This is a genomic window from Streptomyces sp. NPDC050548, assembly GCF_044457385.1.
Classification (GTDB): Bacteria; Actinomycetota; Actinomycetes; order Streptomycetales; family Streptomycetaceae; genus Streptomyces.
Window position 1 is genome coordinate 114898 of sequence record NZ_JBITGV010000016.1, and the last position, 57671, is coordinate 172568.

At 71.1% G+C, this 57671-nt stretch carries 48 protein-coding genes and 3 pseudogenes (2 of these 51 only partly in view); 20 read left to right on the plus strand and 31 right to left on the minus strand.

Going from position 1 to position 57671, the window contains the following annotated elements:
- The 3 genes in view from ACIBJH_RS35755 to ACIBJH_RS35765 are tightly spaced (at most 46 nt apart) and all read right to left on the minus strand, a layout consistent with a single transcriptional unit that may run on beyond the window.
- On the minus strand, positions 1 to 1028 hold the 5' portion of the coding sequence (locus tag ACIBJH_RS35755) for an ATP-binding protein (protein ID WP_399121111.1). The gene continues 1756 nt to the left of window position 1, outside the view; 1028 of the gene's 2784 nt are visible here — the first part of the coding sequence; the start codon lies at positions 1026 to 1028; the stop codon falls past the left edge of the window.
- A 46-nt stretch (positions 1029 to 1074) separates the two neighbouring features.
- Entirely contained in the window at positions 1075 to 1857 is a 783-nt protein-coding gene (locus ACIBJH_RS35760; RefSeq protein ID WP_399121112.1) for an SDR family oxidoreductase, read from the minus strand.
- Between the two features lie 40 nt (positions 1858 to 1897).
- Positions 1898 to 3100 carry an acyl-CoA dehydrogenase family protein gene (locus ACIBJH_RS35765; protein ID WP_399121113.1) on the minus strand — a complete coding sequence of 401 codons (1203 nt, stop codon included), beginning with the start codon at positions 3098 to 3100 and terminating at the stop codon, positions 1898 to 1900.
- Positions 3101 to 3308: 208 nt separating this feature from the next.
- Here ACIBJH_RS35765 and ACIBJH_RS35770 point away from each other — a divergent pair.
- Positions 3309 to 4552 (plus strand): annotated as a pseudogene (locus ACIBJH_RS35770) (FAD-dependent monooxygenase).
- A gap of 176 nt (positions 4553 to 4728) precedes the next feature.
- On the opposite strand, the gene ACIBJH_RS35775 reads toward ACIBJH_RS35770, so the two are convergent.
- Positions 4729 to 6135 carry a DHA2 family efflux MFS transporter permease subunit gene (locus tag ACIBJH_RS35775; RefSeq protein WP_399121231.1) on the minus strand — a complete coding sequence of 469 codons (1407 nt, stop codon included), beginning with the start codon at positions 6133 to 6135 and terminating at the stop codon, positions 4729 to 4731.
- Positions 6136 to 6333: 198 nt separating this feature from the next.
- Between ACIBJH_RS35775 and ACIBJH_RS35780 the strand changes: the two genes are divergently transcribed.
- Positions 6334 to 6765, plus strand: a complete 432-nt coding sequence (locus ACIBJH_RS35780; RefSeq protein WP_399121114.1) for a MarR family winged helix-turn-helix transcriptional regulator — start codon at positions 6334 to 6336, stop codon at positions 6763 to 6765.
- Between the two features lie 16 nt (positions 6766 to 6781).
- Here ACIBJH_RS35780 and ACIBJH_RS35785 read toward each other — a convergent pair whose 3' ends face one another.
- The 7 genes from ACIBJH_RS35785 to ACIBJH_RS35815 form a co-directional block, all read right to left on the minus strand.
- Entirely contained in the window at positions 6782 to 7168 is a 387-nt protein-coding gene (locus ACIBJH_RS35785; protein WP_399121115.1) for a fic family toxin-antitoxin system, toxin component, read from the minus strand.
- Positions 7165 to 7443 (minus strand): DUF1778 domain-containing protein, encoded by a 279-nt coding sequence (locus tag ACIBJH_RS35790; protein ID WP_399121232.1) that lies wholly within the window; start codon positions 7441 to 7443, stop codon positions 7165 to 7167. The genes ACIBJH_RS35785 and ACIBJH_RS35790 overlap by 4 nt, the downstream gene beginning before the upstream one ends.
- Before the next feature lie 66 nt (positions 7444 to 7509).
- Positions 7510 to 7896: an NUDIX domain-containing protein gene (locus ACIBJH_RS35795; RefSeq protein ID WP_399121116.1), complete on the minus strand. Its 387-nt coding sequence runs from the start codon at positions 7894 to 7896 to the stop codon at positions 7510 to 7512.
- Positions 7897 to 7977: 81 nt separating this feature from the next.
- Positions 7978 to 8526: a YciI family protein gene (locus ACIBJH_RS35800; RefSeq protein WP_399121117.1), complete on the minus strand. Its 549-nt coding sequence runs from the start codon at positions 8524 to 8526 to the stop codon at positions 7978 to 7980.
- Positions 8527 to 8529: 3 nt separating this feature from the next.
- Positions 8530 to 9486, minus strand: a complete 957-nt coding sequence (locus ACIBJH_RS35805) for an alpha/beta fold hydrolase (protein WP_399121118.1) — start codon at positions 9484 to 9486, stop codon at positions 8530 to 8532.
- 73 nt (positions 9487 to 9559) lie between these two features.
- Positions 9560 to 10204, minus strand: coding sequence for a molybdopterin-dependent oxidoreductase (locus tag ACIBJH_RS35810; RefSeq protein ID WP_399121119.1), 645 nt, complete (start codon positions 10202 to 10204; stop codon positions 9560 to 9562).
- Positions 10205 to 10342: 138 nt separating this feature from the next.
- Entirely contained in the window at positions 10343 to 10762 is a 420-nt protein-coding gene (locus tag ACIBJH_RS35815) for a molybdopterin-binding protein (RefSeq protein ID WP_399121120.1), read from the minus strand.
- 323 nt (positions 10763 to 11085) lie between these two features.
- Here ACIBJH_RS35815 and ACIBJH_RS35820 point away from each other — a divergent pair, with 323 nt between their 5' ends.
- From ACIBJH_RS35820 to ACIBJH_RS35830, 3 genes are all read left to right on the plus strand, one after another.
- The gene (locus tag ACIBJH_RS35820; RefSeq protein ID WP_399121121.1) at positions 11086 to 12363 is read left to right on the plus strand and encodes a methyltransferase domain-containing protein; all 1278 of its coding nucleotides are present in this window, start codon (positions 11086 to 11088) and stop codon (positions 12361 to 12363) included.
- Positions 12364 to 12449: 86 nt separating this feature from the next.
- Positions 12450 to 13139 (plus strand): M24 family metallopeptidase, encoded by a 690-nt coding sequence (locus tag ACIBJH_RS35825; RefSeq protein WP_399121122.1) that lies wholly within the window; start codon positions 12450 to 12452, stop codon positions 13137 to 13139.
- Positions 13140 to 13152: 13 nt separating this feature from the next.
- The gene (locus ACIBJH_RS35830; RefSeq protein WP_399121123.1) at positions 13153 to 13998 is read left to right on the plus strand and encodes an MOSC domain-containing protein; all 846 of its coding nucleotides are present in this window, start codon (positions 13153 to 13155) and stop codon (positions 13996 to 13998) included.
- Between the two features lie 14 nt (positions 13999 to 14012).
- Here the strand turns inward: ACIBJH_RS35830 and ACIBJH_RS35835 are convergent.
- From ACIBJH_RS35835 to ACIBJH_RS35855, 5 genes and pseudogenes are all read right to left on the minus strand, one after another.
- A pseudogene (locus ACIBJH_RS35835) lies at positions 14013 to 14626 on the minus strand (dihydrofolate reductase family protein).
- Positions 14627 to 14805: 179 nt separating this feature from the next.
- Positions 14806 to 15534, minus strand: coding sequence for an ABC transporter ATP-binding protein (locus ACIBJH_RS35840; RefSeq protein WP_399121124.1), 729 nt, complete (start codon positions 15532 to 15534; stop codon positions 14806 to 14808).
- The gene (locus ACIBJH_RS35845; RefSeq protein WP_399121125.1) at positions 15531 to 18311 is read right to left on the minus strand and encodes an ATP-binding cassette domain-containing protein; all 2781 of its coding nucleotides are present in this window, start codon (positions 18309 to 18311) and stop codon (positions 15531 to 15533) included. The genes ACIBJH_RS35840 and ACIBJH_RS35845 overlap by 4 nt, the downstream gene beginning before the upstream one ends.
- Before the next feature lie 45 nt (positions 18312 to 18356).
- Complete coding sequence (locus ACIBJH_RS35850; protein ID WP_399121126.1) at positions 18357 to 19634, minus strand: ABC transporter substrate-binding protein; 1278 nt, start codon at positions 19632 to 19634, stop codon at positions 18357 to 18359.
- 350 nt (positions 19635 to 19984) lie between these two features.
- Complete coding sequence (locus ACIBJH_RS35855; RefSeq protein ID WP_399121127.1) at positions 19985 to 20452, minus strand: hypothetical protein; 468 nt, start codon at positions 20450 to 20452, stop codon at positions 19985 to 19987.
- 136 nt (positions 20453 to 20588) lie between these two features.
- Between ACIBJH_RS35855 and ACIBJH_RS35860 the strand changes: the two genes are divergently transcribed.
- The gene (locus ACIBJH_RS35860) at positions 20589 to 21059 is read left to right on the plus strand and encodes a cupin domain-containing protein (RefSeq protein WP_262060166.1); all 471 of its coding nucleotides are present in this window, start codon (positions 20589 to 20591) and stop codon (positions 21057 to 21059) included.
- A 63-nt stretch (positions 21060 to 21122) separates the two neighbouring features.
- Here the strand turns inward: ACIBJH_RS35860 and ACIBJH_RS35865 are convergent, their stop codons facing one another.
- Both ACIBJH_RS35865 and ACIBJH_RS35870 read right to left on the minus strand, forming a co-directional pair.
- The gene (locus ACIBJH_RS35865) at positions 21123 to 22550 is read right to left on the minus strand and encodes an SRPBCC family protein (RefSeq protein ID WP_399121128.1); all 1428 of its coding nucleotides are present in this window, start codon (positions 22548 to 22550) and stop codon (positions 21123 to 21125) included.
- Positions 22551 to 22587: 37 nt separating this feature from the next.
- The gene (locus ACIBJH_RS35870; RefSeq protein ID WP_399121129.1) at positions 22588 to 22869 is read right to left on the minus strand and encodes a ferredoxin; all 282 of its coding nucleotides are present in this window, start codon (positions 22867 to 22869) and stop codon (positions 22588 to 22590) included.
- A 207-nt stretch (positions 22870 to 23076) separates the two neighbouring features.
- Between ACIBJH_RS35870 and ACIBJH_RS35875 the strand changes: the two genes are divergently transcribed.
- A complete protein-coding gene (locus ACIBJH_RS35875) occupies positions 23077 to 24060 on the plus strand; it encodes an NAD(P)/FAD-dependent oxidoreductase (protein ID WP_399121130.1) in 984 nt (327 codons plus the stop codon).
- Positions 24061 to 24123: 63 nt separating this feature from the next.
- Here ACIBJH_RS35875 and ACIBJH_RS35880 read toward each other — a convergent pair whose 3' ends face one another.
- Positions 24124 to 25710: an FAD-dependent oxidoreductase gene (locus tag ACIBJH_RS35880; protein ID WP_399121131.1), complete on the minus strand. Its 1587-nt coding sequence runs from the start codon at positions 25708 to 25710 to the stop codon at positions 24124 to 24126.
- Between the two features lie 32 nt (positions 25711 to 25742).
- Positions 25743 to 26261 (minus strand): VOC family protein, encoded by a 519-nt coding sequence (locus ACIBJH_RS35885; RefSeq protein ID WP_399121132.1) that lies wholly within the window; start codon positions 26259 to 26261, stop codon positions 25743 to 25745.
- Positions 26262 to 26431: 170 nt separating this feature from the next.
- Between ACIBJH_RS35885 and ACIBJH_RS35890 the strand changes: the two genes are divergently transcribed.
- On the plus strand, positions 26432 to 26890 hold the full coding sequence (locus tag ACIBJH_RS35890) for a hypothetical protein (RefSeq protein ID WP_399121133.1): 459 nt from the start codon (positions 26432 to 26434) through the stop codon (positions 26888 to 26890).
- A gap of 5 nt (positions 26891 to 26895) precedes the next feature.
- On the opposite strand, the gene ACIBJH_RS35895 is transcribed toward ACIBJH_RS35890, so the two are convergent.
- Positions 26896 to 27366, minus strand: coding sequence for a LysR substrate-binding domain-containing protein (locus tag ACIBJH_RS35895; protein WP_399121134.1), 471 nt, complete (start codon positions 27364 to 27366; stop codon positions 26896 to 26898).
- Positions 27367 to 27857: 491 nt separating this feature from the next.
- Positions 27858 to 28769 (minus strand): DsbA family protein, encoded by a 912-nt coding sequence (locus tag ACIBJH_RS35900; protein ID WP_399121135.1) that lies wholly within the window; start codon positions 28767 to 28769, stop codon positions 27858 to 27860.
- A 69-nt stretch (positions 28770 to 28838) separates the two neighbouring features.
- Here ACIBJH_RS35900 and ACIBJH_RS35905 point away from each other — a divergent pair, with 69 nt between their 5' ends.
- From ACIBJH_RS35905 to ACIBJH_RS35915, 3 genes are all read left to right on the plus strand, one after another.
- On the plus strand, positions 28839 to 29291 hold the full coding sequence (locus tag ACIBJH_RS35905) for a MerR family transcriptional regulator (RefSeq protein WP_399121136.1): 453 nt from the start codon (positions 28839 to 28841) through the stop codon (positions 29289 to 29291).
- Positions 29291 to 29485, plus strand: coding sequence for a hypothetical protein (locus ACIBJH_RS35910; protein ID WP_399121137.1), 195 nt, complete (start codon positions 29291 to 29293; stop codon positions 29483 to 29485). The genes ACIBJH_RS35905 and ACIBJH_RS35910 overlap by 1 nt, the downstream gene beginning before the upstream one ends.
- 63 nt (positions 29486 to 29548) lie before the next feature.
- A complete protein-coding gene (locus ACIBJH_RS35915) occupies positions 29549 to 30220 on the plus strand; it encodes a class I SAM-dependent methyltransferase (RefSeq protein ID WP_399121138.1) in 672 nt (223 codons plus the stop codon).
- Positions 30221 to 30232: 12 nt separating this feature from the next.
- Here the strand turns inward: ACIBJH_RS35915 and ACIBJH_RS35920 are convergent, their stop codons facing one another.
- On the minus strand, positions 30233 to 31198 hold the full coding sequence (locus tag ACIBJH_RS35920; RefSeq protein ID WP_399121139.1) for an NAD(P)H-dependent flavin oxidoreductase: 966 nt from the start codon (positions 31196 to 31198) through the stop codon (positions 30233 to 30235).
- A gap of 38 nt (positions 31199 to 31236) precedes the next feature.
- Between ACIBJH_RS35920 and ACIBJH_RS35925 the strand changes: the two are divergent.
- The 4 genes and pseudogenes from ACIBJH_RS35925 to ACIBJH_RS35940 all read left to right on the plus strand — a co-directional run.
- Positions 31237 to 31644: pseudogene (locus tag ACIBJH_RS35925) on the plus strand (ankyrin repeat domain-containing protein); the annotation flags it as partial.
- A gap of 199 nt (positions 31645 to 31843) precedes the next feature.
- The gene (locus tag ACIBJH_RS35930; RefSeq protein ID WP_399121140.1) at positions 31844 to 34033 is read left to right on the plus strand and encodes an FUSC family protein; all 2190 of its coding nucleotides are present in this window, start codon (positions 31844 to 31846) and stop codon (positions 34031 to 34033) included.
- 148 nt (positions 34034 to 34181) lie between these two features.
- The gene (locus ACIBJH_RS35935; protein WP_399121233.1) at positions 34182 to 35549 is read left to right on the plus strand and encodes an MFS transporter; all 1368 of its coding nucleotides are present in this window, start codon (positions 34182 to 34184) and stop codon (positions 35547 to 35549) included.
- 51 nt (positions 35550 to 35600) lie between these two features.
- A complete protein-coding gene (locus tag ACIBJH_RS35940) occupies positions 35601 to 36584 on the plus strand; it encodes an NAD(P)-dependent alcohol dehydrogenase (RefSeq protein WP_399121141.1) in 984 nt (327 codons plus the stop codon).
- Here the strand turns inward: ACIBJH_RS35940 and ACIBJH_RS35945 are convergent.
- Positions 36559 to 37368, minus strand: a complete 810-nt coding sequence (locus ACIBJH_RS35945) for an inositol monophosphatase family protein (RefSeq protein ID WP_399121142.1) — start codon at positions 37366 to 37368, stop codon at positions 36559 to 36561. The genes ACIBJH_RS35940 and ACIBJH_RS35945 overlap by 26 nt on opposite strands.
- 143 nt (positions 37369 to 37511) lie before the next feature.
- Here ACIBJH_RS35945 and ACIBJH_RS35950 point away from each other — a divergent pair, with 143 nt between their 5' ends.
- Positions 37512 to 38351 (plus strand): lysozyme, encoded by an 840-nt coding sequence (locus ACIBJH_RS35950; RefSeq protein ID WP_399121143.1) that lies wholly within the window; start codon positions 37512 to 37514, stop codon positions 38349 to 38351.
- A gap of 67 nt (positions 38352 to 38418) precedes the next feature.
- Here ACIBJH_RS35950 and ACIBJH_RS35955 read toward each other — a convergent pair whose 3' ends face one another.
- From ACIBJH_RS35955 to ACIBJH_RS35970, 4 genes are all read right to left on the minus strand, one after another.
- Positions 38419 to 40026, minus strand: a complete 1608-nt coding sequence (locus ACIBJH_RS35955) for a cation acetate symporter (RefSeq protein ID WP_399121144.1) — start codon at positions 40024 to 40026, stop codon at positions 38419 to 38421.
- The gene (locus ACIBJH_RS35960) at positions 40023 to 40457 is read right to left on the minus strand and encodes a DUF485 domain-containing protein (protein ID WP_399121145.1); all 435 of its coding nucleotides are present in this window, start codon (positions 40455 to 40457) and stop codon (positions 40023 to 40025) included. Before ACIBJH_RS35960 ends, ACIBJH_RS35955 begins: the two co-directional genes overlap by 4 nt.
- A 227-nt stretch (positions 40458 to 40684) precedes the next feature.
- On the minus strand, positions 40685 to 41113 hold the full coding sequence (locus ACIBJH_RS35965) for a hypothetical protein (RefSeq protein ID WP_399121146.1): 429 nt from the start codon (positions 41111 to 41113) through the stop codon (positions 40685 to 40687).
- A gap of 22 nt (positions 41114 to 41135) precedes the next feature.
- Positions 41136 to 41924: a class I SAM-dependent methyltransferase gene (locus ACIBJH_RS35970; protein WP_399121147.1), complete on the minus strand. Its 789-nt coding sequence runs from the start codon at positions 41922 to 41924 to the stop codon at positions 41136 to 41138.
- On the opposite strand from ACIBJH_RS35970, the gene ACIBJH_RS35975 reads away from it, so the two are divergent.
- From ACIBJH_RS35975 to ACIBJH_RS35990, 4 genes are all read left to right on the plus strand, one after another.
- On the plus strand, positions 41923 to 42207 hold the full coding sequence (locus ACIBJH_RS35975) for a hypothetical protein (protein WP_399121148.1): 285 nt from the start codon (positions 41923 to 41925) through the stop codon (positions 42205 to 42207). The genes ACIBJH_RS35970 and ACIBJH_RS35975 overlap by 2 nt on opposite strands.
- 704 nt (positions 42208 to 42911) lie before the next feature.
- Entirely contained in the window at positions 42912 to 46229 is a 3318-nt protein-coding gene (locus ACIBJH_RS35980; protein WP_399121149.1) for a lectin, read from the plus strand.
- 282 nt (positions 46230 to 46511) lie between these two features.
- Positions 46512 to 50597, plus strand: coding sequence for a beta-galactosidase (locus tag ACIBJH_RS35985; protein WP_399121150.1), 4086 nt, complete (start codon positions 46512 to 46514; stop codon positions 50595 to 50597).
- Positions 50598 to 50758: 161 nt separating this feature from the next.
- Positions 50759 to 51550 (plus strand): hypothetical protein, encoded by a 792-nt coding sequence (locus tag ACIBJH_RS35990; protein WP_399121151.1) that lies wholly within the window; start codon positions 50759 to 50761, stop codon positions 51548 to 51550.
- Between the two features lie 123 nt (positions 51551 to 51673).
- Here the strand turns inward: ACIBJH_RS35990 and ACIBJH_RS35995 are convergent, their stop codons facing one another.
- The 3 genes in view from ACIBJH_RS35995 to ACIBJH_RS36005 are tightly spaced (each overlapping or abutting the next) and all read right to left on the minus strand, a layout consistent with a single transcriptional unit that may run on beyond the window.
- Complete coding sequence (locus ACIBJH_RS35995) at positions 51674 to 53548, minus strand: hypothetical protein (protein ID WP_399121152.1); 1875 nt, start codon at positions 53546 to 53548, stop codon at positions 51674 to 51676.
- On the minus strand, positions 53545 to 57069 hold the full coding sequence (locus ACIBJH_RS36000; RefSeq protein WP_399121153.1) for a DUF5682 family protein: 3525 nt from the start codon (positions 57067 to 57069) through the stop codon (positions 53545 to 53547). Before ACIBJH_RS36000 ends, ACIBJH_RS35995 begins: the two co-directional genes overlap by 4 nt.
- On the minus strand, positions 57066 to 57671 hold the 3' portion of the coding sequence (locus ACIBJH_RS36005; RefSeq protein ID WP_399121154.1) for an AAA family ATPase. It continues 555 nt past the right edge of the window; the window shows 606 of its 1161 coding nt (coding positions 556–1161); the start codon falls outside the window, past its right edge — the gene reads right to left on this strand; its stop codon occupies positions 57066 to 57068. The genes ACIBJH_RS36000 and ACIBJH_RS36005 overlap by 4 nt, the downstream gene beginning before the upstream one ends.

Below are 57671 nucleotides of genomic sequence, written 5' to 3' on the forward strand. Positions count from 1 at the left end.
CGCTGCTCGCTGGTGGAGAGTTCCACGACGGCGGAGCGGGTCAGGGGATGGCGGAACGCCAGCCGTCCGGTGACCGCGTCCACGTAGACGAGTCCCGCGCGCTCCGCCTCCGCCAGGTCCTCGATGCCGGCCCGCCCGGCGGCGGCCGAGCTGGGGGCGCGCAGATCACCGGTTCCGTCCAGGACGGCATGGAGAAGGAGCAGGCGGGTCGCGGCAGGCAGCGTCTCGACCCGGGACGCGAACACGGCCTGGAGCCGTCGGCTCAGCGGCAGCAGGTCGGGTACGTCGGCTCCCGAGCGCTGGGCGCCGCTGAGCGCGACGGGCAGTTCGAGCAGGGCCAACGGGTTGCCCTGCGCCTCCGCCAGCAGACGGTCCCGCACGCGCGGTGCCAGCGAGGGGGAACGGGCCTGGATCAACGCGGCCGCCGCCGTCGTGTCGAGCGGCTGTACGTGGTGGTGGGGCACCCCGCCGCGTTCGAAGAACGTGCCTTCGCCCGACCGGTAGGCGCCGAGGAAGCCGACCTGGCTGCCGCCCAGCCTGCGGGCGACGAAGCCCAGCACCACGGCGCTGGCCCGGTCCAGCCACGGCAGATCGTCGACGATCACCAGCAACGGGCGCTCCACGGCGGCCTGGACGAGCAGCGTCAGCGCCGCGTTCGACACCAGCAGCTGATCGGACGGCGCGCCCTGATCCAGACCCAGCGCCACGTTCAGGGCGGCGCGGTACTGCTCGGGCAGCCGGTCGAGCCCGGTCAGCAGCGGCTGAAGGACCTGGTGGAGACCCGCGAAACTGATCGTGCTCTCGAACTCCACACCGGCGGCACGCACCACCCGCGCACCCGTGCCGCGTGCCTGTCCGGCCGCCGCGTCGAGCAGCACCGTCTTGCCGACCCCGGCGTCCCCGGACAGCAGCAGCGCCCCGCCCGAGACCACGGCCTCGTCGACGAACCCCCGGACCAGTCCGAGATCGTGACCGCGTCCGACCAGTGGCTCGGCCGTGCCCGCAGGCGAAGACTCGTCCCCGTCCATGCCCTTCTCCCTTTCGATCTCGGAACTCTGTGCCAGGCTGCCACCGTCAGCGCATGAACGAGCCACCGTTGACGTCGAGTGTGGCACCGGTGATGTACCCGGCGTCGTCCCCCGCCAGATGACCCACCAGCGCGGCCACCTCCTCGGGCCGCCCGAACCGGCCCACGGGGATCCGGTCGGCCGCCCGCCGCAGCGCCTCGGCGGGCAGCTCGTCCATGACCGGTGTCCGTACGGCGGCGGGAGCGACGGCGTTGACGGTGACGCCGTGGGGCGCGAGCTCCTGGGCGAAGATCTTGGTCAGCACCAGCACACCCGCCTTCGCCGCGGCGTAGTGCGGCCCGGCGACCAGCCCGCCCTGCTGCCCGGCCAGCGACGCGAGGTTGATCACCCGGCCCCAGCCGCGCTCGCGCATCGGCGGTGCGCACAGCCGGGTGAGGACGAGGACGCTGCGCAGGTTCGTGGCCATGAGGGTGTCCCACTCGTCGAGTCCGACGTCCCACACCGAACCGGGTGCGGTCCGCGCCGCGTTGTTGACCAGCACGTCGGGGCTGTGCCACGCCGAGGACACCGCGCGCGTCGCGTCCTCCGTCTCCCGGGGGTCGCCGACGTCGGCACCCACCGCCATGGCCGTGTCCCCGTCGGGGGCCAGTTCCTTGGCCAGGGCCCGCGCGCCGGTGTCGTCCCGGTCCAGCAGCGCCACCCGCAGGCCGCGTCGGTGCAGTTCGGCGGCGATGGCGGCGCCGATGCCACGGGCGGCACCGGTGACCAGGGCCACCCGGCGTTCCGCTGTCGGTCGGGTCGGGTCTGTCGAGGGTCGGGGTGCGGCCACCGGTCCGGTCTCCTTGGTCTGCTGGATGTCGGTACGGGATTCAGACGACGTCGGTGTGGGGGAGGGAGCGGCCGAGCAGGACGCGGCCGTACAGCTCGCGGCTGGTCTCGACGCTCAGTGCCGCGTGCCGGGAGGCCGTCCCGATGTCGCGCCAGGCGCGCTGCAGCGGTGAGTCGTCGGAGAAGCTGCTCGCGCCGGCCGTGTCGAGCAGGATGCTGATCGCCTCGCGGGCACAGCGCATCGCGTGGCTGCCGTCCATCCGCAGCCGTGCCCGGGTCTCCAGGTCGGGGCGCCGTCCGGCGCGCGCGGCTTCGTCGATCTCGTCGGCGGCGCGCCGCAGGTGCAGCGTGGCCGTGTCGATCAGGGTGGCGGCCTGGGCGACGTTCAACTGGTGCGGGGCGGCTTCCGCCGTCAGGGCGTGCAGGGGTGACACGGACCGTTTTCCTCCCGCGAGGTCCCGGACCACGCGTTCGAGCGCGCCGCGGGCGATGCCGACGCCGGTGCCGACCAGCGGCAGGTTGATGGACATGGGGAAGATGACCCGGGCCTCGCCCGGATGCCGCCGGATGCCGATGCCCTCGGCGATCTCGGCGAAGGACACGAACTGTTCGTCCGGGACGAAGAGTCGACTCGCCACGGCCGTCCGGCTCCCGGTGCCGCGCATCCCGGCCATGTGCCAGGTGTCCGCCACGGTGAGTGCGGACGCGGGGACGAGGGCGAGCCCGCGTTCCGGCCCGCCGCGGTCCTCGCGGACGATGCCCAGCAGCACCCAGGCCGCGTGGTCGATGCCGGAGATCCACGGCCACCGGCCGTCGAGTTCCAGGCCGCCGGGCACCGCCGTGACCGAGCCGGAGGGATTGGCGGCGCCGCAGAGCACGGTGTCGGGGTCGGACTTCCAGATCGCGGTGCGGACCTCTTCGGGCAGTTGTGAGGCGAACAGCGCGGCGCCGTACACGATGCCGACGAGCCAGGAGCTGGACGCGCAGCCGGCGGCCAGCTCGGCGCACACGTCGACGGCGGTGCGCACACCGGCGCCATGGCCGCCGTAGCGGGGCGGTGTTCCCATGGTGAAGAGCCCGGCCTCACGGAGTGCCTCCGCGCTCGGTCCGGCCAGGGTGCGCTGTCGCTCGGTCCGTTCGGCGTGGGCCGCGACGACAGGCGCCAAGTTCCTTGCCACCCGGACGAGTTGTGCCTCGGCGGTGCTGCCCTGCAGTAAGAGGTCCCGGCTGTTCGGGTCTGTCATCGGGGGTTCCTCTCTGGGGTCCGATCCACCACGGACGGTGCTGTTCCTGGCGGGATCACGCCGTCGCGCAACGCCGTCAGCTTACCTGGAGATGATCCCTCCGGATATGGTGGCGGTGGGGGGGCGAGCCGACCCCCGGCCCGGCCTCGTTGCCCGAACCGGCAAGGTTCCAGGGTGAGTTGGCGGCGCGGAACGCAAGGGAGAACATGTGAAGATCGTCGTGGTGGGCGGCGGAGTCGCCGGCCTTGTCGCTGCGCTGAGTCTGCGTGCCGCGGGAATGACACCGGTGGTGTGCGAGTCCGCGCGCGAACTGCGGGCGCTCGGCGTCGGCATCAACCTGCTTCCCCACGCGGTGCGTGAACTCACCGAACTCGGCCTCGGCGACGAGCTGGCCGCCATCGCGCTGCCGCCGGAGCGGCTGGTCTACTGCGATCGCCGGGGGCGCCGGATCTGGGAGGAACCGCTGGGTCTGGCGGCCGGCTACAAGTGGCCCCAATACTCCGTCCACCGGGGCAGGTTGCAGATGATGCTCCTGGACGCGGTCCGTACCCGCGTCGGGCCGGACGCGATCCGTACGGGCATGGTCTTCGAACGCTTCGAGCCCCAGGAACGGGGCGTGGCGGCCCACTTCACGGACCGGAACACCGGGGGATCGGTGGTGATCGACGCCGATGTCCTCGTCGGCGCCGCGGCATCGACTCCCGGCTGCGGGCCCGACTGCACCCCGGCGAGGGCGCCCCGAGCGGGAACGGGGTGCGCATGTGGCGGGGGATGAGCCGGTATCCGCACATACTCGGCGGGCGGTCGATCGTGGTGGCCGGAGGATGCCCCGGGGACAAGTTCGTCGCCTACCCCGTCGAGGACCCGGCCGTCGCGGGCGGGCCCACACTGATGAACTGGGTGCTGGAACTCCGGGGCCCGCGGCCCGGCGGAGGAACGGACGCCTCCTACGGCCCGGTCGCCGTGGACGAGGCGCTGGCCGGGGTGGCCGAGTGGAGTCTGCCGTGGATCGACCTGCCCCAACTGATCCGCGAGTCCACCGGCATCCACGAGTATCCGATGGTGGACCGCGACCCGCTGCCGCGCTGGAGCTTCGACCGGGTGACGCTGGTCGGAGACGCCGCCCATCCCATGTATCCCATGGGCATGAACGGCGGCTCCCAGTCCATCGTCGACGCCCGCGTCCTGGCCTGGGCCCTCGCCCACCACGACGACCCGGTAAGGGCGTTGGCGCGGTACGAGGAGCTGCGCCGCGAGCCCCTGAACCAACTGGTCCTGGCCAACCGCGAGTTGGGCCCGGAGAAGATCATCGCCCTGGCCGAGGAGACCGGCGGCCCGGTGCCCGCGGAGCAAGCGACGGCCGTCTCCCAGGGCTACAAACAACTCGCCGGGTGTACAACCGCCGTACTCAACTCCCGGGATTCCTGGTCGGTTTCACCGGTCAGCCCCTGAGTGCGCGGGACGGCTAGGACCTGTCCGGCGGATCCTGTAGCGGACGCGGGGTCTGGTACGCCCACCTGCGCTGATGTCAACGTCTCCTCCGCCTTGCAGTCGGACGCACCAGACCCCGCTCACCGGCGCTGAGCAGGCACTGTCGGTTTCCTGCGGCCTGCTCCGCCGGTCAGGTCCTAGTGGGCCTCCTCGTGCCGGCGCCGACGTGGAGCCGTACCGCCCGCCGCGGTGGTCCCACGGGCGGCGGCGCGGGCCGGGCCGTCGGGGAGGGTGAAGGCGAAGAGGGAGGTCGCCGCGGCGAGGGCGGCCAGGGCGAGATAGGCGTGCTGGTAGGCGGTGACGGGCGGATCCGTCGCGGCTGCCGTGGGCGTGCTCAGCACCAGGGCCGTGGTCACCGCCGCCGGGGCGAAGGCGCCCCCGGTCTGCCGTACGACCGTGTTGAGCGTCGACGCCTGGGCCAGGTCCTTGCGGGAGACGGTCGCCAGCGAGGCCACCGTGGTCGGCATGAAGACGCCGCCCATGCCGATACCGAGCAGGAACATGTAGGTACGGAACGTCCACAGGCCGGTGTCCTGGTCGCAGGTGGCGAAGAGCAGCAGGACCCCGCTCACCATGGCCAGGCCGCAGCCGATGATGATCCGGGGGCCGACCCTGGAGTACAGGACTCCGACGATCTGGACGGTCAGCAGCACCCCGAAGGCCTCGGGGAAGGTGCTGGTGCCGGACTCCAGTGCCGAACGGCCCTGGCCCTGCTGGAGAAAGAGCGGGCCGAGGTACATGGCGCCCAGGATCGGCACCAGGCCCACCAGGTTGATCAGGTTGGTGTCCCGGAAGAGCCGGTCCGCGAAGAGCCGGAGCCTCAACAGGGGTTCGGCGACGTGTAGTTCGAAGAGCACGGCGACGGTCAGCAGTACCGCCCCGAGCACGAGGGCGGTGACGACGGCGGGGGAGGACCAGCCGCGGTTGGGGCCCTCGCTGACCCCGAACATCACGGCACCCAGAGCGGCCGCGCTCAGCAGCAGCCCGGTGAGGTCGAAACGGCCGGGCCGGTGACCGCGGTGCTCGGCCAGGAAGACCGCGCCGAACACCACGGCGGGCACGCCCAGCGGCAGGTTGACGTAGAACACCCAGCGCCAGGACAGATGGTCCACCAGCAGGCCGCCGAGGATCGGTGCGACCGCCGGGGCCATCTGCTGCGGGACGATCATGTAGCGCGAGATCCGCACCTGCTCCCACGAGTTGAAGGTGCTGTAGAGCAGCGAGGACGCGGCGGGGAAGAGGAGTCCCGCGGACAGACCCTGCACCGCGCGGAAGGCGACGAGTTGGGCGAGGTCGGCCGCCGCGCCGCACAGCAGCGACGAGCCGAGGAAGGCGCCGAGAGCGGTGAGCAGCACGCGTTTGGCGCCGAACCGCTCCACCAGCCAGGCGGAGGCGGGGATGGCCATGGCCAGACAGACCGGGTAGACCACGACCACACCGTCCAGGGCGGCCGTGGTCAGGTGGAACGTGCGGGCGATGGAGGGGAGCGCGACGGTCGTGATCGCTCCGTCGACGATCGCGATGAACGTCACGCAGACACACATGACGGGCACGACCAGACGCTGGCCAGGGCGCGGACGGAGGCGTATTCGGGAGGCGAGGGGGACGGGGGAAGCGGAGGAGACGGGACGGCGTCGGAACAGCAGCACATGCTGAGCATACTCACTATGTGTGTGCTCATAGGTCGCGGTCGAGGAACGTAGAATCGATCCCCACCGCGAAAACGGGGAACGGGGAACGTCATGGCAGTGCACGGCAGCAGCGACATCCTGGTCGACGAGCTGTACGAGACGACCCATCGGCTACGGCAGTTCGTGGAGACCCGGCTGCGCGCCAACGGCGCCTCGGTCGCCCGGCTGCGTGCCCTGCGGATGCTCGCCCATGCCGAAGAGCCGCTGCGCATGCGGGACTTGAGCGAGATGACCGGCGTCGCGGCACGGACCACGACCAGCATCGTCGACAGCCTGGAGCGCGACGGCCTGGTGGAGCGCCTACGTCATCCGCACGACCGGCGCGCGTTCCTGCTGCGCCTCACCGACAAGGGCCGGGAGTGCCATCGCGAGGCCGAGGAGGTCGACGGCCTCGCGCTCGCGGAGGCGACGGCCGAACTGGACGCGGAGGACCGCGCACAACTGCGCACCCTGCTCGCGCGCATCCGCAAGGCGACGTCCTGAGGCCGGGCCGGGAGGCTCAGGCGGTGGTCCACTCGCGCAGTTGGCGCGCGATCCGAGGCAGGCCCAGTTGTCCGGAGGCCGCGTCGCGCACGAGCGCCACGGCCGCCTTGGGCGGGTAGTCGAGGCGGCGCTCGTTGAGGATCAGATAGGCCTCGGTGGCATGCCAGGCGAAGGCCTCGTTGGAGTGCTCCAGACACGGCAGCTTCGCCAGGGTCTGGAGCAGCGCCGCCGCCTTGAGGTGGAGGGAGCCGTAGATGTCGCGCTCCATCGCACGGGCGTCGACGCGCGCGGCGGCGGCGTAGAGCGGGCCGTAGTCGTCGACCTGGGGATCGCGGTCGAGCAGTTCGGCGGCGTGCAGCAGGAACGTGACGTCCAGCGTGTGCGGTGGTTCGGGCTGGGTCACGCGGCGTGCCCCTGCTCCCGGCTTTCGAGTTCACGCAGCGCGTCCGCCTCGGCCGCCCGCTGCTCCGCACTGGCGTCCGCGGTGCCCGGCTCGGCCGCGAACGCCGCGCCACTGCGCGCCATGGACTCCTTGAAGCCCGCGAGGAACCGCTCCTCGACCGCCGTCGCCCGCGCGTAGGCGGCCGAGAGGATGTACTCCTGCAGGCTGACGCCGGCCTGCTTGGCCGCCGCCTCGATGGCCGCGCGCTGCCGGGGGTCTCGGAAGCGGAGGTTCATGGCTTTCGGCGTGTTCGGCATGACGTTCACGGTACCAGTGGTACCACGCGGGCGGACCGGTATTCCCTACACGGGTGTATGGCCCTCCAGGTAGGCGCGCACCGGCGCGGACAGCCCACCGTCGATGTCGACTGCTTCGGCGAAGGGCGCCCAGCGGAGCTGCCCGGCGGTGAGCTGGGCCTCACCGGACGGATCCTGGCTCAACAGGTGACACACCACGGCAGACCCCGGCTCCAGGAGGCTCGACCCGTCCACGAGATAGCCCGTGAGTTCATAGACCACGCGAGCGGCGGTGGCCTGTGCCGTCTCGGCCTCCTCGGGGACACCGGACGGCAGACCCCAACCGCCCTGCACATTCACCAGCAGCAGCTGTCCGTCGTTCACGACGACCGCGTCCACCAGTTCCTCGGAGGTCTGCTCCAGCGCCATCTCCGCACCGTTCCCTTCGTACAAGGAGCAACCGTCGGTCCGGCCGCGTCCGACCCCGTTTCCTACCCGGGACGCGTCGCTTCACGCGGTACGCCCGCACCCGGCTCAGGACGGCCGCCCGCCGAACTGCCAGTTGTGGACCTCGATGTCCGCGTACCGGTCCTCCGTCAGCACGGCACGCGCCGCTTTGGCGTCCACTGCCCGGAGCAGCGCCGCCGTGCCGAGCCAGCGGGTGCCGTCGTCGGACAACAGCGGTCCGTACGCGATCAGTTCGTCCCGGGCAGGCGGGACCGCGAGGTCCGCCGCCGGGCCGGTGCCGAGGCCGATCACCAGGTAGCGGTCGCCGCCGGTCCGGCCACCGGGGAAGTCCCACATGGTGCGTCCCAGCGCGTTCCGCCAGCGGCGGAGCAGCACGTCCCGGTAGACACCGGCCTGGTAGTTCGGCTCGTCGAAGGCGAACACGCGGGCGGCGGCCGGAGAGGGCAGGTCGAGGATGTGCACGCTGCCCGTGAGGACGTCGTCGTCGGAAAAGGTCGGGCCCCGGGCGATCATCTCCTGCGCGTACCGGTCCATGTAGGACCAGTGCTCCTGCAGCAACTCATGGCGCAGGGCAAGGGAGTTGGGCCGGTCGCGGTGGTAGCAGAGAAACTCCATGGCTCAGGCCGTGAGGAAGTCGATGAGTGCCGCGTTCACTTCGTCCGGGCGTTCCTGCTGGGTCCAGTGGCCGCAGTCGGCGAGTTCGACGGGCTTGCGATGCAGGTTGGGCATGAAGGCGGGCAGTTGCTCGATGAGGTCGCGGGCGCCGGGGAAGGCGGGGACGAGGTCGCGGTCGCCGTAGATGTACAGGGAGGGCCGGGTGACCACGGCGTTGTCCCACGGCGCGGTGAGTTCCCAGTTGCGGTCGAGGTTGCGATACCAGTTCAGGGCACCGGTGAAGCCCCCGGAGAAACTCTCGGCGAGCGCGTCCAGATCGTCCTCGGTGAGCCACTCCGGCAGCACCTCGGGGTCCTTCATGTCCGCGAGCCAGCCACGCTCGGGGTCGACCATCGGCTGGGCGATCTCACCGGAGGGGGATGCCGAAGCGGATGCGTAGTAGAAGAACTTGCGGAGCGTGGCACGGGTGTCCCTGTCGAACTCGGCGTCGGCGACACCGGGACGCTCGAAGTAGTTCCAGTAGAACCGCCCCCCGAACAGTTCCCGCATCATGGCCAACGGACGGTGCGGCCCCCGGAAGGGCGGCGGCACGCTCAGACCGGCCACCCCGAGCACCATGTCCGGCCGCAGTAGCGCGGTGTGCCAGGCGACTGGCGCGCCCCAGTCGTGTCCGACGACATACGCCTTCTCCTCGCCCAACTCCTTGATCAGACCGACGACATCGCCGACCAGGTGGAGGATGGTGTACGCGTCGACGTCGTCGGGATGGTCACTGCTCCCGTATCCACGCTGGTCGGGGGCTACCACGCGGAAGCCCGCGTCGACCAGGGGGCCGAACTGGCGGTGCCAGGAGTGCCAGGACTCGGGGAAGCCGTGCAGGAGAACCACCAGGGGGCCTTCGCCCTGCTCGGCGATGTGCAGCCGAATGCCGTTCACGTCAACCATGCGATGCGCAACCATGGGAGCGAGCGTACGTGCAGTGATCGTCGGGCGGCAGGGCGGGTTTTGGACCGCAGGGGGAGATCGCAGACCTTCAGTTGTTCGGGCCCGACCCGTCCTCGTCCTGCTCCTGGTAGGAGTACCGCTGCTCTTTCCACGGGTCCGCGATGTTGTGGTAGCCGCGTTCCTCCCAGAAACCGCGGCGGTCCTCGGTGAGGTACTCGACGGCGCGCAGCCACTTGGGGCTCTTGTAGCCGTACAGGTGCGGCACGACCAGGCGCAGCGGGAAGCCGTGTTCGGCGGTGAGGGGCTCGCCGTTGTGGTGGGTGGCCAGCAGGGTCTGCGCTGCCGTGAAGTCGGCCAGGCGGAGGTTGGCGGAATAGCCGTACTCCGCCCAGGCCATGACGTGCGTGACCTCCGGCGCCGGCGGGACCAGGTCCAGAAGCGCGCCGGCGGGGATGCCGTACCACTCGTGGTCGGTGGAGGTCGGGCCCGACGCGCAGTGCAGGTCGGCGACGACCGTGACATGCGGCAGGGGCGCCAGCTCGTCGAAGGTCCAGCTGTGCTCGGCGCCGTCGGCGGTCGCGCCGTGGACCCGCAGGTTCCAGCGGTCGGGGCGGAAGCGGGGGACGGGCCCGTAGTGCGAGACCGGCCAGCCGTGCACATGGCGCTGGCCGGGCGGGATACGGCGGTCCGCGTCGGCGGCGGCCTCGGCCGTGCCCTGCCGGTCGCTTGCCACGCGGGACGTCCCTTCCACACCGGTGACCTGGTTACGGCTACCTCTCCCGAGCAGCGTAGGCGCTCCCGGCCGACGCGACCGAGGCCGGGTCCGGGTGTGGGGCCGGGCGTTGATCCCCGGCCCCACACCCCGTACGGGTCAGACGGTCGCCAGGGACACCTCGGTCGACTTGATCAGCGCGACGACCGGTGAACCTTCCGCCAGACCGAGGTCGCCGACCGCGTCCTTGGTGATCGCCGCGGTCAGCTCGCCCCCGTCGACCGTGATCTTGACGACGGCCATCGCCCCGCCGGTGGCGACGTCGCTGACCGTGCCGGGCAACTGGTTGCGGATGGACAGCCCCTCCACCCGGCCGGTGGCCAGCGCGACCTCGGTGGACTTCATCATGGCGCGTACGGCCGTACCCTCGGCGAGCCCCAAATCCTTCACGGCCTCCAGCGTGATCGCCGCGGTGAGGTCCTGGCCGCCGTCGAGGCGCACTTTCACGGTCGCCATCACCGCGCCGGGCGTGACGGCCGTGACGGTGCCGGGAATCTGGTTGCGGATGCTCAAGGTCATGACGGAACGCCTCACAGAGAAAAGTTCTGGATTGCCGGATCTATCACCGGCCGTGCGTCCACAAGCTAGCCGCTCCGGCCGCACCCGTCAGGGACCCCGTCGCATCCGCCACCTGGGAGTTTCCCTCGTTCTGGCAAATCGGAGGGACCCGCGAACGGGGAGGGTGATGGCCGGATTCCCGTCGTTGTGGCGAGGCTGTTCGCCCACGCCCGGGCAATGAGAGGAATGTCCTGGCAATTGCGAGGTGGGACGGTCTCTTCGTCTCGTATCCGCGTTTGGTTCCGGCCATCGTCCGGGTACGGTCGTGCGGGAGGTGGTCGCCCGTGATCCAGATCGTGGAGCACGCACCGCATGAAGGCCCCTACGCCATCGGCGCCGCGCTGGAAGCGGCCGGGCTGCCGACCCGGGTCTGCCGGACCTGGGCGGGCGACCCGGTGCCGGACACAGCCGACGACCTGGTGGGCCTGGTGGTGATGGGCGGGCCGATGACCGCCTACGACGACTTTCCGAGCCGTAGTGCTGAACTGGCGCTGCTGCGCGCCGCGTTGGACGCCGACATCCCCGTACTGGGCGTGTGCCTCGGCGCGCAGCTGCTGGCCGTCGCGGCGGGCGGCGCCGGACGGCCGGGCGACGGCGCGCAGATCGGCTGGGCCGACGTACGGATGACGCGGGCCGCACACACCGACACCCTCTTCGCGGGCGTTCCCGAGCGGCTGCGGGTGCTGCACTGGCACGGCGACACGATGGACCTGCCGGCCGGGGCGACCCTGCTGGCCTCCTGCGACCGGTACCCCGTGCAGGCGTTCCGGATCGGCGGTTCGGCGTGGGGAACGCAGTTCCACCTGGAGGTGGACGAGACGGCCGTCGGCGCCTTCGCCGACGCCTTCCCGGAGGAAGCGGCCACCGCTCCCGGTCTGGTCGAGTCGGCGCCCGCCGAACTGGCCGTACTGGCCCGCCATCGCGACGGTGTGTTCAAGCGCTTCGCCGCCTTCGTCGCGGCGCGAGCCGAGCAGACGGCGACGCGCGACTTCTTCACCCGGCGGGCGGCCACCTGGGAGGAACGGTTCGCGGACGACGGTCCCCGGTACGCGGCGGCCGTCGAACGGATGGAACTGCGCCCCGGCGCGCGGGTCCTGGACCTCGGCTGCGGCACCGGCCGGGCGCTGCCCGCACTGCGCGCACACGTCGGCGACGCGGGCCTCGTCCTCGGCATCGACCTCACGCCCGCGATGCTCGCCGCCGCCCTGCGCGAAGGTCGCGACAAGGACGGGCAGTTGCTGCTGGCCGACGCCTGCCGGCTGCCGTTGCCGACCGCAGTGCTCGACGCCGTCTTCAGCGCGGGACTGATCAACCACGTACCCGACTCCCCGACCGCCCTGCGCGAATGGGCCCGCGTCACCGCGCCCGACGGCACCCTCCTGCTCTACCACCCCTCCGGCCGCGCCGAACGCGCCGCGCGCCACGGCCGCCCCCTCGACCCGGACGACCCGCTCGCGGAGCACCAACTGCGCCCCGCCCTGCGCACGGCGGGCTGGGACCTGTCCCGCTACGAGGACGCCCCGCACCACTTCCTGGCCCGCGCGACCCGCGTCGCCGGATGAACGCGTCGTCCCGCGCCTCGGGGTGCGGTGAGCCCGGCATACGGAATGCCGTTGCCGACAGTGATCGGGCTGGCTAGGTTCGGCCCATGGCTGACGACGAACCCACGCGGGCCGCACGACTGCTCGATGCCCAGGCCAAGGCCGCACTGCTCTTCGCGGAGATCGAGGAGCGGGGGCTGGTGGCGCCCGGCGAGGGGGAGCGCGCGGTCAGCGACCGGATCCGCGATCTCGCGAACGAGATGTTCGGCACCACCCGGCACTGGCACAAGCGGATCGTGCGCTCGGGACCGAACACGCTCAAGCCGTACAAGGAGAACCCGCCGGACCGGGTGATCGGCACGGACGACATCGTGTTCGCCGACTTCGGGCCGATCTTCGAGGAGTACGAGGCCGACTTCGGCCGCACCTTCGTCCTCGGCGACGACCCGGTCAAGCACCGGCTGCGCGACGACCTGCCCAAGGTCTTCGCGGCCGGCCGGAGCTTCTTCGAGAGCACCCCGGACATCACCGGCGAGCGCCTGTACGCCGAGGTCGTCCGCCTCGCCGAGAAGGCGGGCTGGGAGCTGGGCGGCTGGCACGCCGGACACCTGGTCGGCGAGTTCCCGCACGAGACGATCGAGGGCGCGCACGTCGAGTCGTACGTCACTCCGGAGAACGTCACCCCCATGCGCCGCACCGACAAGGCCGGCCGCGACTGCCACTGGATCCTGGAGATCCATCTCATCGACGAGGAAAGGCAGTTCGGCGGCTTCTACGAGGAACTCCTCACTCTCTAAAGGGGATTGCTCCATGGGGACTGTCGCGGCGCTGTACCGCTATCCGGTGAAGTCGATGGTGGGCGAGCCCGTGATCGCCGTGGCGGTCACGGAACGAGGGCTCTCCGGGGACCGGGTCTACGCCGTCCTCGACGGGACGGGCGCGGTGGGCAGCGCCAAACACCCGCGCAAATGGGGCGAGTTGCTGCGCTGCCGCAGCCACATCGACGACTCCGGCGTGGTGCGGGTCGTACTGCCGGACGGCACCCCCTTCCCGGTCGAAGACCCGGACCTGGACGGGGAGTTGTCCAAACTCCTGGGCCGCCAGGTCTTCCTGTCCGCCGTCGTACCGGAGGACGGCAGGCTGGAGCGCGCGGTGCCCGAGTACGAGGGCGGAGTCCCGGACTCCGTGCGGGAGTCGGCGACCGTCGACGTCACCGGGGAGAGCATCACGACGGGCGGTGTCGCCCCGGGGGCGTTCTTCGACTTCGGCCGGGTCCATCTCGTCACCACCGCGGCCCTGGACCGGATGCGCACCGTCCACCCGGCGGGGGACTTCGACGCCCGCCGCTTCCGGCCGAACCTGGTCGTGGACACCTCCGGGGGACCCGGCTTCCCGGAGGACGCCTGGGTGGGGTCGTGCCTGCGGGTGGGAGAGGCCCTGTTCCGGGTCCTGGTGCCGACACCCCGCTGCGTGGTCCCCACCCTCGGCCACGACGAACTGCCGCCGGACCCCGGCATCATGCGCGCGGTCGCCCGGGAACACCGCGTACCGGTCTTCGACCTGGGCCGGCTCTCGTGCCTCGGCGTGTACCTGGACGTCCTGGAGGCGGGCACGGTCCGGGTGGGTGACCCGATCACGGTGCAGAACGCCGGCTGATCGTCCCGGACCGGTCAGCGCGTGAAGCGGTACTTCAGGTGGGTTGCGAGAGGAGTCTCGACCACCCTGACCTGCTCGACGCGCCGCCGTACCGGGCCCGTTCCCTCGAAGAGCCGCAGTCCGTCGCCGAGCAGCGCGGGCACCACATGCAGCTGGAGTTCGTCGACGAGCCCCGCTCCGAGGTACTGCCTGACCGTGCTCGCGCCACCGGCGATGTCGACGCTCCTTCACCTGCGGCGGCCTTCGCCCGGTCGAGGGCGGCGTGGATGCCGTCCGTGACGAAGGCGAAGGTGGTGCCGCCCTCCTTGACGAGGGTGGGCCGGGGGCGGTGCGTGAGCACGAACACCGGTGTACGGAACGGCGGGTTGTCGCCCCAGAACTCCTCGCCGGTTTCGTACATCGTCCGGCCCATGACCACCGCCCCGGTGGCGTCGAACCACTCGCGCATCAGCGCCGAGTCGCGGTTCTCCTCCCCACCGGTCATGCCCTGGCGCTCCCGCCGGCTCGCCAGGTTGTGGATCCACTCGAAGAGCGGCTCGGCGCCGTCGCCTCCGGGGTTGTCGAGGGTGACGCCGGTACCGGCGATGTATCCGTCGAGGGACATGGCGAAATCCGCGGTCACGGTCACGATGGGGCGCTCCTGAGTCGTGGAGGTGGTGCTTCCACTTTCACGTCGATCGGGAACCGGCGCATTCGACACGCTGCCCCCGCTGACGCGACCTCCGCCCGGACAGGTTCCGCCGTACTCGCCGACCATCGTCCCCGAAGGCTCACCCTCGACCCGTAGGCGAGTACGGCCCGGTCCGCTCAGGCCACCGGATCCGGTGCCCGCTCGCCGAGATAGGCGCGCTCCAGCAGACCGGGGTCGGCCGCGAGCCGGTCGGCGGAGTCGCTGAGGACCGTTTCGCCGTGCACCAGGACCACTGCCCGGTCCGCCACGTCGAGGGCCAGCCGGACGTGCTGCTCGACCAGTACGACGGCCGCGCCGGTGTCCTCGGCGATGCGCCGTACGACCGGCAGCAGTTCCTCGACGATGACCGGTGCCAGCCCCATGCTCAGTTCGTCGACGAGCAGGACCCGCGGATCCTGGACCATGGCCCGGCCCAGGGCCAGCATCTGCTGCTCCCCGCCGGAGAGTTGGCCGGCCGCGACCTTCAGTCGTTTCCCCAGTGCCGGAAAGAAGTCGAGCACCTGGTCCACGGTGCTGCCTTGCCGCCGCGCGAGCGTCAGATTGTCCCGCACGGTCAACTGCGTGAACAGGGAGCGGTCGTCGGGCACGAGAACCAGCCCCCGCCGGGCTGCCTCGCGCGCCCGGCCCCCACGGATCTCCCGGCCGTCGAGGGCCACCGTCCCGCCGAGGCGCGGCAGGAGACCGGCGAGCGTCGTCAACAGGGTTGTCTTTCCTGCCCCGTTGGGTCCGAGAAGGGCCAAGACCTCACCGGGCAGCAGCTTCAGGTCGAAGCCGCGCACCACCGGTCGCCCCTTCGTGTAACCCGCGTCCACACCCTCGCACTTCAGCAACTCCGGCCCGGTCACTGGACGACCTCCCCGCGCACCTGGTCCGTATCGTCCTGCGTCGCGCCGAGATAGGCGGTGGCGACGCGTGGATCCGCCTTGATCTCGGCGGGAGTTCCGTCCGCGATCACCTTTCCGATGTCCAGTACGACGATCCGGTCGCACACGTCGAGCACCAGCCCCATGTCGTGGTCGATCAGCAGCACGGTCACGCCGTCGGCCCGCACGGCCCGCAGCCGGTCGCCGAGCCAGCGGCTCTCGGAGCTGTCGAGACCGGCCGCGGGCTCGTCCAGGAGCAGCATCCGGGGGCGGCCCGCAAGGGCACGCGCGATGGACACCAACTGCCTTCTGCCCTGCGAGAGTTCACGGGCCGGCTGGTCCCGGAACCGGCTCAGGTGCAGTGTCTCGAACAGCCGGTTCCGCAGCTCCGGCCCCTGCACGGAACCGACATGGTCGCCGCCGTGCCGGGCCGCGGCCTCCCCGACCAGTACGTTCTCCTCCACGCTGAGATCCTCGTAGAGCTCGATGCCCTGGAAGGTGCGCCCGAGGCCCGCCCGGCCGCGCTGATGCGGCTTCAGGGACGAGATCTCCCGGCCGTCGAACTCCACTGTTCCGGTACTGCGGTGGTATCCGCTGATCGCGTCGAGCAGAGTGGTCTTCCCGGCACCGTTCGGCCCGATCACGCCGACGATCTCGCCCGAGCGCACCGCGAAGGAGACGGAGTCGACGGCCACCACACCGCCGTAGCGAACGCCGATGTCGCGGACCGAGAGGACAACCTCGCCCGGATCGGGGACCGGTGGGCGGGAGGCAGGTGCCGCCTCGGTGAGGCCATCGGTATCCGTGTCGTCGACGGCGGCCGGACGGCGTGCGCGCCGGAGCCGTGCCGCGAGTTCGTGTGCCGGGCCGACGACGCCCTCGGGGTTGGTGATCACGGTGAGGACGAGACCGATGCCCATGATCACGTCGTACCACTCGCCGAGGGACAGGGCCCGGTCCAGCAGGACGGGCAGCAGCCCGCCGGCCCCCATCACCCCCGCCACGAGACCGCCGGACAGGGCCGTGACACCCGCCAGGTACGCGGTGGCGAACAGGCCCAGGCCGCCGATCGCGGTGAACATCTCGGCGTCCGCGACGGTCTGTTGGTAGCCCAGGAGGGCGCCGCCGAGCCCGGCGACGAACGCGCCGATCGCGAAGGCGACGATCTTCGTGCGGGCGACGTCGATACCCGCCGCCGCGGCCGAGCGTTCATTGGCGCGCACAGCGAGCATCGCGGCGCCGAGCCGGCTGCGCCGCAGCCACGCCACGCCGAGGCCGACCAGCAACAGCACCACCAGGCACAGCAGCGCGAAGGGGAGGCGCGGATAGTCCTCGCCGGAGCCGATGCCCAGGTCGAGGCCGAAGAGGTGTGGAGAGGGGATCTTGGAGCCGCCGAGGCCGCCGTTGAGTTCGGGGTTGCGGAACCAGAAGGCCTCCAGCGCCACCGCCAGCGCGACCGTGACCACCGCTGCGGGCAGGCCGCGGATCCGCAGTGCGGGGAGCCCGATCACGACCCCGATCACCATCGCCGCGAGGGCGGCCAGCAGCGGGGAGAGCGGAAAGGGTATACCCCATCCCGCGCTCAGCTTGCTCAGACTGAACGCGCCGACTCCGGCCAGGGTCAGCTGCGCCAGCGAGATCTGCCCGGCGAACCCGGTGACGACCACCAGCGACAGCGAGATCACCGCCAGGGTCAGCGAGGTGATCACCGCCGCGCGAATACTGCCGTGGGTGGCCAGGAGCACGACGCCACCCAGGGCCGTACTCACGACGGCCGGGACCAGTACGCGGTCCGGGCGCGGTGCCCGGCCGAGCGCCTGCTGGATCAGCGAGCCACGGGTGGGCAGCGGACGGCCGCGCACCACCAGGTAGGCCAAAATGACGGCCAGCGGCACCAGTTGGGCCAGACCGGTCTGGGGCAGCCACGACCACTTCCCCTGCAGGAACTGCAGCTCCGACTGGAGCATTCCGATGACAAGTCCGGCTCCCACGGCCGGGATCAGCGCGGTGAAGTTGCCGACCAGCGCCGCCGCGAGGGCCGGCACGATGAACAGCGTGTATGACACCGGGACCAGCGGCACGATCGGTGCGATCAGGATGCCGGACAGCCCGGCGATGGCCGAACTCAGCGCCCAGTTCGCCATCGCGATGCGCTCCGGCGACAACCCGCTGACCAGCGCGCCCTTCTCCGACTCCGCCACCGCCCGGGCCGCCAGACCGAACCGCGTCAGCCGGAACACCAGCGCCAGCACGACGGTCAGTACGACGATGACGGCCGCGAACCACAGCCGGTCGCCCGGGATGAGTGAACCGCCCCAGGACACCGGGTCGTTGGGGAGGATGGCCTTGACCGATACGGCGCCCGTCCCGACGCCCGCGGCCAGCACGGCCTGGATCACCAGCATCACCCCGATCGAGGCGACGGCTTTCGCCACCGGCGGCGCGGTCCGCAACGGCCGGAAGACCAGCCCGTACAGCAGCACCCCCAACAGGGCAGCCAGGACAAGGGAGATGACCACCGCCGGGAACAGACCGAGCGGTCCGCCGAGTCCGACCTTCTTCGGCAGCCCCGGCAGCGGCACCAGCAACTCGCCCTGGCGCAGAAACGCGTAGGTGTACGCGCTGTACAACGCGATCGCCCCGGTGGCGAAGTTGACCACCCCGGAACCGCGGTAGGTGAGCACCAGTGCCAGCGCGAGCGCGCCGAACACCGCCCCACTTCCCAGCCCCAGCAAGAGAAACACGACGTACTGGCTCATCGGCGAGACCGTCCCTCCCGGTTGCTCCGACCACCGTTGCTTCGACTAGCGCGCGAACAACGAACTGGGGTCGACGACCCGCAACTGGCCCAACTTGCCGTCTGACGACACCGTGCCGGTGACCTCCTTCGCCGAGCAGGCCGCGGGCAGTCCCGGTACCGCCTTGGAGTCGCAGCTGAAGGTGATGCCGTGGCCCGCGGGCAGTACGACGTCCTTCGCCGTGCGCAGCGCCGCCGTGATCGTCTTCGCCGAGACCGTGCCGGTCAGTCCGTGCAGGGCGCGCACCAGACCGAGGACGCCCTGGTAGCCGATCGCCGCGTACCCCTGGGTCGCGGTGTCGGGGCTGTACTCCTTCATGACCTGCTGGAAGAGCTGCGCCTCCGGGTCGTCGCTGGCTGCGTCGAAACTGCTGAAGACCTGGACGCCGTCCATGCCCGCGCCCACCGCCTGCACGACCTCGGGGGACACGCACGACTGGACGGTCATCCGGGCGATGCCGGCGCCGAGTGTGCCCATGGCCTGGAGCACGGAGGTGCACACGGTCGGATCCGCGACGACGGCGACGGCGTCGGGCTTGTTCCGCAGCGCGGCGCTCACCTGCGGAGACGCGTCCGGAGTGCCCGCGGCCACCGTCACGACCTGGAGGCCGATGCCCGCCCTGGCGAAGACCGGCTTGCCGATGGCCTCGATGCCGCTGACGGCGGCCGGTGCGTCGATCACGAACGCGGCCACCTTCTTGTACCCCTTCTCCTTCGCGTACGCGGCCATCGACGTCATGGTCGTCGGGAAACCGCCCGTCCAGGAGAAGGCGTTGGCGGTGGTGCCCTCGGAGTTGCTCGCGGCGATGGCGGTCGCCCAGGGAATGCCGGCCCTCGTCACGATCGGCACCATGGAGTCGCCCAGACCGCTGCTGGTCAGGACTACCGCGTCGACCTTCTGCTCGACCATCTGGTTCGCGCAGTCCCGGGCTGTCGCCGGTTCCTCCTTCGTCTTGCAGACGGTGAGTTCGACGGGCCTGCCCGCGATCCCGCCGAGGTTGGCGTTGGCGTACTTCATGGCCGCCTGGGCGGCTTCCCTGGTCTCGGGCTGGCTGATCGCGGAGCCGCCCTCGTTGGTGATGAGGCCGATCCTGACCGGTGTGCCGGTGGCCTTCTTCCCGGGGAAGGCGCCGGCCAGTGCGGCCGGGACTTTCGTGCTGTCCGCGGCGGTGGAGGCGCCGTCACCGCCGCTGCCGCAGCCCGCGAGCAGGAGTGTGGCCGACACCAGCGCGACCGACGCGCGTGACCTGGGTGAGGAGATGGCTCGTCCGACCGACTCGATCATGTCTGCGTCCCAACGTGTCGGCGAGTGCCCGGCACTCGCTGCGATCAGCGACCGGCGGCGCCGTGCGGCGGCGCTGCCGTCCGAGAAAGTGAAGAGAGAGCCGCGAGTGGAGGTCGAACGGCACGAGGGCCGGGCGCCGCGGCAGACCATGTCGGCCGGCGTGGCGTGGACGTCACGACCGGCGACGAGACGGACCGGCTCCCACGCGGCTTCCCGCAGAACCGACCCGTGAGCAAGAAGAGTATACGTAATTGCAGTCGGTCGGAATGGGTCGTGCGGGAGCTGTTGTGGTTGTCCGCTGTTCGGTCGCCGTCGGGCCTTTAATGAGGAGACGGAATGGTGAGGGTCGGTCAGTGATCGCGGTGGACCCAGCCCGCGTCGTGCCAGTACGTCTCCAGGTTCTCCATCGGCTCCGGCCAGGTCTCGGCGTAGGTCACGCCCTCGGCACCGGCCGTCATCAGATAGGGAGTTCCGGCCTCGCTGATCCAGAACTCGCCGGGCCCGACCGTGCGGCTGCCCTCGGTGCCGTCCGCGCCCCAGGCGACGTGGAACTCCCCGCCGAAGACGATGATCAACTCATCGAGGTTGTGGTGGTGCCGGGGCACCGCGAAGTTCGGGGCGCAGCGCAGCCCGTTGATGTTGAACGACGGGTCCACCTTGGTCGACCACCACATGTTGCCCTTGAAGGTCTGCTCCATGTCGACCGGAGCGTCGGCCAGGAGGCCGCCTCCGTGCCACAGATAGGTGGGTGTGGACTGGTCGACCGGCAACTCGATCCAGCCCTCGTCCGACAGCAGGTTGAAATACTCGATTCCCATGAAACCGATACTGGGGACCGGGGTGGGGCGTGTCATACGTGAATCCCGTTGGCCGGGACCGCGGCCCCCTGCGGGCGGGTCCCGATGAGCGGAACCTCCCGACGACACCGTGTCCGGCCGTGCGTACGGTCGCCGCGTGACTCTTACATTCGGTGATCTCGTGGAAGACGCGGACTGGGTTCCCATGGGCCTGGAGCAGCAGGGCCATCCGCAGTACTTCTGGAACGACGGCGGTCTGCTGCGGGACGCGCCCGTGGACTTCGCGGCGACGTTCGACGGCGCGATGTGGGTGACCACGAAACCGATCGACATACCGCGCTTCAACCGCAACCCGCTGCGCGTGCGGCCGAACTTCACGGTGCCCCGGCACCACCACAACGTCGACGAGATGCTCTTCGTCTTCGCCGGCGAGTACCACATCGAGCACTACGAGTCGGGAGAGCCGCAGACCGTGCGGGTGGGCCCGGGGGACGTCTTCCTCAGCCGGGCAGGCACGCCGTACACGATGACTGCGGGACCCGAGGGTGTCACCTACATCGAGACCTGGCCCAAGCCGGTGCGGGAGCTGGAGACCTACTGGCACGACGTCGGCTGGGTCCGGCGGTAGGCCGCCGACACGATCGTGTCCCGGCTCCTGGGAGCCGGGACCACGGATCGGACGTCGGACGGGTCAGTCCGTCCAGAGGAACCGGTCGGCCACCCGGTGGTGGTTGTAGATGGTCATCTCCTGCTCCTCGCTCAGCCGGTGGCCGTCGAAGCTGGGCGAGTGCATGCCCACCGTGACCTCCTTGGCGTTCAGCAGGTCCTGGGTGAAGATCTCGCCGAGGTCGGCCTCGCGGAAGTCCTCGAAGAACTGCGGCTGGAAGTCCCGCTTCTTGTCGTAGTCGGCGACGGGGACCTGGTCCAGGCTGAAGATCTCGAAGACGCAGCGGTCCGGGTCGAGCCCGTCGGGCCGCGCCCGGTAGCCGAACACCGAACCCTGGTTGGGCAGCAGGATCGTGTTCGGGAACACGTTCCACGCCGTACCGGCCTCCGCCCACTGCTGGGGCGTGATGTCCGGCCAGTCGTAGCCCTCGGCGAGCGACAACTCCTTGTACAGCCGCATGTAGTACTGACCGGCGGTCATGCCCTCCGGCACCTCCGCCGTCTTCAGCGCCTCGGCGGCCCGCCAGCTCCGCTCGTTCTCCAGACCGCGCATGTCGTCAGCGATGTACTGCACGCTCAGCGCGACGCTGAGCCGTTCGTCGGTCACGCCCCCCGTGCCCCGGTTGGCCGGGTCCTTGCCGGCGTCCTTCTTCTTCGGGCCGACACTCGAATAGTGCGCGTGCCGCTCGTACACGGTCGTCGGCGCCCACATCCGGTTCTCAAGTTCCTTCATCGAGGCGATGTTGGTGTTCGACTTGTCGAAGCGGTACAGCTGCGGATGCGTCCCCGCCACGTGATAGGCCTCAAGGAATCCGTCCAGCGCGGTCTTCCAATTGCACGGCAGCAGCACGCTCTTGTGCCACCGGTACCGCATGTGCTCGAACTGGAACGGCGCGAAGATCCGCGGGATCGGGTCGAGGTATTCGAGCAGCGGCTTCGCGTCCGGGTCCATGTTGATGAACACGAACCCGCCCCACTGCTCCGCCCGCACCCGCACCAGACCGAGGTCGTCGTCCGAGCGCGGCACGAACTCCTCACGGTCGAGCACCAGCCGGATCGAACCGTCCAGGTTCCAACGCCAGCCGTGGAACGGGCAGATGAGGGAGCCGACCCGGCCCCGGCCCCGCGCCAGCCGCGTACCGCGATGCCGGCACGCGTTGAAATAGGCCCGGATCGAGTCCTTGCCCTCCCGCACGATCAGGATCGAATGACCACCGATCTCGTACTCGACGAAACAGCCGACACCCGGCAGCTCCTCCACCCGGCAGGCCATCAACCAGGCCCGCGTGAACACCTTCTCCAGCTCCAGCTTGAGGAACTCGGGGTCCAGATAACGGGCCTTGGGCACGAACGCACGCGAAAGCCGGTACTTCTCCGGGACCTTCTCGGGCGGCACATCGCCCTCGAACCACGGGACACGACGGTCCACTTGGGGCTCAACCACGGCAGACACCGAACATCACTCCTTCCACTGCTCACGCAAAGACATCTCAGCCGGCGTCGGGACCGGCGACCTCGATCCCGTCGGTGCTCCGCACCACATGGATGCAGTTGCCCGGGCACTCGTCGGCTGCGTCGATCACGTCCAGGCGCAGCCGGTTCGCTACATCGGCCTGCGCACCCTCGGGCGTCAGCAGTTCCCCGTCCTCGCCGTTCTTGACGTAGGCCAGTCCGTCGTCGCCGAACTCGAAGACTTCGGGGGCGTATTGGGTGCACAGGCCGTCACCCGTGCACAGTTTCTGATCGATCCACACCCGTACTTCGTCGCTCACGAGCCTCGCCCTCCTCGTCCGCAGAAAGCCGTCCGTCGTCGCGGTGGCCCGTGACAGCGACTCTCCACGCGGCGTCACGGACCGTCCACCGACCGTCCCATCAGGCGGGACCGGAGCCGACGGCCCTGATCGGAGCCGCCATAAACTCGGCCGGCCGACCACCGCCGTCCGCTGCTCACACTCCCCATCACCCCAGGAGGCCGGCCCGTGGCCGAGACCGTGACCACAGACATCCTCATCGTCGGCGCGGGCCCGATCGGGCTCTACGGCGCCTACTGCGCGGGCTTCCGCGGGCTGCGGACCGTCCTGGTCGACGCGCTGCCGCAGTGCGGCGGCCAGATCACCGCGCTCTACCCGGAGAAGGAGATCCGTGACATCGCCGCCGTCCCCGGCACCCGAGGCCGTGACGTCGTCGCCGCCCTCAAGGACCAGGCCGACGCGTTCGGACCGACGTATCTCCTGGGCCGCCAGGCGGTCGGCCTCGCCCACTCGCCCGACGGACGGCCGCAGGTCACCCTCTCCGACGGCGTCACGGTGGATGCCGGAGCCGTCGTACTGACCGCCGGGATCGGCACGTTCACCCCGCGGACCCTCCCGGCCGGCGAGCAGTTCCTCGACCGGGGACTGAGCTACTTCGTCCCCGATCCGGCCGAACACACCGACCGTGACGTCCTCGTCGTCGGCGGTGGGGACAGCGCCGTCGACTGGGCCCTGGCCCTGCACCCGGTCGCCCGCTCGGTGACCCTCGTACACCGCCGCGGCACGTTCCGGGCCCACGCGGCGAGCGTCCGCGAACTGCACGAGTGCGGGGTCGGCATCGTCACCAACGCCCAGGTGGAGACCCTGGCAGGCGACCACCGGCTGCGCCGGGCGCACTTGAAGGTCGACGGGGAGACCGAGCCCCGGGTGCTGAAGGTGGACGCCGTCGTGGCCGCGCTCGGCTTCATCAGCAACCTCGGACCGCTGGCCGACTGGGGCGTCGCCCTGGAGCGGCGCACGATCGTCGTCGACACCAGGATGCGCACCACGGTCGAGCGGATCTACGCGGCCGGCGACGTCACCGCGTATCCGGGCAAGGTCCGCCTGATGTCCGTCGGCTTCGGGGAGGTCGCGACCGCGGTCAACAACGCCGCCGTCGCCCTGGACCCCGCGTTGTCCCTGTTCCCCGGACACTCCACCGAATCCGCGTGAACACGGGACTCCCTCTCGAAGAGACCTTCTTCGAGAGAGAGTTGAGGGCCTTGCACGTGCCGGTCAGCTCTCGTCGGCCATGTCGACCGCGGCGATGTACGAGAACGCCATCGACGAACCCACGGGACCGCCCGCGCCCGGATAGATCCGGCCGGACATGGGCGCCATCGTGTTGCCCGACGCGTACAGACCGGCGATCACCGAACCGTCCGGCCGCAGCACGCGGGCGTGGCCGTCCGTCTTGAGACCTCCCTTGGTCCCCAGGTCGGACAGCACGATCGAGGCCGCGTAGAACGGCGCCTTGTCGATCACCCCGAGACAGGGGTTCGGACCGTCGGTGTGGGACCCCGCGATCTGCGTGATCATCAGGTCCCAGGGATCCTCACCCCGGCCGAACTCCTCGTCCTTGCCGCCACGGGCGTACCCGTTGAACCGCTCGACGCTCTCGGTGAGCGCACCCGGCGGCACACCGATCAACCCGGCCAATTCCTCCAGTGTGTCGGCCCGCTTCAGCACACCTGCGGCGAGGAACTTCTCGACATCGAACCAGCCCGGAACCTGCGGCGCGACCGGCAGCCCGGCGAACGCCCTCCTGTTGTCGAGCTGGCGCTGGTCGAACACCCAGTGTGTCGGAAGGTGCGACACGCCTGACGACCTGTGCGCCTTGAGCATCTCGTGACCGGCGCGGTCGTAGGGGAGACGCTCGTTCATGTAGCGCTCTCCCGCCGCGTTGACCCAAATGCCGCTCCAGACCGACGTGTAGAACACCGGGCGGGTGTCGGGCACGACGAGGCCCGGTGCGAACCACGACTCGTCGAGCAGGTCGGTCGCCGCGCCGATGTCCATGCCCGCGACGAGGGCGTCGCCGGTGTTCCCGGGGCAGCCCTGGGTCCACTCGTCGGTGACCCCGGGCTGGAACCGCTCACGCAGCTCGCCGTTGCGTTCATAGCCGCCGGCGGCGAGGAGTACGCCACGGCGGGCGTGGAATTCCACCGACTCGCCCTCGCTCAGGGCCTCGACGCCGACGACCGCGCCGTCCTCGACGAGAAGGCGCGTCAGCCCGGTGTTCGTGCGCACGGTGCCGTTGCCGGTCTCCATGAAGGCGAGCAGCGCCCGGCCGATCAGGGCCTGCCCGCCGATCATCCTCGGGCCGACCTCGACACCCCAGCGTTCCGTCCACAGCGGCCTGCGCACCAGCGGTTCCAGGGCGCCGAGTTCGGACCGGTCCAGGTCCGGAGGGAAGATGGTGCGCCCCTGCGGCAGGCTCCCCGGCCGTCCGGCGAAGTAGTCGGGCACGCCCTGCCAGACGAACTGGCCGAACCGTGGATTGCGCTCCAACTCCTCGATGAGGACGGGCCCCGCCCGCAGGAAGGCCTCGCGCAACGAGGCCGGCGAGTCGTCGCCGACGATCGCGTCGAGATAGGGACGTGCGACATCCGGACCGTCCTCGACACCGGCGCGTTGCTCGGCCGCGTTGCCGGGCAGCCAGATCCCGGCGCCCGAATAGGCCGTGGTCCCGCCGACGTACTCCGTCTTCTCGATGACCAGCGTACGCAGCCCGCGGGAGGCCGCCGCATACGCGCCGACGAGCCCCGCGCCCGAACCGACGACGATGACGTCGTAGGAATCGGCTGTGCCTTCGTCACTCATGACGTTTCCTCTCCCGATCCCGAATTCCCTTGTCACCGGCCCGCGTTGGACGCGGCCTCAAGGTGCGCGAACCCCTGGGCGGACGCCTCGTCCAGCTCCATGACCTCGACGTAGTGGCCCAGTTCGGCCGTCATGTCGAGGTAGCCGAACCGGATGCCACCGCTGTCCCCGAACTGCTTCCAGGTCCTGCCGCTCGCGGCGACGACCGCGGACGCCTCGTCGAAGTCGTCGACACGGAAGCCCAGATGATGCAGCGTCGCCGGTTCCCCGGGCCGCACGGCGCCGCGATACAGGTCGACCGCGCCGCCGACCGGACGGATGATCTCCAGGTTGGTCGGCCCGGCATTGACCAGCGCCACATCGATGACCCACTCGTCGGCGGGCACACCGTCCACCACCACGAAGGGGGTGCGCCGGGCGTCGGCACCGACGGGCGGCAGGCCGCCGCCCAGCGACGACTTGAAGTGCTTGACGGATCGCACGGTCCCCAGCCTCGATTCGAGGAAGGCGGCCGCCGCGTCGATATCGTCCGTCACGTATCCGAGCTGCATGAAATTACGGAAGAGGTCACTCAACGACCGCACTCGGCACCCCCTGCTCCGGCTGGCCCGGCGGACCACGGGCATCGACTGTCCACCCGCCACCCGAGGTCGTCCACCGGATGTCCCACCAGACGGAATCGGCGGCGCCGGCGCGGACCCCACGGTGGCACGATGCGGCGATGACCACATCCAGCGCGGGGGCGGCCCAACTGCCCGTGGACCGGGCGTCGATCGAGCACCGGCTCATCACCATGCGCAAGTCGGTCGGGCAACTCGACGGGCTCGGAGCGCTGGACAGCGCCCGCCTGGCGGCCGATCCGGGCGCCGGGCTCGTCATCGAACGCATTCTGGCGCTCTTGTACGACCTGGCCACCGCCATCAACCGGGCGGCCCTGTCGGGCCGACAACCGGGGACACCGGCAGCCTCCTTCGGCGCGGCCGAGCGGGCCGGAATGATCGACGCCGAACTGGCCGACGCCCTCGCCCCGGCGGACGGCCCGCACCACGTCCTCGTACAGCTGTGTCTGGACAGCGAACCCGAGCAGGTCCCCGCGATCGTGGATGCCGCCCGGTCCGGATACCGGGAGTACGTACGGCAGGTGACCGACTGGATCACCGCTGATGCCGAGAAGGCCTGAGTCGGTCAGGTCGGCCATTCCGGTTCGGTGACGGTCGCGGGGAGTGCGTCGAGGAGCACTTGCGCGGGCTGGGACGCGGGCGGCTTGCCGTGGACGGCGGCCACGACCTGGCGGCGCATGCCGGGGATGCGGTGGAGGCTGACCCCGGGGTGCCGGTTGGCGAGGAGGGTGAGTCCCGGCAGCAGGCTCACGCCGAGTCCGGCCGCGACGAGCGCCTGTACGGCCACGTAGTCGTCGGTCAGGGCCAGTTCGCGGAACTGGGCGCCACTGCCGCCGACCACCGGGTCCCAGTGGGTGGGGAAATAGGAGGAGGCCCACTTCAGCGTGGCGTTGCCGCCGGCCGTCGAGGCGTCGCCGCCGCAGGCGCTGAGCGCGGGGACGAGCACGGTGGCGAGGGCGGCCCCCAGGGCGGCGGCACGCAGTCTGCCGGGTCGGAAGGCCGCCCGCCGGCTGCGAGGCGTGAGTCGTCCGGACATCTTTGTTTCTTTCTTCGAGGGCTCCCGGCCGCGCCGGGGCAGCGGAAAGGAAGCGAGGGCGGCACACCCGGGGGCCGAACAGCGCACGGACCGGGGCGACGGACATGCCGGTGCGGCTTCGGGACGCATGGAGGCATGCCGCGCCCAGGCGTGAGGCGTCGGCGGATCACGGGGGAGGACCGGGATACGGAGGCAGGGAAAGAGGCGACGAAGCGCGAGAGGACGGCGCGGTGCGAGAAGACGGGCGCCGGTCGGCGAGGCGGTGGAGCGCCCGTACCTACGGGAACGGGGTCAGGCGCCTGTGGGCCGGGGGCGGCGGGTCAGCGACAGAGAGCGCTACAGGTGCGCCGCAGGTCCACGTAGCGGCACACCACACCGGGGTGCGTCGTGAGCATGGTGCACATCCTGGGGCCGGTCGTCGGGGACTGCCAATGGACACCAATTGGTGTCTCATTGGGCGGGACGGTCTCTGACCGCTGATCAGAGGCCTGTCAGGAGCTGGGGGTCAGCGCGGGGTGTACGGCGGCCTCGTCCGGGTGGAGCCACAGCGGCCCGTTGCCGGTCTCGACGCGAACGGCGTCACCGGGGGTCCACGGACGGCCGTCGGTCAGCGACACACGCTCCGGCTCGGTGAGAGTCCGGTACCGCGCGAGCGCCTCCTTCGCGGGCAACTCCGTGCGAGCGGGCGCCAGTTCCGGGCCGAGTCCGACGACGGCCGAGACGTACTCCGCGTACGGCCGCCAACCGGGCACGGTACGGCGGCCGGTGGCGCCGCGCACCAGCAACGTCGGTAGCGCGTACCGGTGTTGACCGTCCGGGGTCTCCTTCGCGGCGCCGGGATGCGGCGACTCGCAGCCGTGCACCGACAGCACCTCGTCGACCGGACGACGCGCCTCGGCGTGATCGGCGCGTACTCGTTCCAGCACTTCGTCCGACGCCGCGTCGGCCGCGAGCCGGTTGACGTCGAGACCGGGTACGCCCGACAGCACGGAGAGCGCCGACTCGGCCGTGTCCGCGGGCTCCCCGAGCCCGAACACGCTCTCCCGCAGCCGCCGTAGCACCCGATCGGCCACCTCGGGGCCCTGTGCTTCGGCTGCCTTGGCGACCAGGGAGGCCGGCCAGGAACTCGCGGCCACCCGGCTCAGCCGCACGGCTCGCGGGGCGTGGGTGTGGGCGCTGATGTCCTCGACGTAGCGCGCGTACCAGGCGGTCTCCGCGGCGGGGTCGGGGGCCGGGTCGTCGTCGTGGTCGAAGAGGATGCAGTACGCGCGACGCCAGCGGACCTGTCCCGCGAAGGCCGCCCGGAGCCGGCGGAACACGGGCTCGGATCCCCAGGCCCAGGAACACAGTTGGTCGGTGAACTCGACGACTTCGACGGGGAGTTGGCCGGCGTCGTTCGTCACCGGGGTCGTTCTCCCGGTCGACGGCGGGGCGGTCGTGGCGTGATAGGAGTGGCCCGGGAGGTGCAACGGGTGAGGATCGGCGAACTGGCTCAGGCGACCGGGACGAGCCCCCGTGCGCTGCGGCACTACGAACAGGCCGGGCTGATCTCCTCCGAGCGGGCCTCCAACGGCTACCGCGGCTACGACGAACGGGCAGTGGTACGGGTCCGCAACATCCGCTACCTGCTGGCCGCCGGACTCACCCTCGATGACGTGCGCGTGTTCCTGCCCTGCCTGGACGGCGAGGTGGCCACGGCACCGCCTTCGGACAAGGGCCTGCGGGTCGCCTCGGAACGGCTGGCGGTCCTCAACGAACGGATCGCTGCCCAGACCGAGGCCCGCGACCGGCTGGAAGCCGCACTTCGACACAGGTCCGGCGTCCCGATCCACCCAGCGGGCCAGCCGCCACATGATGGTGGCGATGTGGCCGGTGGCGATGGTGATCTCATCGCGGGCGGTGAAGCCGACGCTCCGGCACCCTGATGAGCCTCGAACCCGCCATCGCCACAGCGATCGGCCTCCGTGTGCTCGGCCAGACGCCCGGCCCGGCACCCGCCGCCGGCATCGCCTGCGTGGTCGTCGCCGGCATCGGCGTCACCCGCACAGGGAGTAGTCGGACAGCGACCGCAGCCGGTACACCGCCTGAGGCGCAGCCCTACGTCCAGGAGGCGTCCTAGGCTTGCGGTCGGAGGCCTGGACAGTGCGGCCACCCTCTGCTGTTCCGCGGAAAGGAATCCACCGTGACCGACCGCCTCGACACCCAGATCCCCTACTGGGATGCCGCCGCGGCCACGAAGACTTTCACGCATCCCCTCCATCTGCCCTGGCTGGAGGGGATCAGCAGGCAGGCCGCGATTCTCGACTACGGATGCGGATACGGCCGCACGATGGACGAACTCCAACAGCACGGTTTCCGTGATCTGACAGGCGCCGACATCTCACCGGCGATGATCGAGCGCGCCCAACACCTGCACCCCGCCATGCACTTCACCACCCTCGACACACCTCCGTCCCTGCCCTCCCAGGACGCCGACTTCGACGTGGTCCTGCTCTTCGCCGTGCTGACCTGCGTCCCGGGCGACGAAGCCCAACGCCGGCTGATCGCCGAGCTGTACCGCGTTCTCAAGCCCGGCGGAGTCCTCTACGTCAGTGACCTCCTGCTGCAGGACGACGAGGGCAACCGCGGCCGCTACGACCGCTACGCCACCGTCAACGGCGGCCAGGGCGACGTCAGTTACGGCGTGTTCCAGACCGGCGACGGCGCCGTGTGCCGCCACCACTCCCGTGAGTGGCTCACCGCGCTGCTCGCCGACTTCGAAGGCATCGGCACCCGGACCGTGACGGTGTCCACGATGAACGGCAATGAGTCGACGGGGATCCAGATCATGGCTCGCAAGCCCGCCCTGACGTGACGTCAGGTGGGATCAGGTCTCCTTTCCGGCTCGTGACAGTGCTTCCTCGGCCTGGGTGGCAAGGGAGTTGACGAGGTCGGAGGCCGACGGGAGGTCGTTGATGAGGTCGACGGCTTCGCCGGCCCACACGGGGAGGGGCGGTATCTCGCCCTGGGACAGAGCGACTTGGTAGGCGTGTCGGGCGTGGGGATCGTCGGCCAGCTCCGTCTCCCGGCCGCGCCACTGGTCGAGGAACGGGTGACCGAGCGTGCGGGCGGTGTACTTCGACGGCCAGCTGGAGCCTCGGGCGATGTCGAGGATCCTGTTGCGCTCGGTGTCCGCGCCGCGGCCCTGGACGATGGCCTCGGTGGTCGAAGGGGCGACCAGGGCTTCGGTGGTCGCCTGGAAGCGGGTCCCGACGAGTGCGCCGGCGGCTCCCAGGGCGAGAGCGGCGGCCAGGCCACGGCCGTCGGCGATGCCACCGGCGGCGAGTACGGGTACCGGAGCGGCCAGATCGACGACGACCGGCACGAACGGCAGCGTGGAGCGACCGTGCCGGGCGCCGTGTCCGCCGCTCTCGGAACCCTGGGCCACGATGACGTCGGCGCCCAGGTCCACCGCCCGCCTGGCTTCCTCCAGATCGGTGACCTGGATGACAAGTGCCGTACCTGAGCGGCGAATTCGCTCGGCGAACGGGCTCGGATCCCCGAAGGACAGCATCACCGCCCGGGGTTGGTGGTCCAGGGCGTGCTCCACCGCGGCGACATCGATCTGCCAGGTGAGGAAGCCGATTCCCCACGGGTTCGTGGTGTTCTCGGTGACGATGGCCAACTCCCGTGCCAGCCAGTCGCGTTCACCGTTGGCGCTGCCCAGCAGACCGAGCCCGCCCCCACGAGAGACGGCGGCGGTCAGCGCACCACCGGCCGATCCGCCCATCGGCGCCAGGGCGATGGGGTGCTGCACTCCGAAAAGCTTCGTGAACGCCGTCGTCAAAGCCATGGCCCCATCATCACCCGGCAGCCCTCTAATCTCGGCCCATGAAGCAGCGGCGGCAGAAGAAGCTCTCCCGGCGGCTTTTCGGGGCGATCGTGGTGGGCGACAGCGGTCTGGTGAAGGCGGTTCTGCGTGCCGGTGCCGACCCGCGGCGAGTCGACAGCGAGGGCACCACGCCGCTCTACGCCGCCTCCGTGAACGGGGAAGCCGCGATCGTCCGCCTGCTCCTGTCGGCCGGCGCTCTCCCCGACGCCGAGAGCAGCGGCATCGGTGCGGAAGGCCTGCCGCTGTGCGCGGCGGCCTGCTGGGGGCACACCGACACGGTTCGCGAACTGCTGGCGCACGGCGCCGATCCGAACATACGGGAGGATCACGGCACCGGCCGGACCCCGCTGGAGTGGGCGAACAGCGGTCCTCATCCCGAGACGGTCGCCCTCCTCACCGAGGCGGGCGTGACGGCGCCAGGGTGGGTGATCGGCGAGCATGGCGGATACTCGGGTATGGCGGGGCACATGGGTGCTGCGCGGGCTGGAGGTGCGCCGGCGTATGGAGAGAACCTGGCGCGGTCTGCCCGGGGGGATTCCGGCGTGGTTGCGTGAGCATGATCCGGGGCTCGCGGCGACTCGCCGGGCCGCACGTACCGCGCTGGTGATGCCCGCCTTGTTCGCGCTGTGCGGCCAGCTGCTGAAATCCTCGACGATGGCGACCTACGCGGCGTTCGGATCGTTCTCGATGCTCCTGCTGGTGGAGTTCACCGGCCCGATCGTGCAGCGTCTGCGGGCTCACGTGGGTCTCGCGCTGGGCTGGGCGGCGCTCATCTGCCTCGGCACCCTGGTGGCGCGGACGGACTGGCTCGCGGTCGCCACCATGGTCGTAGTGGGCTTCCTGGTGCTCTTCTCGGGGGTGGTCAGCTCCGTTCTCGCGGGCGCCTCGACCGCGCTGCTGCTGGCCTTCATCCTCCCCGTGACCTCACCGGCCCCGCTGTCCCAGCTGCCCGACCGGCTCGCGGGAGCGGGCCTCGCCGCCGTCGCCGCCATGCTCGCGATCTCCCTGCTGTGGCCCCGGTCCACCGCGGATCCCCTCAGCGCGCCCGCCGCCCGGGTCTGCCGCGCGGCGGCGGCACAGCTGCGCACCGACGCCTCCTGGCTGGACGGCGGGCCGCAGGCGCCGACCGCCCGGCAGTGCGAGGTCGCCGCCGACCGGGCCACCGCCGCTGCGGCAGACCTGCGCGCCGCCTTCGACGCCACCCCCTACCGGCCCACCGGCCTGTCCGTCGGCTCCCGCGCACTGGTCCGTCTGGTCGACGAACTCACCTGGCTCAGCGCCATCGTGGAGGACAGCGGTCCGGTGTCGGACGAACGCCGGGTCTGCGACGTCGACGCACGCACCGTGCGGCGGGCGGCGGCCACGGCCCTGGACGAGGCGGCCGTACTCCTCGACTCCCCGCGCGCAGCGCCCGACGCCCTGCGCGCCGCCCTGGTGAACCTGCGCGCGGCGATGGACGGCATGGAGGACGGCGCCACCCGCCGGCTGCCCGTGGAACAGCCGAAGCCCCGCACGGAGTCGGAGGTCCGCGACTTCATCGAGACCCTCGATCTGTCGTTCCGCGCCCAGGAGTTGGGCTTCGCCACCCTGCAGATCGCCGGCAACGTGGACCTCGCCGCGGCCGCCGAGCGGCGCAGCTGGCCGGAGCGGCTGCTCGGCGGAGAACCCGGCGCGCTGACCCAACCGCTGGGGTCGGCCGTCGAACGCGCCGCCGCCCACCTGGAGCCGCGCTCGGTCTGGCTGCACAACAGCCTCCGGGGCGCGCTCGGTCTCGGAATCGCGGTGGCGCTGGCGAACGCGACAGGAGTCCAGCACTCGTTCTGGGTACTGCTCGGAACCCTGTCGGTGCTGCGCTCCAACGCGCTCAACACCGGGCAGAACGCACTGCGCGCCCTGGGCGGCACCCTGGCCGGTTCGCTCGTGGGGGTCGGGCTGCTCCAGCTCATCGGCCACCACGGCACCCTGCTCTGGTTCCTGCTCCCCGTCGCCGTGCTCGTCGCCGGTATCGCCCCCGCCGCGATCTCCTTCGCGGCCGGACAGGCGGCTTTCACCGTCGCCCTGGTGATCCTCTTCAACATCGGCCAGGACCCCGACTGGCACATTGTGCTGCTACGGATCCAGGACATCGCCCTGGGCTGCGCGGTGAGTGTGCTGGTGGGCCTGTTCTTCTGGCCGCGAGGTGCCGGGGCCGCCGTGGACCGGGCCCTGTCCGCCGCGTACGACGCCAGCGCCCGCTACCTCGCGGACGCGGTCGAGTACGCGGCCAGCCGCTGCAGCATCGGCTGTCTGCCGACCGACGCACCGCTGGAGGCGAGCCGACAGGCAGCTGCCGCGTCCCGCCGGCTCGACGACGCCTTCCGCAGCTACCTCGCCGAACGGGGCGCCAAGCCGGTACGGCTCTCCGACATGACCACCCTGGTCACCGGGATCGTAGGACTGCGCCTCGCGGCCGACGCGGTGCTGGAACTGTGGCAGCGCAACGGCGGCGACGAACAGATCCAGCCCGACCGCTCCGAGGCCCGGCTGATCCTCCTGGACACCGTCGTCCGGCTCTCCGACTGGTACCGCGACCTGGCGGCCGGACTGGGTCAACACACCGCCGTACCGGCCCCGTTGGCACGCAATCCGGAGGAGGAAGCGCGCCTTGTGGACTCCCTGCGCCGCGACCTGCGCGACGACGACGGACGCGCCACGGCCACCGCCGTCCGCATCGTCTGGACGGCGGACCACCTCAACGTGGCCCGCCGCCTCCAGTACGTCCTGACGGCGGCGGCGAAGCCGAGCGCTGCGGCCTGATACCCGATACCGGGAGCGCGCGGATCAAATACGTTGGCCCTGCCCCGAGTTGGTGCATACCTTTCTGTCCGTGACCCGACGTCGCCGCCCCGCATCCGGGCTGTTCTCCCGTACGTACCTGGCCGCGACCGCGAGTTTCGCGGCGGTGATGTTCCTGACCGGGTTCGCCGCGCTGGCGGTGATGCCGTTGCTGCCGGTGGCCGCCAGGGAACTCGACGGGGTGGTGCTGTATCCGCTGGTGGCGGGGGCGTTCGTCGCCGCGAGCCTGCTCGGCGGGGTGCTGGGCGGCACCTGGGCGGACCGTGCCGGGCCGCGTCGGCCGCTGATGGCCGGGGTGGCCCTGACCGTCGTCACACTGCTCGTCTCCGCGACGAGTACGACCATCTGGCAACTGGCCCTGGGCCGTTTGACGGACGGCATCGCGGCCGGACTCGTGGCGGTGTCCGTCAACGTGGCCATCGGGCAGGCCTACCCGGATCACCTGCGGGCCCGCGCCCTGGCCCTGATGAGCGCCTGCTGGATCGTGCCGTCCCTGGCCGGTCCGCCGCTCGCCGGACTCGTGGCCGCCTGGTGGTCCTGGCGCGCGGTGTTCTTCGGCCTCGCGGGATTCACCCTCCTCCCGGCGGTGACAGCGGTGCTGCTTTTGCGCGGGCGGGGAGCGGAAACTTCGCAAGGTGACTCAGGGAGCGAGGGTCCGGTACGGCGTCCCGCGCTGTCGGCCGCGCTGGCGGTGAGCGCGGCGGCGGCGCTCACTCAGTACGGCGTCTCCGCCTGGGACGTACGGCACGTGGTGTGCACGGTCTCCGGACTGGCGCTGCTCGTGGCGTTCGCGCCGAGGCTGCTGCCGCCGCGTACCTGGCGGGCCGGGGGCGGGCTCCCCGCGACAGTGTTGCTGCGGGCGCTGACGTCCGGCGCGTACTTCACGCTGGAGGCGTTCGTACCGCTGATGTTGAGTACGGCGCGACGCGTGCCGGTCGTGGTGACGGGGCTCGCCTTCACCGGGGCCGCGCTCGCCTGGGCCGGGGCGTCCTGGCTGCAGGGACGGCTGCAGGGCCGGGTGCCGCGGCACCGACTCGTCGCGGTCGGGGCCGGGGTGATGGCGGCTGCGGTCGTGTCGGCCGCGGTGTGCGTCCTGCCCGCCGTGCCCGCGGCCACGGCGGTGTCGTCGATGGTGCTGGCCGCCGTCGGCATGGGGCTCGCGACGCCTTCGCTGACCCTGCTGTCCCTCAACCACGCCCCGGCCGGCGGGCAGGGGTATGCGAGCAGCGCGATGCAGACCGCGCAGAACCTCGGGCAGACGCTTGTCCTGGCCCTGGCCTCGGCCCTGTTCAGCGCGGTGACGGCGGTGACGGACAGTCAACTCGCCCCGTTCGCCTGGGCGTTCGTGCTGCTGGTGGTGCCGGTCACCGGGACGGTCCGCCTGGCGGCCCGCACGCGGACGGCGGGTCCGGAGCGAGGACGCGACGCCGAATCGGCCGTCACCTCCTGCCCTGTTGAACCCGTCGAGGACGGATAGATTTCGCGGGATGCTGGGTGGGTGCCCCGACCCGAACGGGAGGCAACCACCTTGAAAGCCATCGTGCAGGATGTCTACGGCCCGGCGGACGTACTGGAGTTGCGGGACATCGACCGCCCGGCACCCGGCCCCGACGAGGTGCTGATCCGCGTACGGGCCGCCGGTGCCGGGCCCGACGTCTGGCATCTGATGACCGGACTGCCCTACCCGGCGCGGCTCGTCTTCGGGCTGCGCAGGCCGAAGAACCCCGTCCCGGGCTGGGACGGCGCGGGGGTGATCGAAGCGGTCGGCCCCGGCGTGAGCGACCTCGGACCGGGAGACGCCGTCTACGGCCAATGCCGTGGCTCCTTCGCCGAGTTCGCCCTTGCCAAGGCCGGCGCGATCGCGCACAAACCCGACAGCCTCACCTTCGAACAGGCCGCCGCCGTCCCCTGCTCCGGTGTCACCGCCCTCCAGGCGCTGCACGCCAAGGCCGGTCTGCGACCGCGCCAACAGGTCCTGGTGATCGGTGCCTCGGGCGGAGTGGGCAGCTTCGCCGTCCAACTCGCCACCGCCCAGGGCGCCGAGGCCACCGCGGTCTGCGGTCCCGACGCGGCGGACTTCGTCCGGTCCCTGGGCGCCGTCGACGTCATCGACTACACCCGCGAGGAGATCACCGACCGGCCGCGCCGCTACGACGTCGTCCTCGACGCCGCCGGAAACCGCAGCGTCTCGCTCCTGCGCGGTGTGCTCACTCCGCACGGCACCCTTGTCCGCGTCGGCGGCGAAGGCGGGAGCCAATGGTTCGCCGACGCGGGCATCCGCCTGGAGATGGGGGTACGTTCACTGCTCGGGCGCCAGAAGCTCCAGGGCATGCTCGCGGTCGTACGCCGTGCCGACCTCCTGACTCTCAACGCGATCATCGACAAGGGCGAGGTGATTCCCGTGGTCGCCCGCACCTTTCCGCTGTCCGAAGCCGCCGACGCCGTCCGCTACTTGGAGCACGGCCACCCGCAGGGCAAGGTCGTCGTCACTGTTGCGGGACCGGAGGGCTGACAGTCGACTGCCACAACTCCCGCGCCTCCGCCGCGACTCCGGGCGCGGCCAGCAGCAACGGTTCGTCGTAGGAGGGAAGTTGAGGCAGCGCGACCGCCCCCGCCTCCGTCGCGATCAGCAGCGCCGGGAGACCGTCCACCGGGTGGAACTCGCCGATCGCGGCGGCGGCCGCCCGGCCCGCCGCGACCTGCACCAGGGACAGTGCCGTCGAACCCATCACGCGCACCGTGCAGTGCCGGTCGGCCAGTTGGGCCAGGAGCGCGTCCAGGCCCGGCCAGTGCGCGTGCGCCGCCCACTCCGTCATGAACACATGGCCGGTCAGTGTCGTGTGGTCGGCCGCGTGGATCGGGACGCCGTTCAAGTGCGCCCCCTTGCCCCGTACGGCCGTGAACACCTCGCCCCGCCACGGGTCCGCGACCAGGCCCAGCAGAGGGGAGCCGTCCGGCCGCGCGAGGCCCAGCGAGAAGGAGCACCAGCCAAGTCCGTGGGCGTAGTTGGTGGTTCCGTCCACGGGGTCGATCACCCAGTGCGGGGCGTCCGACGCGCCCTCCTCGACGCCGTACTCCTCGCCGTCGATGCCCCAGCCGGGGAACTCGCGCCGCAGCACCGACCGTACGTGCCGTTCCACCGCCTCGTCCGTGTCCGTGACGATGTCGGCCGGGCTCGCCTTCTGCCGGACCGGGCCCGAGGCCCCTCCGTTCCCGCCGCGGATCGTCTCCGAGGCCCACTCGGCCAGCTCCACGGCCACCCGTAGCGCCTCGTCCAGGTCATGGTCGTTCGTCACTGCTCTTCACCACTCCAGTCGTGTGCGGGTGAACCGGCCCGGGTCGGCCTCGATCCAGGAGATCACGTCGTCGTGCGTCCTCGTCGGCGTGGTTGGCGGTACATGACGTGCGATACGGCACGGTTGAGGTTCGTATAGGCGGTATGCGACGACGAATATCAACCTGGGACGGGTTCTCCCGTCTGTGCGCGGCCGTGGTGGTGTCCGGCCTTCTCCTCACCGTGACCGGTATGGCCCCCGCGCCGACCACGGCCGAACCCTTGCCCGTGCGGGGCAGCGCCTACATGGGCATGGGCGTCATGGCCCATGACGGGACGGTCGGCAGGACCGGTGCGGTGGCCCCGGAGGAGCGGGCCGGGCAGACCGAGGGCGTCGATGTCTCCAGCTATCAGCGTGCCGTGGCGTGGCCCACTCTGTGGAGCGCCGGTACCAGGTGGGCCTATACGAAGGCCACGGAAGGCACCTCCTACCGCAACCCGTACTACGACGACCAGTACGAGGGCGCGTACGACGTCGGCATGGTCCGTGGGGCCTACCACTTCGCCACACCGGACGGGGCCGGCGGGGCCGCGCAGGCCGACTACTTCGTGAACCACGGCGGGGGCTGGTCGGGCGACGGCCGGACGCTGCCGGGGGCACTCGACATCGAGTGGAATCCCTACGGGGACGCCTGCTACGGCAAGTCCCCGAGCGGCATGGTCACCTGGATCGGTGACTTCCTGAACCGCTACAAGGCCCGCACCGGTCGTGATGCCGTGATCTACACGGCCACCAGCTGGTGGAACGCCTGCACCGGGAGCTACCGGGGCTTCGGTGCCACGAACCCCCTGTGGGTGGCCCGGTACGCCTCGTCGGTGGGGGCGCTTCCGGCGGGCTGGTCGGCGCACACGATGTGGCAGTACACGTCCACGGGGCAGACAGTCGGTGACCACGACCGGTTCAACGGTTCCGCGGACGCGTTGCGCCAGTTCGCCGCCGGCTGACAGGGCGTGATGAGCCGGGGGCCCCGGCCCCCGGCTTCGACTCGGGCCCGGTTTCGTCGGAGGGTCGTCAGCCGTTCTTGGGTTGCGCCGGTCCGGCCAGCAGGACGGGCTCGATGGCTTCGTAGCGGTTGCGTGCGCGGGCGTCGGACCGTCTGCGGGACAGCACGGTGGCGACGAGGCCACTGAGGAACCCGGCCGGGACGGAGACGAGGGCGGTCGTGGTGAACGGGAACCAGTTGAAGTCGGCGTCGGGGAAAGCCGATTGGGGAGTGCCGGAGACGAGGCTGGTGCCCGGGAGGAGGACGAGGACGCTGACGGTGCCGCCGATGAGGGTGGCCAGCAGTCCGGTGCGGGTGTAGCGGCGCCAGAAGAGGCTGTAGAGGAGCGCCGGGGCGATCGCCGAGGCGCCCAGGCAGAAGGAGAGGATGGCGAGGGGCTGGAGACTGCGGTGCTGGGCGAGTACGGCCAGCGCGACCACGGGGATGCCCACGGCCAGGGCGGCCAGGCGCGCCAGTGCCATCTCACGCAGCGGCGGGGTGTCGGGGCGGGCGGCGATGTCGTGGGCGAGGGAGTTGGCGCAGGCCAGGGTCATGCTGGCCACGGAGGCCAACAGGGTCAGGAAGATGGCCGTGGTGACGGTGGTGAACAGCAGGCTCTCCGGACGGGAGAGATCGGTGCCGAACGCGGCCCGCGCCCCGAGGAGATAGGCGGTGCTGCCGCGCGGGTCCGCGGCGCTGATGGTCTTGGCACCGATGAGCGCGGTGGCGCCCACGGCGACGACGGTCATGACGGCGATGAACAGCGCGACCGCCGACACGGCCCAGGACATCGCGCGACGCACCTGCCGGGTGCTGCCGGCGGTGTACATGCGCATGGTCACGTGGGGGAGGGACGCACCGCCGAGCACGATCGCGCACTGCGTGCTGACCATGTCGAGGGCGGGGTGCCGTCCGCCGGTGAACTGGAGCCCGTAGCGCAGGTAGTCGGGACCGGCCCCGCTGTTCCGCGCGGCGGTCCGGAACAGGGTCGGGGGGCTCCAGCCGAAGGTGTGCAGGATGAGCGCGGCGACGACCAGGCCCGAGCCGAGGAGGATCACGGTCTTCAGGATCTGGATCAGTGCCGTGCCCCGCATGCCTCCGAGAGCCGCGTACGTGATCATCAGCCCTCCGGCCCCGACGACACAGCCGGTCCGCATCGTGCTGTCGGAGAAGCCGAGGACGTATGCCAACAGCTGTCCCACGCCCGCGAGTTGGACGACCATCATGGGCACCAGCGCGGCCAGGGTGACGGCGCACGCGGTGATGCGGACCGCGCGGCCGGGCATCCGGCGGGCGAGGACGTCGCCCATGGTGAACCTGCCGGTGTGGTGCAGCGGTTCGGCCAGCAGGAACATCAGGAGCAGCAGGGAGAGCAGGGTGCTCAGGGCCAGGACGACACCGTCGTAGCCGCAGAGGGCGATGATGCCGCCGACGGTCAGCACGGTGGCCGCGGAGATGTAGTCCCCGGCGATGGCCAGGCCGTTGCGCAGCGGGGAGAGGAACCGGTAGCCGGTGTAGAACTCTTCGAGGTCGTCGCGGTCGGGGCCGGTGACCACGCACAGCAGCAGGGTGAGGGTGACGACGCTGAAGAACGCCACGAGTGACCAGGACTGTGCGGCGCCCTTGAAGTCGGTCACGGCGCGGCCTGCTCGTCGTGGGGGTGCGGCGTCCGGTGGCGCACCCGGCGGGCGAGGGGGTCGACGTGGCGTCGCGCGGTGTACTCGTAGAAGAGCACGGCCAGCCAGGTGACGGGGAGTTGGACCAGAGCGAGGCAGAGGCCGACGGGCAGGCCGCCGGGGGCGGGAGCGGTCATGACGGAAGGGAAGGCGACGGTGAGGGTGAGGAAGACGACGAAGTAGCCGAGCGCGACGAGTGCGGCGACGCGGCGCTGCCGGCGGCAGGCCCGGCGCAGGAGTCGTAGATCGCGGTGTGGTCCGGTCCATGAACGGGCCCGGACCGCACGCCAGTTGCTGCGCAGCGGGTCGGGTGGCGGAGCGGGCGGGGTGGGGGAGGCGTGACGTGCGGGCCGGTGTCGCAGCGGGTGTAACTCGGAGCTGTCGGTGGACATTCCAAGGTCTCCTAGTGGGTCGTGGGCCCCAAGAAGTGCCGACCGCGAGAACGCGGGGGAGCGGTCCCGGTCACCGCACGCTATGCGGGCGTCGGAGCGCGCGCAGGACTTCCGGCGAACTCCCTGGTGAGGGCCGCTGCACCGCGCTGACCTCGGATGTTGTGGGTGTGAGGGGTGGGGTGGAACATCGCGGGAGGGGTGTGTGAGCCGAGTGGGCGTCGAGCAGATCACCTCTTGGACCACTCGCGGGCTCCTGCCCGACGCATCAGCGCCTCGGCGGTATCGGGGTCGGCGTCGGCGAGGAACGGATGGACGAGCCGGGCATAGTCGGCGTGCCCCTGGAGGGACTTCCGAAGTTGCTTCTGGTTCTTGGCGCTGAAGGAGATGCCGCCGCGCCTTTCCACGACTCCGACGGTCATCGCCAGCTGTTCGACGTCCACCGACAGGTAGTAGGTGTCCCTGTGCAGTTCGACGCGGCCGCCAATGGTTCCCTCCCTGTAGTCGAGAGTGATCCGGTACCCGACAACAGGGCCTGTGTAGCGAGCACTTGGCGCCACCAGGTCGCTCTCCTCGGGGCCGGTGAGCCCCAGGGCCGCCGCGACGGGGGCATACACCGTCCGCACTTCGCCGAAGAAGACCTTCGCCGACGGAACCATGTGCGCCTCCTGTCCGGACTGCTCACGCCACCCGGCCCACGAGGACGGAGACGTCGACGCTTTCGGGGTACGGGCCGGACGGGAGCGACCGGTGGATCCGTTCGGCGAACGCCGGCCGGTCCTCCCGCCCGGGCAGTCTGTCCGCGGGGATCGCGGAGCAGACGCCTCCGATGATTTCGTCGACCGTCAGCTCGGCGGTGTAGTCGATCACCGTTTCCCGCACATCCGTGAATCCAGCGGCGCGGAGCGCTTGCGCGTATCGGCGCCGGTCTTGCGCGGCGGTCCCGCAGGTTGCCTCCAGCCGGGTGCCGAAGTGGTCCTCCAGACAGGCCCGCAGCGCGCGTGACCAGGCGCGGTCCTGCAGCCACAGCGGTGTGCCGTTGGCCACCACGGCGACTCCGCCGCCCGTACGGAACAGGGGTGCCAAGGCGGGGAACAGCTCCTCGTGCCGCATCCAGTGCAGGGCCTGCCCGATCACCGTCATCGCCAGGGATCCCGGCCCCAGCAGCGCCCCCAGCGCGGGGACGTCGCTGTCGGCGCCCAGCACCCAGGTCACGTTGCGCACGCCCTGCCCCGCGGCCGTCTCCCCGGCGAGCCGCAGCATGTCCGGTTCCGGGTCCATGCCGATGACGGAACGCACCTGCGGAGCGAGGGGGACAGCGAGCTGGCCGGTGCCGCAGCCGAGGTCGAGCACGGTGTCGTCGGCGTCCAGCGCGAAGGCTGCCCGCAGGGACTCGATGACCGGAGGCGGATAGCCGCGACGGTACTTCGCGTAGTACTCGGCGACCTCACCACTGAAACCCACAGTCATGCGCCTCACCCTGGCAAGAGCGGGCCGGTTACGGAAGGACTCCGACGGCGGATCACGCGCCGCCCAGTCCGGCCCCGCGGGCCCAGCGGCGGTCCTGTCGGGCCAACTGGAGCCGTTGTGGGGCCTGTTCCGCCGCCACGGCAGCCTGCGCGTCATCTTCGCCGCCGCCTCCCACCTCGGCCTGACAGCGGAACCGAACCTGCCGTTGCCGCTGCGGGGGCTGGACGAGACCGCCCGCCAAGAGGTCGCCGCCGCGCTGGACATCCTCGGGCTCACCTCCTGAGCACGAACGCCGCGAACCCGCAGCGCGGGCGTCGACTCCGGATGGCTGACCACCCTGACACCGCCGGGCAGTTCGCGAAACGTGGTGGCGGAAGAGCGGGGAAATTACGAACCGTTGCGGCTGTCCGCTCGACTTGAATTCATGGCGCGCATTCCATTCGGCCGCACCGGATGCCTCCGGCGGGCGACGGCGTGATCCAGGAGCCGTAACCGGACAAGGGAATGGGCGTCTCATGGCGTCGGGCTGACCAAGTGCAGGGGGATATTTGCCGGAACCATTGCCGGGCCCGCCGGTTGCGCGACCGATTCGAGAGGTAGGCGGCCGGGTCGGCAGGTTTGCTGCGGAGTTTGCGCACGCGGGCAGGGCGGGTCCGGCTGCTCCGGAACTCCGGCATGGCCCTGGGGGCGCCGCCGCCATACGCACCCATCCGTGAACTTCGCGTTCAGAAAGTCCCGTTGACCTCGTTGACACGCCATCAGCTCACCCGTTTCACTCGACACTCGTGCGTGGCAACGTTGTCAGGCCGTCGGGGGCGACCGGAACTGTTGCCTGTCGCCGGCGTTCCGGGATCTCGGTGCGTCGGCACCTGTTGTGCCAGGCACGAATTGCTGCGGAGGCAACCGATGGTGAGACCCCGACATTCAGCTGCGCCACATGACCGCAAGAGATCCCGTCGATATTTCGCCCTGTTCTGCGTTCTGGGAATGGCCGTCCTCCCGCTCCCGGCGGTGGGCAACGCCTATGCCGCGAGCGGCGCGACACCGGCCCTGGTGACTGACCCCGCGTCCCTCGTCAACCCCCTCATCGGCACCTCCGGCGCGGTGGACACCTTCCCCGGCCCCGACATGCCCGCCGGAATGGTCCAGTGGGGTCCCGACACGACGCCCGACCGCCCCGACGGTGGCGGCTACGAGTACAACGACAACAAGATCTCCGGCTACAGCCTCACCCACATCTCGGGCCCGGGCTGCCCCGTCGCGGGCGACCTGCCCATCCTGCCGGTGACCGGCGCACTGTCGGGCGACCTCGGCAACACGTCCGCCGGCTTCAGCCACGCCGACGAGCAGGCGGGGCTGGGCTACTACAAGGTCACCGACGCGAACGGCGTCAAGACCGAGTTGACCGACACCACCCGCGCCGGTCTCGGCCGCTTCACCTTCCCCGCGGGGCAGCAGGCGAACCTGCTGTTCAAGCTCAGCGGCGGTGCCACCCGGATCGACGGAACCCGCGTCCAGGTCGTGAACAGCCAGGAGATCAGCGGGGCGATCGACAGCGGTCACTTCTGCGGTGCCGCCAACAGGTACACGCTGCACTTCGACATCAAGTTCGACCGGCCGTTCACCGCGAGCGGTACCTGGGTCGGCGGCACCATCACCCCCGACGCGAAATCGCTGAAGGCCGGCAAGGTCCAACAGGCCCCGCAGACCTCGAAGTCGGCGCCGCTGAAGGAGAAGCACTTCACCGTCCCGGCGAAGCCGGCCCCGACGATCCACCCGAGCGCCAACAAGCACTCCGGTACGCCGTCCCCGGCATCCAGCGCCGCATCGCGGACACCCGCTGCCACCCAGCCGCCCACCACCGGCGCGAACGGCATGTATCTGACCTTCGACACCGCCTCGAACCCCACGGTGAACGCCAAGGTCGGCATCTCGTACACGAGTGACGCCGGAGCGGCGAACAACCTCTCCACCGAGATCAAGAAGTGGGACCTCGCCGCCGTCGAGCAGGCCAACCACGACGCCTGGAACGCGGTGCTGACCAAGCTCCGGATCGGCGGCGGCTCCGCGAACCAACAGACGCAGTTCTACACCGCGCTCTACCACGCGCTGCTGCACCCGAACGTCTTCTCCGACGACAACGGCCAGTACATGGGCATGGACAACCAGGTCCACACGCTGGCCAAGGGGCAGAAGGCCCAGTACGCCAACTACTCCGGCTGGGACACCTACCGCTCCCAGACCCAGCTGATGGCGCTGGTCGAGCCGAAGGTCGCCGGTGACGTCGTCACCTCGATGCTCAACGGCTATGACCAGACAGGCCTGTTGCCCAAGTGGGCCTCGAACAACGGCGAGAGCTACGTCATGGTCGGCGACCCGGCCGCCGGCATCATCGCCGACGCGTACGCCTTCGGCGCGACGAACTTCGACACGGCCAAGGCACTCGCCGCCCTCCAGCACGAGGCCACCGTCCCGAACAACGACCGCCCCGGCGAGCCGGTACGGGACGCGAAGGGCTACCTCCCGCTCGACGAGAACGACTACAACTGCTGCAACTTCTACGGCCCCGTCTCCACCCAACTCGAATACGACTCCGCCGACTACGCCGTCGCCGCCTTCGCGAAGTCGCTCGGGAAGACCGACGTCTACGAGAAGTTCGCCACCCGCGCCCAGGACTGGATGAACGTCTTCAACCCGCAGACCGGCTACATGCAGGCCAAGAACAAGGACGGCCAGTTCGCGGGCGGCTTCACCCCGGGCACCTCCAACGGTTTCGTGGAGGGCACGTCCGCCCAGTACACGCCGATGGTGCCCTTCAACCTGCGCCAGCTCATCCAGGCGCGGGGCGGCGACACGGCGTACTCCACCTACCTGGACAGCCTGCTCGACGACATCACTCACCCCGGCAACACCGACGCCGACCTGAGCAACGAACCCAGTGTCGAGATCCCCTGGGAGTACGACTACACGGGCCAGCCGTGGAAGACGCAGGCGGCCGTCCGTGACGCCCAGCAGAACCTGTACTTCAACGCGCCCGTCGGCTCGTTCGGCAACGACGACCTCGGCGCGATGAGCTCCTGGTACGTCTGGTCCGAGCTGGGTATGTACCCGGAGACCCCGGGCACGGACACCCTGGCGCTCGGCAGCCCGGCGTTCCCGGTGGCCAAGGTGACCCTCGGCAACGGCAAGACCGTCGGCATCAACGCACCGCAGGCCGCGCCGGACGCGCCGTACGTGCAGGCGCTCGCCGTCAAGGGCAAGGCGTGGAACAGCTCCTGGCTGAGCTATCAGCAGTTCCAGGGCGCGGGCACGCTCGACTTCACGCTCGGCACCGCGCCCGACAAGTCCTGGGCGTCCGACCCTTCGGCCGCGCCGCCCTCGGACACCACGGGCGGCGGCCGGGTGCTGGCCGCGACCGGTCCCTCCAGCGACGGCCTGGTGCTCCAACCGGGCGTGTCCGGTGACGGCACGCTCGACCTGACCAACCTCGGCAGTACGGCCGTCACGGTCGACTGGAAGGCGACGGCACCCTCCGGCGTCACGCTGGACACCTCGTCCGGCTCGCTGACGGTGCCCGCGACGGGCAGCGCCGAGGCGAAGGTCGGGGTGACGGCGGGCGCGAGCGAGGGCACCTACCCGGTCACCTTCGCGCTCACCGACCACAGCACGGGTGCGGCCCTGAGCGGGGCGACGCTCCGCGTGGCCGTGGCCAAGGCCGGAGCGCTGTGGCCGTACGACACCAACGAGGGCATCTACCCCGACGGCACCTCCTTCTCGGGCGGATTCGACAACGGCGGCTGGGCCTTCTCGCAGAACGCACTGTCTGCGGCCGGTGTCACCAGCGGCTCGACCGTCACCGCCGACGGCATCTCCTACACCTGGCCGACAGTGACGGCCGGGCAGCTGGACAACCTGGAGATGGCCGGCCAGACCATCCCGATGCCGTCCGGCGCGTCCGGCGCGTCGCTCGGGCTGCTGGGCACGGCGACCAACGCGCCGACCGACGGCAGCGGGGTCTCGGGCACGGTGACCGTCACCTACACCGACGGCACCACCTCGAAGGCGACGATCGGCTTCTCGGACTGGACGCTCAACGGCGGCGGCAGCACACCACTCCCGGGTGACACGACGGCCGTCACGACCGCCTACCGGAACACGGGGAGCGGAGGCCGGGACAACGTCAAGGCCTACGTCTTCGCCACCAAGGTCCCGCTGGACGCGTCCAAGCAGGTCGCGTCGATCACGCTGCCGGTGACCGGCTCGACGGGCGCGGACCACCTGTTCGCGTACGGATTCGGCCGGTAGCGCGGTCGGTTGAGGCACTGGCAGTCCTGATGACGCCGGGCCGGTTCCCGGACGCGAGCCCGGGAACCGGCGCCTCAACTGTCTTCTCCCGACCCATTGTGGTGATCCCTGTGCACCTTTACTGTTCGGCTTTGCCTGAGTCTGTTTGACGCTGTTCGCCCAGTCGGTCTGGAGGCCGCCGTGCGGGGTAGTCGGAACGGTTCGGAAGGTGCGAGACCCGGTCGATGCCGGTGGTGGAGGGCCGTCCTCGCGGCGACCGCGACCATCGCCCTCGCGGCGGGCATGACCGGCCCGGCCACGGCGGCGGCGCGGGACGTCGGCGAGCAGACGCCCACCGCCGGTTCGGACGCCTCGGCCGTCGCTCCGCAGGCGCACACCGTGACGCTCGACGGCTACTCGTTCCTCGTCGACGGCAAACGCACCTACCTGTGGTCCGGCGAGTTCCACTACTTCCGGCTCCCGAGCCAGGACCTGTGGCGCGACATCTTCCAGAAGATGAAGGCCGCCGGCTTCAACTCGACCTCCCTGTACTTCGATTGGGGCTATCACTCGCCCAAGCCGGGCGTGTACGACTTCACCGGGGTGCGGGACGTCGACAAGCTCCTCGACATGGCCCAGGAGGCCGGCCTCTACGTCATCGCCCGCCCGGCGCCGTACATCAACGCGGAGGTCGACGGCGGCGGACTGCCCGGCTGGCTGAGCACCAAGGCCGGGAACAACCGCAGCGACGACCCACAGTTCCTCAAGTACGCCGACGAGTGGCTGACGCAGATCGACCGGATCGTCGCCCGCCACCAACTGACCAACGGCACCGGGTCGGTGATCGCCTATCAGGTCGAGAACGAGTACTACAACGGCTCGGCCGCCGGCCGCTCGTACATGCAGCACCTGGAGGACAAGGCCCGCGCCGACGGCATCACCGTCCCGCTGACCGGCAACAACAACGGCACCTTCAACTCCGGGACCGGCGCCCTGGACGTCGACGGCCCGGACTCCTACCCGCAGGGCTTCAACTGCTCCAACCCCGCGAAGTGGAACGGCGTCCCCGACATCAGCTACGACCACCCGGCCGGAAAACCGCTCTACTCACCGGAGTTCCAGGGCGGCGCCTTCGACCCCTGGGGCGGACCCGGCTACGACAAGTGCGCCCAGCTCATCAACGACCAGTTCGCCAACGTCTTCTACAAGCAGAACATCGCCGTCGGCGCCACCGCGCAGAACTTCTACATGACCTACGGCGGCACCAACTGGGGCTGGCTCGGCATGCCCCAGAACTACACGTCGTACGACTACGGGGCCGCGATCCGCGAGACACGCCAACTCGACCCGAAGTACTACGAGGACAAGCTCATCGGGTACTTCACCCAGTCGGTCGCCCCGCTGACCGAGACCGAGGCGATCAGGGCCACACCGCCGGACGGCTCGGCGGTCGTCGACACCGCCCGGATGAACCCCGACACCAGGACCCAGTTCCACGTCCTGCGGCACGGCAACTCCACCTCCACGGCCGTGGACAAGACCCACATCTCCCTGGACTTCAACGCCCGGCCGACCAACGACACGACCTACACCTGGGACGACCCCGACTCCGCGCTGCAGTACGCCGGTTCGTGGTCCCACGTGGCCAACACGAGCTATACCGGCGGCGATTACAAACACACCGAGTCGTTCTCGAAAACGGCCGGCGACTCGCTCACCGTCCCCTTCGACGGCACCGCGATCCGCTGGATCGGCTCGAAGACCAACAACCACGGCAACGCCGACGTCTACCTCGACGGCACCAAGGTGGCCACGGTCGACGACTCCGGCAGCGAGAGCCAGGCGGTGCTCTTCCAGAAGGCAGGCCTGACGCCCGGCGCCCACACACTGAAGATCGTCGTCGCCGGTAGCCACAGCTCGGGATCCACCGACAACTACGTGGCCGTCGACGCCATCGACGTGCCCACGGCCGCCAGTTCGGAGCCGACCTACCCGGTCGTGCCGCAGCAGCCCGGCACCGCGATCACCCTCGACGGACGCGACTCCCACGTCATCGTGGCCAACTACCGCCTCGGCGATGCCCAGTTGCAGTACTCGACCTCCGAGATCATGACCGGCGCGACCATCGGGGACCGGGACGTCGCCGTGCTCTACGGCGACCAGGACAGCGACGGCGAAACCGTGCTGCGCTACGCCACCGAGCCCACCGTGACCGCCAACGGCGGGACGGTCGCGACCAGTTGGGACCCGGCCACCGGTGACCTCCGCCTGAACTACACGCACAAGGGCCTGATCCGCGTCAGCATCAACGGCGGCGGAGACCGCCCGCTGCTCCTGCTCGTCGGCGACAAGGCCACGGCGGAGACCTTCTGGCGGCAGGACACGGCGAGCGGCCCGGTGCTCGTGCGCGGCACCCACCTGCTGCGCACGGCGACCAGCCTGCACGGCGGCCACACCGTGGCGCTCACCGGCGACAACGCCGACGACAAGAACATCGAGGTGTTCACCTCCGCCGCCCAAGTCACCTGGAACGGCAGGACGTTGACCACCCACGCCACCGACACGGGCAGCCGCACCGGAAAGATCCCGGTCGCCGCCCCCGTGCACCTGCCGACCCTCACCGACTGGAAGCACGCCGAGGAGTCCCCCGAAGCGTCCGCCGGATTCGACGACACCAGCTGGCAGGTGGCCGACAAGGCGACCACCAACAGCCTCTCCGGCGTCAACTCACCACCGGTGCTCTACGCGGACGACTACGGCTTCCACACCGGCAACACGTGGTACCGGGGCCGCTTCCGCGCCACCGGCAAGGAGACCGGCATCCACCTGGTCTCGGACTCGGGAGGGGACGCGCAGGCGTTCTCCGTCTGGCTCAACGGGACCTTCCTCGGCAGCTCCACCACGGGCAGCGGTGACTTCACCTTCCCGGCGGGTGCGGTGAAGTCCACGGGCGACAACGTCATCTCCGTGCTCACCGTCAACATGGGACACGAGGAGGACTACAACTCCACCAACGGCAACAAGGCCGCGCGCGGCCTGACCAGCGCCTCCCTCGTCGGCGCGCCGCTGACGTCCGTCACCTGGCGCCTCCAGGGCGTACGGGGCGGGGAGGACCTCCAGGACACCGTCCGCGGTCCGCTGTCGACGGGCGGCCTCTACGGCGAACGGGCCGGCTGGTCCCTGCCGGGCTACCCGGACAGCAAGTGGAACCGCGTCTCCCTCCCGACGACCGACACGACACCCGGGGTCTCCTGGTACCGCGACGACGTCACCCTGGACCTGCCGCGCGGCCAGGACACCTCGCTCGGACTCACGTTCACCGACGACCCGGCACGCAAGTACCGCGCCACGATCTTCGTGAACGGCTGGCAGGTCGGTAACTACGTCAACTACCTCGGCCCGCAGCACACCTTTCCGGTCCCCAACGGGATCCTGAACCCCAACGGCCGCAACAGCATCGCCATCGCCGTGTGGAACCTCGACGGCAGCACCGGCGGCCTCGGCCAGGTCTCACTGACCGACTACGGCAGCTACGCCTCCTCCCTGCGCGTCGCACAGAACGACAGCCCGGGCTACGACCCCCGGACCTACGCGATGCCGAAGCGTCCGGGAGCGGAGGTCACCCTCGACGTGCCGGACACCGCCCAGCCGGGACAGGCCTTCACCGCCACGACGACTGTCCGGGTACCGAAGGACCGACAGTCCGCTTCCGCCCTGACGGCGTCGCTCACCGCGCCCGACGGCTGGAGCGTGAGCGCCCCCAGCCCCACATCGGTCAAGAGCCTGCGACCGGGCACATCGGCCACCTTCACCTGGAAGGTCGAACCGCCGACCGGAACGCTGCCGTCCGCCTCGGCACTCACCGCCACGGTGACCTACCGGCAGAACGGACGGCAGGCCGTCGGCGACGACGAGCGCATCGTCCGTGGGATCCCGCCGACTCCACCCGCCGGACAGAGCGACGTGAGCGGTCTGCCGTTCCTGTCGTCCACCAACGGATGGGGCCCGGTGGAACGGGACAGCAGCGTCGGCGAACAGGCGGCCGGTGACGGCCGTCCGATCACCATCGCGGGCGTGGGCTACGCCAAGGGCCTGGGCACCAACTCCGTGAGCGACGTCGAGCTGTATCTCGCCGGACAGTGCTCGCGGTTGACGGCGTACGTCGGCGTCGACGACGAGACGAACGGCGCGGGCACGGTCACGTTCTCCGTGATCGCCGACGGCAGGACCCTGGTCACCACCCCGACGATCCGCGGCAAACAGGACGCGGTGCCGATCGACGTCGACATCAGCGGCGCCCAGGTGCTCGACCTCAGGGTCGGCGACGCGGGGGACGGCAACGGCAACGACCACGGCGACTGGGGGACGCCCACGCTGACGTGTGGCTGATCGGACGCAGGACCCGGATCGTCCCCCTGCCGGACGGATGCGGCACCGGTTTCAGGAACAGGGCAACCGGGAGCGCTCTTCATGGGTCTAGCGACCGATGACACACCATCAGGTCCGTCGCTCGGGGAGGCGGCGGACCCAGCGTCCCGAGGGGGGACTCCATGCGCATCCGCCCAGCCGTCGCCGTCGCTTTCCTGACAGCCGTCCTTTCCGCATCGATGCTTCCGGCCACCGCCCAGGCGGCGGCCAGGAGCGCCGCCGACGACACCACGTTCTCGAACGTCGTGGTCAACGGGGGCAAGGACATCGTGCTCGGCCTGACCACCAGAAAGACCGTCACGATCACGTGGACGGCCCACGACCCGGACGGAGTCGTCGCGTCCTGGGCCTACCTGTGGCACGGCCCCAACACGGACGACGCCGACGGCGCCCTGCCGCTGTACCCGCCGACGGGAACATGCGCGGTGTCGCCGACGGACCCGACCACCTCCACGTGCAAGGTGAGCCTCGCCGTGGACGCCGCGCGGGACTTCGACCACAACGGCCTCGCCGGAACCTGGAACGTGCTCGCCGGGGCACAGGACGCGAAGGACGAATGGACGGAGATCGACGCCGCCGGCACGGCGAACTTCAAGCGGTACGCCAAGGTGACGGTCAACGCCTCGCCCGAGCCGGTGAAGAAGGGCAGGACGATCACCGTCGCCGGAAAGCTGACCCGCGCCAACTGGGACAGCGGCACCTACACCGGCTACCAGGCACGGCCGGTCCAGCTGCAGTTCCGTAAGAAGGGCAGCTCCGTCTACACCACGCTGAAGACCGTCACCAGCGGTGTCGGCGGCACGCTGAAGACCACGACGAAGGCAAAGACCGACGGCTACTTCCGTTTCGTCTTCACCGGCACCGCCACGACCGGTCCGTCCACGGCGGCAGGAGACTTCGTCGACGTCCGGTGACGGTCGGCGCCGACGGGTGCGGAAACTCCCCTCGCAGGTGACGATGAGCGTCAGCGAGGGGGCGAACCAGGCACCGGGAGAGGGAGACTGCAGCCACGTCACGACGCGACCCGGGACCGGTGGTCAAGCGGCGTCCGGCGGCTCCCAGGTGGCCCGGACCAACGCCCGTTCGGTGCCGGCCAGGTAGACGGCCGCGGCGAGCCAGGCACGCGCGTACCCGTCCGGGTCGGCTTCCTCGGTACGGCCGAACACATCGCGCCCACGCCGGTCCGCCTCCGCGGCGAGTGCGTGCGACAGGTCCGCGGCCGTCCGGAAACCGGCCCGCCGCAGCGCTACCACGGCCCCGGCCCGGTCGCCGTCACGCGCGGGCTCGGCGGCGGCCCTGCGCCCGCCGGACACGGCGACCTCGACGAGTCGCCGCAGCCGCCACAACGGCGCCTCGGCCACCGGGTCGGACGGGACACGGGGGAGTGGTCCGGCCGTCTCCAGGAGAGCGTCGGCGGGCGGCAGATGGCTGCCCTCGATGCGGTCGTAGCCCAGATCGGCGTGGCCCAGCCACTCCGGGGGCAGCCGCAGGGTCGCCGTACTCGCGTCCGGCGTCGGGCCATCGGTCTCGTCCGGTATCGGGCCGACGGCTAGCGGCCGTAGCGTGGCGGCGCGATCGGGGTCGAGGCGGCCGACGACGCGCAGCCGCAGGCCTGGGCGGGACGCCAGTCGGCGCAGGTTCGCGGTGTGGGCGAGGTCGGGGTGCCCGTTGGACGGCAGCAGGCGGATCAGCAGGCCGTCCAGGTCCGTCCGGCCCGAGGTCAACTCCTGGGCGAGCACCTGCTGTTCGATCACACCTACGATGACCAGATCACAGCCGATCAGCTCACCGGCCGACCGCTCGGCGCCCTCCGGATCGCTCACCGGAGCGTTCCCGAGCCGGGCGGCGACGGCCTCGGAGAGCGGCCGGGCGAACAGCGCGGCCAACGGGCCCGAGGTCCAGGACCGGCCCGCTACCGGCGTCGCCCGGACTCCCTTGCCGGCGCCGAGACGGCCGTCCGAGGACAGCGTCGCCCCCGAGATCAGCAGCCCGCCACGGGAGAGCCCGGCATGGTCGACGCTGCCCGAACCGAGCGCGACCGTGGCCGTGGCGGCTCCGCGCGCACGGGCGGGACCCCCCGGTTTCACGTCCGCGACGGTGAACCAGCGCCCGTCGTCGGAGATGACATGGGTGACCACCCCGCCGTAGCCGGTGGCGGAGATCACGGGCTCCCGGCACACCCCGTGCACGCGCAGCGCACCCTCCGGCCGGTAGGCGCGGCGGGCGGTTCCGACCAGCGCCGGGGCCGGATCGGCCGCCGCCAACAGGCCTGTGGTCAGCAGGAGTTCACGCAGATCGGCGACCAGATCGGCCAGCCGGTGGCCGTCATGGCGCGACCGCGCGCCCCGCAGGCCGCGGACCACCCGCAGTGCCGCCGCCTCCGCTCGGTGCAGCCCGGCGAGACGCGCCGTGTGCGAGGCGCGCAGCACCTCCGCCTGCGCCACCGCGCCCGCGGCGGGCACCCCGGCGGCCAGCACGGCAGCCGCGGCGGCCCACAACGAGCGGGCGGCCGTCAACTGCGCGTCCGTGGGGCCTGTTTGCGGCGGTGGCGCGACGGTGTCCTGCGCCGGCGGCTCGACCTCCGCGGAAGTGCCGCCCTCCTGCGCTACGGCCGTCTCCGCGTCCGCCACCGGACACGCGCCGAGCACGGCGGCGAGGTGCAGGCACCTCGGGGCCAGCAGACAACTGCACGCGGCCTCCCCGGCGTTCGTGACCGCTCCGGAAGGACCCGGAGTGAGGACGACCTCCGCGTCCTCACCGCACCGCACCCGCCGCACGGCACCCTCGACAGTGACGGGTGCGGCCACATACGTCTCGATCGCGGCGTCCAGCTTCTTGCGCAGCCGGGAGGTCAGGGCCTCCACGGCGGCAGCGGCCACCTCGGGCGCCACCGGGGGCAGTTCGGGGTTCATCGGGACTCTCCGCGGAGGCGTTCGCCCACCCAGCGGGCGAGGGCGAGGGGACTGAGGGCGGCGACGGGCATCCCGGCCGCGACGAGCTGTCGGGCCACCGGCACGGAGTAGCGCGGGGTGCCGTTGTCGTCCAGGGCGGCGCAGCCCATCAGATGCACCCCGGAACTCGCGAGCGCCCGTACCTCGCCCAGGAGTCCGCCCAGTGGGTAGCCCTCCTCGAAGTCGCTCACCACCACGACGAGGGTCCGGCTGGGTACGGTCACCAGGGAGCGGGCGTGGGCCAGTCCGGCGGCGATGTGGGTGCCGCCGCCCACCCGTACCTCCAGGAGCAGGGACAGCGGGTCCTCGACCTTGTCCGTCAGGTCGATCACGTCCGTCGAGAACGCCAGGAAGTGTGTGCTGAGCGTGGGCACTCCGCCCAGTACGGCGGCGGTCAGCGCCGACCAGATCACGGAGGCCTCCATCGACCCGGACACGTCGACCACCAGGATCAGCCGCCAGTCCGCCTCCTTGCGCGAACGGGTGCTGAACACCGGCCGTTCCGGCACGACCAGGGTGCTGCCGTCGGCCCTCTTACGGGCGTGGGCCAGGTTCGCCCGCAGGGTGCGCGGCAGGTCGATCCGGCCGCCAGGACGGCGGGTCGGACGAGGCGTGGCCAGTCCGGACAACGCGGGCCGCAGCCGGGTGGCCAACTCCTTGGCCAGTTCGTCGACCAGCCGGCGCACCAGCGGTCGCAGCCGGGCCAGCTGCTGCTCGGGCATCCCACCGGCCAGCGACAGCACGGAGGTCAGCAGATCGACCGAGGGGCGTACGGACTTGGGGTCGAGTTCGGCCAGTACGTCGCTACGGCCCTGATCGGCGGCGCGGGCGAGAACCTCCTCGCGCACCTCCGCGCCGAACAGCGCCTGGAGTTCCTCGGCCCACTCACGCGCGGACGGGAAGGAGGCGTCCTGCCCGCCGCCGGGACCGGTGTCCTGGCCCAGGTCCGAGGAACCCTCGCCGCGCCCCCTGCCGTACAGCTCGTCGAGCGCGTGCGCGTAACGGCGGGCGCCCGCCGGCAACTTGTCGCTCTCGCGGCCCAGGAGCAGACGCCATCTGTCCGTCGGCGTGAGGCGGAGTACGTCGTTGATCGACGGGTCCGGTACGCGCGCGGGACGTGTGACGGTGGTCCCGGGGTCCGGAGCATCGGCGGCTCGCGGCGTCGGGGGTGTCACCCGCAGCGCCTCCACCGCCGTACGGCCGGCCTCGTCCGCCGCCGCCCACAGGGCCAGCAGATGTGGGGAGGCGGACAGTGTCAGGTCGAGGCGGTCGCCCAGTCTCTCCGTGACCGTGTGCAGGAGACGGTCGCGGCCCGCCGGAGACAGGGTGTCGAAGCCGCCGCGCAGGGCGGGCAGTCGGTCCAGGAACGCCTGGTCGCCGAGCGAGTCGACCCGGTCGAGGAGGGGGTCGAGCGCGGTCGGCGCCGACTGGAGCAGGGGTGCGGCTCCGGTCAGCAGTCCGGCGAGTCTGCGGGCGAGCGCATGCCGTGCGTCGGGGCCGATGGCGGTGTCGATCCAACCGGCGGCCCGTGCGCCGAGAGCGTCGGCGTCGTCCAGGTCGAGCAGGACCCGGCAGGCGAGAGCGGCTCCCTGGACGAGGGGCGAGCCGGTGCGCGCGAGACCGCCGAGGGCTTCGTCCATGCGCAGTCCGAGGCGATGGTCGGCGGCGCGTGTGGCGAGGGCGACGAGCGCGGCGGCCTCCTCCGGGTCGTCGCTGCCCGCCAGGCCCGGCAGGGACCGTACCGCCGACTCCAGCAGATCGGCGGCGAGCACGCCGGCCGCCTGTCGGGTCTCGGGCGTGGTGCCGGGCAGATGGTCCCGGCGCAGCGCCTCCAACAGGTCGAGTCCGGTGAGGAGTTCGGGGAGCGTCGCGGAGGCGGGCAGTACCTCGGCGGCCTCGGCCAGCCGCTGGGCGACCAGGGCGGGCAGATCGCAGCGGGCGGCGTCCCGAAGTCCCGTCAGGACCAGGGCACTTGTGGGGCCGCCCTCCGCCGACTCCCGGCGGAAGGTCTCCCGCAGTGTTCCCTCGGCCGCCAGCGCGGCGGTCACGCCCCGTACCCCGGCCAGGTCCAGCCGGACGGGCACGGACGGCACCCACGCCAGCCGCCACCGGGTGGAGAGCGCGGCGGCGTCGCCGGTGCCGGTGACCTCGACGGGCTCGCCGTATCCCACCCCGCACACGTCGAGCCGCCTGAGGAGGATCTCGCGCCGGTTGTCGAGGGCCGAACGGAGTGGGTCCAGGCGCAGTTCGCGCGGAGCGGGGTCGTCCGGACCGGGCAGCCGCAGGGCGGTGAGTTCGGCCTCGACGGAAGGGGCGAGCCCGGAGCGCGGGGTGCCCGGCGCGACCCGGCCGCGGTCGGTGCCCACCAGGACCACTTCCAGGGCCCGCGCGAGCGCACGGCCCCGGCCGAGCGGCTCGCCCTGTCCCATCACGGACGTGAGCGCTTCCAACACCTCGCCCCGGCCCGGTGCCGGGAGCCCGCGCACCCGCGCGAGATCGCAGGCCACGCGCAACGTCTCGCGGGCCTCGCCGGTCCCCGCGGTGTGCCCGGCCGCGCGCAACTCACGGCACACTCCCGTGATGGCCCGCGCGGCGGCGTCGTACAGCAGCTCGGGATCGCCCGCCGCGCCGAACACCGCCTGTTGCCAGCGCGGGTCGCGGATCCCGGCCGGATAGCCGGACCGAGAGTCCAGCAGATCGAACGCGTACGGGACCAGGGAGGTGACGACGGACGAGGGCTCCCCCGGGAACACCGATGCCGTCCCCTCCACCCCCGCGCCATCGGTCAGCGCCGGTGCGTGGAAGGCGCCGATCACCGCCGCGACGCGGCGTCCGCCGGTCGCCGCGAGGGCGATCGTCTCCCGCATATGGGCCTCGCGCGCCAGGTCCACCGCGGGCACTCCGTCCGACGACTCGGCGTCCTGGCGCAGCGCCCAGCCGACGCCCAGGGCGGCCCGGCGCAGCGACTCGGGGGCGCAGCCCGGGGCGAGGACCTCCACGCTGCGGTCCCACAGGTCGTCCCCGTCACGGCCGGTCCCGGCCGCGGTGAGCGCCTGCGCGAAGGAGGTGGGCGCCTGCCGGTCATTGGCCTCGGCGGGCTCGGGCACCTCCGCGTGCCAGCGCGGATCGGCCATCGGCAGGTCGCAGCAGACGACCTCCACTCCCCGCTCCCGTGCCCAGCGGACCGCGGCGAGTTCGGGCGAGAAGTCGGCGAACGGGTAGAAGCCGAGCCGTCCGTCCGCACCCGCACCCGCACCCGCGAGCGCGACCGGCGCCAGCGTGCCGGGCGCGGCGAGATGGGTCAGCCACGGCTGGAAGTCCACCGGGAGTTCCACGCACACCACTTCGGCACCGGCCGCGTCCAGCAGCGCGGGCACGGCGGCTGCGAGCGCCGGGCTGTGGTGCCGTACGCCCAGCAGGTACGGCACCACGGAGTCGGCCAGGGTGTCGAGCGCGATCCTGGGGTCCTGAGCGGTCGTCACCGAAGGTTCTCCCGCAGGTCCCAGAGGCGGCGCCAGGTCACGGAGCCGTCCTCGGCGCGGCGGCGCACCGGGCCGTCCCAGTAGCCCAACAGGCGTGCGTGGTCGGTGGGATCGTCCTTGCGGACCACGCCCAGGAGGTGGCCGGGCACCAGGTCGAGGGGGTCCCCGGCGGGCAGGTAGGCGGTGGCCACTCCGAGGGAGACGGCGACCTGCACGGCCTCAGCGGTGGACATCACCGTGCCGGGGCGCTCCACGTCCCAGCCCTCGGCCGAGCGTCCGGCCCGCAGATCACGGAAGACGGTCACCAGGACGTCGAGCACCGCGTCGTCGACGTCGAAGGCCGCGCCCGCCCGCTCGACGGCCGCGACGGCCTGTCGTTTCACGAGCGCGGTCTCGGCGTCGACGTCCGAGATCGGGTGCACCGTCTCGAAGTTGAAGCGGCGCTTGAGCGCGGCGGACATCTCCGACACACCGCGGTCGCGCAGGTTGGCGGTGGCGATGACGGTGAAGCCGGGGGCGGCGGCGACCTGCGCGTCGTCCGTACCGGACAGCTCGGGAACGCTCATGCGGCGGTCCGAGAGGATCGACACCAGCGCGTCCTG

Bases quoted from the DNA above. Each gene is read 5' to 3' on its own strand.
- ACIBJH_RS35765 (WP_399121113.1), bottom strand. From the start codon at position 3,100: ATGACAGACCCGAACAGCCGGGACCTCTTACTGCAGGGCAGCACCGCC.
- ACIBJH_RS35775 (WP_399121231.1), bottom strand. From the start codon at position 6,135: ATGTGTGTCTGCGTGACGTTCATCGCGATCGTCGACGGAGCGATCACG.
- ACIBJH_RS35780 (WP_399121114.1), top strand. From the start codon at position 6,334: ATGGCAGTGCACGGCAGCAGCGACATCCTGGTCGACGAGCTGTACGAG.
- ACIBJH_RS35790 (WP_399121232.1), bottom strand. From the start codon at position 7,443: ATGAACCTCCGCTTCCGAGACCCCCGGCAGCGCGCGGCCATCGAGGCG.
- ACIBJH_RS35800 (WP_399121117.1), bottom strand. From the start codon at position 8,526: ATGGAGTTTCTCTGCTACCACCGCGACCGGCCCAACTCCCTTGCCCTG.
- ACIBJH_RS35805 (WP_399121118.1), bottom strand. From the start codon at position 9,486: ATGGTTGCGCATCGCATGGTTGACGTGAACGGCATTCGGCTGCACATC.
- ACIBJH_RS35815 (WP_399121120.1), bottom strand. From the start codon at position 10,762: ATGACCTTGAGCATCCGCAACCAGATTCCCGGCACCGTCACGGCCGTC.
- ACIBJH_RS35825 (WP_399121122.1), top strand. From the start codon at position 12,450: ATGGCTGACGACGAACCCACGCGGGCCGCACGACTGCTCGATGCCCAG.
- ACIBJH_RS35830 (WP_399121123.1), top strand. From the start codon at position 13,153: ATGGGGACTGTCGCGGCGCTGTACCGCTATCCGGTGAAGTCGATGGTG.
- ACIBJH_RS35845 (WP_399121125.1), bottom strand. From the start codon at position 18,311: ATGAGCCAGTACGTCGTGTTTCTCTTGCTGGGGCTGGGAAGTGGGGCG.
- ACIBJH_RS35850 (WP_399121126.1), bottom strand. From the start codon at position 19,634: ATGATCGAGTCGGTCGGACGAGCCATCTCCTCACCCAGGTCACGCGCG.
- ACIBJH_RS35855 (WP_399121127.1), bottom strand. From the start codon at position 20,452: ATGGGAATCGAGTATTTCAACCTGCTGTCGGACGAGGGCTGGATCGAG.
- ACIBJH_RS35880 (WP_399121131.1), bottom strand. From the start codon at position 25,710: ATGAGTGACGAAGGCACAGCCGATTCCTACGACGTCATCGTCGTCGGT.
- ACIBJH_RS35885 (WP_399121132.1), bottom strand. From the start codon at position 26,261: ATGCAGCTCGGATACGTGACGGACGATATCGACGCGGCGGCCGCCTTC.
- ACIBJH_RS35890 (WP_399121133.1), top strand. From the start codon at position 26,432: ATGACCACATCCAGCGCGGGGGCGGCCCAACTGCCCGTGGACCGGGCG.
- ACIBJH_RS35895 (WP_399121134.1), bottom strand. From the start codon at position 27,366: ATGTCCGGACGACTCACGCCTCGCAGCCGGCGGGCGGCCTTCCGACCC.
- ACIBJH_RS35910 (WP_399121137.1), top strand. From the start codon at position 29,291: ATGAGCCTCGAACCCGCCATCGCCACAGCGATCGGCCTCCGTGTGCTC.
- ACIBJH_RS35920 (WP_399121139.1), bottom strand. From the start codon at position 31,198: ATGGCTTTGACGACGGCGTTCACGAAGCTTTTCGGAGTGCAGCACCCC.
- ACIBJH_RS35930 (WP_399121140.1), top strand. From the start codon at position 31,844: ATGCCCGCCTTGTTCGCGCTGTGCGGCCAGCTGCTGAAATCCTCGACG.
- ACIBJH_RS35935 (WP_399121233.1), top strand. From the start codon at position 34,182: ATGTTCCTGACCGGGTTCGCCGCGCTGGCGGTGATGCCGTTGCTGCCG.
- ACIBJH_RS35950 (WP_399121143.1), top strand. From the start codon at position 37,512: ATGCGACGACGAATATCAACCTGGGACGGGTTCTCCCGTCTGTGCGCG.
- ACIBJH_RS35960 (WP_399121145.1), bottom strand. From the start codon at position 40,457: ATGTCCACCGACAGCTCCGAGTTACACCCGCTGCGACACCGGCCCGCA.
- ACIBJH_RS35965 (WP_399121146.1), bottom strand. From the start codon at position 41,113: ATGGTTCCGTCGGCGAAGGTCTTCTTCGGCGAAGTGCGGACGGTGTAT.
- ACIBJH_RS35975 (WP_399121148.1), top strand. From the start codon at position 41,923: ATGCGCCTCACCCTGGCAAGAGCGGGCCGGTTACGGAAGGACTCCGAC.
- ACIBJH_RS35970 (WP_399121147.1), bottom strand. From the start codon at position 41,924: ATGACTGTGGGTTTCAGTGGTGAGGTCGCCGAGTACTACGCGAAGTAC.
- ACIBJH_RS35980 (WP_399121149.1), top strand. From the start codon at position 42,912: ATGGCCGTCCTCCCGCTCCCGGCGGTGGGCAACGCCTATGCCGCGAGC.
- ACIBJH_RS35985 (WP_399121150.1), top strand. From the start codon at position 46,512: ATGACCGGCCCGGCCACGGCGGCGGCGCGGGACGTCGGCGAGCAGACG.
- ACIBJH_RS35990 (WP_399121151.1), top strand. From the start codon at position 50,759: ATGCGCATCCGCCCAGCCGTCGCCGTCGCTTTCCTGACAGCCGTCCTT.
- ACIBJH_RS35995 (WP_399121152.1), bottom strand. From the start codon at position 53,548: ATGAACCCCGAACTGCCCCCGGTGGCGCCCGAGGTGGCCGCTGCCGCC.